This is a genomic window from Streptomyces sp. NPDC101191 (assembly GCF_044767915.1).
Classification (GTDB): Bacteria; Actinomycetota; Actinomycetes; order Streptomycetales; family Streptomycetaceae; genus Streptomyces.
This window is the reverse complement of sequence record NZ_JBIWOU010000001.1, coordinates 1,458,546-1,512,646: the sequence shown is the minus strand read 5'-3', so window position 1 is coordinate 1,512,646 and position 54,101 is coordinate 1,458,546. Positions and strand designations below refer to the sequence as shown.

The following is a 54,101-nucleotide window of genomic DNA, read 5'->3' as shown; positions in this document are numbered from 1 at the left end:
GTCCATGGACGACGTTCGGGTGGCGGCGATCGCCAGCCTCACCCCGCTCGAAGAGCTCGACGACGACCCGTTTCTGGTCGACACCCGCAGCCAGTACGCCATGTGCGTCCGATGGGCCCATGACAAGGGTTACGTGGTGACGAGGCAGTTGCTCTGCTACGGCATGCGGCCCGACCACCAGGCGCTGTGGGCGGACGTGGAGGAGGGCGCCGTGGACTTCTTCGTCGCCCCGAACGAGCGTGTCCTCGCCCGCGCGTTGACGGACGTGCCGGAGTTCCTCGCCGAGTGCGAGCGGCGCGGGGTGCGGCTCGAGACCACCGGGCTCGACGAACCGGCTTACGACGCGCCGATGAAGGCCGGGGTGCACCGCCGGCTCTCCATGCCCACCGCCGGGTACGACGGCTCCTGACGCCTCGCGGACTCGATACCCCGCGGAACCCGACGCCTCGCGTAACTCGATATCCCGCGGAACCCGGCGGCCCGCGGAATCCGATACCCCGCGGAACCTGACGCCGACGTCCTGCGGAGCCTGATGCCGAGGTCCCGACGTCCCGGCGAGCCCGCGCACACGGAGAGCAGCCCGGAGTGCCTTCCGCCCCCCCGCATCGCCCCCGCCCCCCCGCATCGCCCCCGCCTGACCGCTCGTACGCCGCCCCGCAGAAGCCCCGCACCCCGGAGCCCTTCGCACCTCCCCCTCACCCCTGACCCCTCACCCCTCCCGTCCCCTCCCGTCCCCTCCGGTCCCGCCCCACCCCGCCCCGCCCGCGTTGTGCCACGCTTGAGGCAGGAAACAGGTGAAAGGTGAACCAGGCGTGGGTGAACGGCGAGGGCGGACCCCCGGACGCTGGCGGAGCGCCGGACGGGCCCTGTTCCGGGTGATCACGGTCTGGGTGGTCTCCACGCTCACCCTGCTCGTCCTGGCCGCCCTCCTTCCCGACTTCCAGCTCCAGTCCGCCGACGGCGACAGCGTCACCAGGACCGCGCTCACCGCGGCCTGGTGCGCGGGCGCCTTCGGTCTGCTCGGGGCGCTGGTCTGGCCGCTGATCGTGCGGGCCCTGCTGCTCGTACCCGCCCTCGTGCTGGGCCTGTTGGTGTTCGTCCTCAACGGCTCGCTGCTGCTCGTCGCGCTCTGGCTGGTCCCCGACGGCAGGGGCGCCGCCGCGCCCGAGACCGCGGTCGTGGTCGCCGCCGTGATGTCCGCCGTCGCCTCGGCCACGGCCACCGCCCTCGCCGTCCGCGACGACGACGCCTACCGGCGCCGCCTCTACCGGCTCACCGACCGCAAGCGCCCCCGGATCGCGCGCGAGGGCGGCGCCGAACCCGTCCCCGGCACCGTCTTCCTCCAGCTCGACGGCGTCGGACATCACGTGCTGCGCGACGCCGTCGCCGACGGTCGGATGCCCACCGTGGCCGACTGGCTCGCGAGCACCCACACCCTCGTTCCCTGGCGCACCGACTGGTCCAGCCAGACCGGCGCCAGCCAGCTCGGCATCCTGCACGGTTCGAACGAGGACGTGCCCGCCTTCCGCTGGTACGAGAAGGACACCGGTCGGCTCATGGTGTCCAACCGGCCGGCGAGCGCCGTCGAACTCCAGCGCCGCGCCGTCGGGCGCACCGGCGACGGGGGGCTCCTCACCTTCGACGGGGCCTCACGGGGCAACCTGTTCAGCGGCGGCGCCGACCAGATCGCGCTCGTCCTGTCGATGGCCGCCCGCCGCGGCCGCCGCAACCGCTCGCGCGCCGGCTACTTCGCGTACTTCTCCGACCCCGCCAACGCCGTCCGTACGGCGGGCTCCTTCGTCGCCGAGGTCTTCCGCGAGCTCTTCCAGTCGACCCGGGCCCGGTTGCGCCGTGCCTCGCCGAGGGTCTCGCGCGGCGGTCTCTACCCCTTCGTGCGGGCCTTCGCCACCGTCGTCGAGCGGGACGTGGTGGTCGCGGCCGTGATGGGCGACATGCTGGCCGGCCGGACCGCCGTCTACGCCGACCTGGTCGCGTACGACGAGGTCGCCCACCACTCCGGGCCGCAGGGCCCCGACACGGACCAGGTCCTGGCGCGGCTCGACCGGGCGATCGCCCTGATCGCCGAGGTCGCCGAGCACGCGCCCCGCCCGTACCGGATCGTGCTCCTCTCCGACCACGGCCAGAGTCCGGGGGAGACCTTCGAGTCCGCCTACGGGCTGACGCTGCGCGACCTGGTGCGGGCCGGCTGCGGACTGCCGGTGCCGCGCCGGGTGCGCCGGACCCGCCGGGGGCGCCCCCGGACGGAGTCGGGGCAAGGCTCGGAGGCCAGGGACGCGGCACGCGACGCACTGCGCAGCGCGCTGCACCGACCCTTCGACACGGCGGCCGAGGAGGGGAAGGAGGGCGCGGAGGCCGCGGCCGTCGCGGCGGCCCGGGCGCCCGAGCCGGTGGTGCTCGCCTCCGGCAACCTCGGGCTCGTCTCCTTCCCCGGTGTGCCGCACCGGATGACGCGGGAGGAGATCGACCGGCTCCACCCGGCGCTCCTGCGCACCCTGGCGCACCATCCGGGCATCGGCTTCCTGCTCGTCGCGAGTGAGGAGCACGGCTCGGTCGTGCTCGCCCGCGACGGGGTCGAGGTGCCGGTCGCCGACCTCGCCGACGACGGGCCGCTCGCCGTCTTCGGCCCCGGCGCGGCCGCGTCCGTGCGGCGCACCGACGGCTTCCCGCACGTCGCCGACATCATGGTCAACTCGATGTACGACCCGGCGGCCGGCACCGTCCACGCCTTCGAGGAGCAGATCGGTTCGCACGGCGGACTGGGCGGCGAGCAGGGGCGCCCCTTCCTGCTCCGGCCCCGCGAGTTCGCCGCCCCGCCCGGGGACCTGGTGGGCGCCGAGCAGGTGCACCAGGTGCTGCGCGGCTGGCTCCGGGAGAGCGAGGGGCCGCAGGTGCCGCTGGAGATTTCTCCGCCGAAGAGTGATGCGGACGTGATTCTTCCGGTCGACGAGCCCGCCGTGCCGGACAAAAACGGGTGATTTGGAGCACCGTCTCAGCTTCTGGACCATGGGGGCGTTTGTTCGACGAGAGGCGCACCACCCCCCATGAGCACGGCCACCCCCGCACCCCGCACACCCGCACCCCGCACTCCCGCACCCCCCACACCTGCATCCCCCACCCCCGCGCCGAACGTCCCCGCGCCGAACGCCGCCGCGCCGAACGCCCCCGAACCGAAGGCTCCCGAACCGAAGGCTCCCGAACCCCACGCGGAGCCGGACCAGCAGCCCGGCAGGCACGCCAGGCGGTTCGGACTGCCGGTCGCGACCGCCCTCGTCATGGGCAACATCATCGGCGGCGGCATCTTCCTCCTCCCGGCCTCCGTCGCCCCCTTCGGCACCATCAGCCTCGTCGCCTTCGCCGTGCTCACCCTCGGCGCGATCGCCCTCGCCCTCGTCTTCGGCCGGCTCGCCCACCGCCTCCCGCAGACCGGCGGCCCCTACGTCTACGCCCGCGCCGCCTTCGGCGACTTCGCCGGCTTCCTGGCCGCCTGGTCGTACTGGATCACCGCCTGGGTCTCCAACGCGGCCCTCGCGGTCGCCGCCGTCGGCTATCTCGACGTCGTCGTCCCCGTCCACGAGTCCACGCCCCTCACCATCGCCGCCGCCCTCGCCTTCCAGTGGCTGCCCGGCCTCGCCAACCTGGCCGGCACCCGCTACGTCGGCGCGGTCCAGGTCGTCGCGACCGTACTCAAGTTCGTCCCGCTGCTCCTCGTCGCCGTCGGCGGGTTCTTCTTCTTCGACAGCGCCAACCTCGGGCCGTTCCAGGCGAGCGGCGGCAGCCCGCTCGGCGCGGTCTCGGCGTCCGCCGCGATCCTGCTCTTCAGCTATCTCGGCGTCGAGTCCGCCGCCGTCAGCGCCGGCGAGGTCCGCGACCCGCGCCGCAACGTCGGCCGCGCCACCGTCCTCGGCACCCTGGGCGCCGCCGCGCTCTACCTGCTCGGCACCCTGTCCGTCTTCGGCACCGTCGCCCACGACAAGCTGGTGACCTCCACGGCCCCGTTCTCCGACGCCACCGACATCATGTTCGGCGGCTCCTGGGGCGGCGTGGCCGTCGCCTGCATGGCCATGGTCAGCATCCTCGGCGCGCTCAACGGCTGGACCCTGCTCAGCGCCCAGGCCCCCTACGCCGCCGCCCGCGACGGCCTCTTCCCGAAGGTCTTCACCGTCAAGCGGCGCGGAGTCCCCACGGTCGGCGTCGTCGTCACCGTCGTACTCGCCTCGCTCCTGACGGTCTACAACTACACGGCCGGCACCCAGGGCGTCTTCGAGATGCTGGTCCTCGTCACCACCTTCACCGCCACCGTGCCGTACCTGCTCTCCACGGCCGCCCAGATCTACTTCCTGCTGTCCGGGCAGCGCGACAAGGTCTCCCGGGCCCGCCTCGTCCGCGACGGCGTGCTCGCCCTCGCCGCCTTCGGCTTCTCCCTCTGGCTGGTCGCCGGTTCCGGCTACGCCGCCGTCTACCAGGGCGTGCTGTTCCTCTTCGTCGGCGTCCTCGTCTACGCGGTGATGGCCGCCCGCAAGGGGCGCGCCGCCTGACACCGGGACGACCACCGACGCCGGGACACCCGGTGCGGTGAAAAGCGCTGCCGCGGCGTAGGCCGCCCGGGCGGATCTGCCGCCCCGGCGGCCTAGCGCGGTCCTCGCGGGGCAGTACGGATCTCCATGAGGCCCCTCGCCCGGTTCGCGCTCGCGGTGCTGCTCGTAGTCGCCGCGCTGCTCGGAGCGGGCGCCGGCGCGGGAACGCCGGGCGCCGAGGCCGAGCCGCGGCCCGTCTCCGCGGCCGCCGATCCGGGTGGGGAGACGCACGACGCCGCGGAGAGCGAGGCGACCGCGTCCGTCCGCGGGCTACGGCGTCCCGCGCCGCCGCGGGCCGCACACCGCGCCGCGCCCGCCGGCGACCCCGCCCCGGACTCCGTACCGTCCGCGCAGGGCGACGCTCCCCGGTCGGCGGTGATGCGGTGCTGAGAGGCCAGGCCCCTCCGCACCCTTCACCCCCCATCGCAAGGAGCTTCGCCATGCCCGTCGACCCCTACGCCGTCCTCCACGCCCTGCTGCGCGCCGAGGCCGCCCGCGAGCGCACCACCGAAGGACGCGCCGAGCGGGAACGTGCCACGGAACCGTCCGCCGGCCGCACCACGCCGGAGCGGTCCGCCGAACCGGAGCGACGGGCGGACTGACCGCCCGGATTCCAGCGCCTCCGGTACCGGGGGTCCCGGCCCGCGCCGGTTCCGCCGGTACCGGGGCTCCCGGCCCGCGAAGGGTTCCGCCGGTCGGCGGCTCCCCGGCCCGCCCGGGCCGGGACCCGGGCCGGGACCGGGGCCGAAGCCGGAGCCCCAGCCCGATCTCGGACCCCGGCCGAAGTCCGGGCCCAGGCCCAGGCCCAGGCCAGGCCCAGGCCCAGGCCCAGGCCCAGGCCCAGGCCCAGGTCCGGGTCCGGGCTCGGGTCCGGACCCGGACCTGGACGCGCTACCGAGCCCAGGCCGCGTCGCCCCCACCGGTCCCCGTCCCGACCCCGTCGCCCCACCGCTCCTCGCCCCGGCCTCGTAGCCGCACGGTCCCCGTCCCGGCCTCGTAGCCCCGCCGGCCCCCGTCCCGGCCTCATCGCTCCACCGCTCCCCGTCCCGGCCCCACCGCCAGGCACGACGACGTCATGCCGCGTGCGGAAGCTCCTCGGCGGGGGACGGTGCCACGGCGGCCCGGCGGCCGTGCGCCAGGACCAGGACGAGTACCCCGACCGCGAGCAGCGACAGCGCCAGCAGCGCCGGGAGGTGGGCGACCAGCGGGCCGGCGAAGAGGCAGCACACGCCGCCCACCAGGAGGGCGGCCGGGCGCGGCCCGCCGGCGCGCAGCACGATCGCCGCCGAGCCGAGCAGGAAGACGCCGACCCCGCCGGTCAGCGACCAGGCCACGGTGCCGTGCAGCGGCTCGGCCAGTCCGTAGTGACCGGTGTCCGCGACCTGAGTGAGCACCTTCTTCATGCCGAGCGCGCACAGCACCACGCCCGCCACCAGCGGCAGGTGCAGGAACGTGTACGCGTCCCGGGCGAACCGGGTCCGCTCGTCGCCCTCCAGCCCGGCGAGCCGGTGCTCGACGCCGGTACCGAAGCGGCGGAAGTACAGCGCCCACAGCGCGGCCGCCAGGAGCAGGCCCGCCCCGCAGGCCCCCATCACGGCGACGGTCAGCGGGAAGCCCTGCATGCCCACGCCCATGGCCACGATGGACTCGCCGAGCGCGATGATGACGATCAGTCCGTACCGCTCGGAGAAGTGCCCGGGCGCGTTGACCCGCCAGCCCGAGGAGCCGGTCACGAAGATCGCGCCGTAGTCCACGACCACCGCGCCCAGCCAGAACAGCAGCCGGGCCTTGCCGTCGTACGCGCAGCCCACCAGCAGCAGCACGAACGGCGGCAGCACGGACAGCAGCGCCGTTCGCAGCAGGACACGGTGGAGCACCGTGTCGCCGGGGCTGGCGAGGCGGTACGAGGTCAGGTGCAGCACCCGCACCACGCCGTAACTGAGCACGAACACCAGCGGCGCGGGCAGCCCGCCCGGCGCGTCGGCCAGGACCTCCGGCACCGCCAGCGACACCACGAACACCACGGCCATCACCGTGACGAGCACGCCGAACAGGGCGACCGAGTCGGCCCTCACGACATTGCCCAGCCACGAGAAGGCGCACCAGCACCACCACATCAGCGCGAGCACCGCCATCGCCCCGACCACCCGCACCGGCGACGGATCGGCCGCCATCAGCGCCGTCACCTGTGTGATCGCGTAGACGAAGACCAGGTCGAAGAACAGCTCAGCCGGTGTGACCTTGTGGTCGTCACCGGTCGCGACGAGATGCGACCGTCCCTTGCCCCCCACGGCAATTCCCCCTGAACGCACGGGCCGGCCTCATCCGGCCATCCAGGCGCGAACCCTACCCGGACGCGGCGCCCGGCCTGCCCCGATCGCCCTCACCCGGACGTACGCGCCTCCAGGGGCCCGGCCCCCGCCCTGGTCACAGCTGATGCGGAACCGCCCCGTCGCGATCAAACTGGGCAGGGTGACCAACCAACCGGCACCCGGTCCGGGGACCCGGGCCCAGGGGCAGGCGGCGCCACGGACGCCGAATCAGACGGTGGCCCTCGCGGCCATGATGTTCGCCGTGGCGATGACCTTCATCGACCAGACCATCGTGTCCATCGCCGCTCCGGACATCGTCCGCGAGCTGGGGCTCTCGAGCTCCGGCATGCAATGGGTCGTCAACGCCTATCTGCTGGCACTGGCGGCGTTCTTCGCGCTGGGCGGCCGGCTGGCGGACCTGTACGGCCCCCGGCGGATCGTCGTGATCGGCACCCTGGTGTTCGTCATCGCGTCGGTCCTGTGCGGCTGCGTTCCCGAGGGGGACTTCGCGCAGACCTGGCTCATCGTCTTCCGGGCCGTCCAGGGGCTCGGCGCGGCCCTGCTCTTCCCGGCCGCGCTGGCGGTGGTGGTGGCCGTGTTCCCCGTCGAACGGCGGGGCCGTGCCCTGGCCCTCTTCTTCGGGATCTCCGGCGCGCTGACCGCCGTCGGGCCGCTGCTCGGCGGCTGGCTCACCGCGTCGTGGACCTGGCGTGCCGTCTTCTGGATCAACGTGCCCGTGGCGGTCGTCGCCCTGATCCTGACGGCCATGGCGCACATCGCCGACCGGCCGCGCACGGGTTCGCTGGACGTGCCCGGAGCCGTCCTCATCGCCGTCGGCATGGGTCTGAGCGTCCTCGGGTTCCAGCAGGCGTGGTCCTGGGGCTGGGGCAGCTGGGCGACCTGGCTCTGCATCGTGGGCGGGCTGGTGGTGCTGGTCGTCTTCGTCCGCTACGAGCGCGGGGTCCGCCATCCACTCGTCGACCTGCGGGTGTTCAGGGACCGGGCGTTCACCGTGGACGTGGCGGTGCTGTTCTTCGCGATGCTCGCCTTCGTCCCGGTGTTCTTCTTCTCCTCCGTCTACGCCCAGGTGTCGCTGAGCGCCTCGCCCAACCAGGCGGCCCTGTTCCTCCTGTACTTCTTCGCGGGCTTCGCCCTCGCCTCCCAGTGGGGCGGCCGGATCCTCGACAAGCGGGGCGCCCGCCCGGCGTTGAAGCTCGGCACCATCCTCGGGGCCGTGGGCTTCGCCCTGTGGGCGAACGAGCTGACCAACCTGTCCATGCACGACCAGTGGCCGTACGCGGCCCTCGCCGGGGCGGGCATCGGCTTCATCCTCGCCCCGCCTCGACGGACGCCGTCAACCGTGCCATCGGCCCGTCGTACGGAGAGGTCACCGGCGTCACCCAGACGGTGCGCAACTACGCGGCGAGCGTGGGGATGGCCGTCTTCGGCACCCTCCTCACCCGGGCCATGACCGACAACGTGGTGAGCACCCTGGAGGCCCGCGGGGTCGCCCCCGGGGTGGCCCAGCAGGTCGCCCGGAGCATCACCGAGTCCGTGTCCGGGCACGGTGACTCCCGCCCGCCGACCGGGACGAGCCCGGCGGCGGAGGCGACGCGGGACGCCATGTCCTCCATCCAGATGGACTTCGCCCAGGCCAACCAGTGGGTGTTCTACGGCATGGCCGTAGCCCTGGGCCTCGGCTTCCTGTGCGCCGTGCGCCACCCGGGCGACCGGAGCGACGGCACCCGCGCGGAGCCCGCGACGGAGGACGGCACACCCCGCCCGACGACGAACCCGTAACCGGACGCCCGCCCCGCCCGCCTGAAGTCCTCCCCAGCGGGACCACTAGAGTCGCGGCATGGGGGCCATGGAGATCGAGGTCGATCCGCTGCCGTGCAGGTGGTGCAAGCGGTTGCTGGAACAACGCCGCTGGTGGGCACCGAAGCGGTTCTGCGGCCACTGGCACCGAGTGAAGTACCGGGTCATGCAGGTCCTGGGGCTCATCGCGGACATCCTGACCTAGGGCGGCGCACGAGCGGCCCGCGAGCGCCACCAGCCGCTTCGGCGGCCCCCGTGGACCTCACCTGCGGCCCGCCCCGATGGGCGATGACCCCGGGCCCGCCGGGCCCGGGGACCCCGCGCCCACTTTCGGTCGAGTCCGCCGGGCCCGCCTTCGGTCGAGTCCGCCGGCACCAGCCGGTCGAGGGCGGAGTCCTCGCCCAGCGGAGTCGGCGGCGAGTCCGAACCGCCCGCGCCCGCCTTCGGCCGAGTCCGCCGGGAGCCCCGCATTACCTCGCACGTAACTGGTCCGTGAATGCGTGACCCGCTTTGTGGCAGGTCACGCACGCTGTGCCAGGCGCGAGTCACTCACGGGGAGCCAAAGAGGGAGCCACCGCTAGTCTTTCCGCCCCTTGTCGGGCTTGAAGATCTCGTCCATGGCTTCCGCCCCCTCCGTGATCACGGGGCGAATCTGCTTCCGGTACACGGTCTCCGTGGTGGTCGTCCCGCTGTGGCCTACGAGTCTGGCGATGACCTCGATCGGCGTTCCGTGATCCGAGAGCAGGGACACGAAGCTGGTCCGGAGCTCCCGAGTGGTCCACCGGCTGGGTGCAGCGAAGCCGGCCTCCTTCAGGAGTGACCGAAGCTCTCGCAGTACGTTCGGCGAGTCCCGCTGCGATCCGTCGGAGTGAGGGAACACGAGCCGATCGTCTGACCACGGCTCTCCGCGGGCCGCGCACTCGTCCTGTTGGCGCTGTCGATGCTGGGCCAGGACGACGGCCGCGTGATGCGGCATGGTCAACGATCGCCTGCTCTTGCGCGTCTTTGTCTCGCCCCTCCTCCTGACGGAGCGCCACACGTCGATGTACGGCCGTTCATCGCCCTTGGTGTCGATGTGCACGTGAGCCCAGATGAGCGGTCGTTCCTCCTCGGTCCGAACCCCGACGAGCAAGGCGAGCACCACGTAGGCGTGAATCCACGTCCCTTGGCGGGTGTGGAGAAGAGCGTGGGCCTCCTCCAGCGTCAGTGACTTACTTGGACGCCCGTCTTTGCCCTGCGGCAGTTCGACGAACTCGGCTACGTTGCGGCCCACCTTTCCCTCGCGCTGGGCTTGTGCCAGAGATCGGCGCAGGATGGAACGGACTCGCTTCAGGCTCTCGTGAGCCAGCTCCGCGGACTTCGCCGTCAGCCACTCGTCGACTTCTTCGGGCGAGAGTTCATGTACCTTCGCCTTCCCCAAGTCGGGGATGACGTGATTGGACGCAAGGCTGCGATAGACCTTGACGCTGTTCTCGTCCCGGCCGCGCAGACCTCGTTCGAGCCAGCTGGTAACCGCGTCCTCGACGGTGTTCCGCGCGGACGTGCGAATGCCGCCTTCCAGCTCCCGCCTGAGCGTCCGCAGCTTGCTGCGTACCTCCGTCTTCGTCTTGCCTGAGACCTTCGGACGTCGCCGCGTTCCGTCCGGTCCGAAGCCCAGAGAGATGGCGCCGATGTACCGGTTCTTGGAGCTGTCCCAGTAAATCGAGTCCTCGCCGTTTCCTGCCTTCTTACGCGGCGCGGGTTCGTTGGTGGACATGGTCTACGTGGCCTTTCAATGCCAGGAGGCCGCACCGGAAGGGTGCGGCCTCGCTCTACGGGTCTCGTGCTCAGGCGGCGTCGGATTCGCGCTTCAGCATCTCGATGTACTCCTCGATGTACTCCGTCGGTACGAGGCGCCGGCGACCGACGCGTACGGTCCGGAGGCGTCCGAGGCGGATCTGCTCCCACACGGTGGTGCGCTCGAAGCCGAGGACATACGCGGCGTCGGAGACGGAGTGGAGGCGCCGCTGAAGCGGGACGACGACTGTAGGCGGAGGTGTGGTGGCGGTTGCCCTCGTGGAGTGGGTGATCTGGAGCTCCGCAGAGACATCGGTGAGCGGGCGCATCGCGTGGCCTTTCGGCGTCGGAGCCATGGGGACTGTCCCTTCGGCGCTTCTCGCGGGTCTTTGTGTGTCCGAGGTCGGGATTTCTGCGTCATCGCGTCATTGGCGTCACCCAGCCGTCTGACCTGCGGCTTTAGGTGACGTGAAGGTTCTGGGCCTGTGTCACCGGTGACACAGGCTGTTCGTCGCGGGTGACGCGGGTGACGCGGGTGACGCGGAATGACGCAGACTTTCGCGTCTGCGTCACCGCCATTGCGGCAGGTCAGATGCCGTTTCCGGCCGTCAATGACACAGGTGACGCAGCGTTTCTCTCTTAGGAAAAAGAGTGGGTGGTGTGTGTGGTTGTGCGTGCCTCAGGGCGTGAAGAGGGAGCCGCTGCGCGGCACGTTCTTTGCAGCGGCGGCAAGCCGCCGAAGAACAAGAGGAGCACCGCCTCCCGTGGGGGGCCGTGCTCCTTTTGCTTGTGCGGCGGCCCGTGCGGCGCGCGGTCTAGAACATCCCGCGCTGCTCGCTGGGCGAGGGCTGCGGGGGTCGGGTCATCTCGATGTAGCGGGCGGTCTTGGTGCGGCCCCAGTCGACGTTGACGCCGCGGGCGGCCAGGACGGGCTGGAGGCGCTTGAGACGGTCGGAGAGGACTTTGCCGGTGGTCGGCCATCCCTTGGGTGTGACGCGCAGGCCGTCGCCCGTGTGGAGCTGGGTGAGGCAGTGCAGCCACTCGGACGATGTCATCCGCACGTCGGCCCCGGGCTCGATGCCGGTGGCGTAGCCGAGGACGGTCTGTGCGAGCACGTCGCCCTCGATGACGTCGTCGTTGAGGTCGTCCAGGCTGGCCCGGTAGGCGTCCAGGGCGCCGAAGCCGGTGGCCGTGTCGAGTTGGGCGCACAGGTGGGCGAAGTCGGCCATGCGCAGGTCGGTGGGGATCTGGGCCTGGGCGGCGCGGACCTTAACGGTGAGGTCGAGCAGCGAGCCGAGGATGATCGGCAGGATCTCTTCGAACTCGGCCCACAGCTCCGCCTCGGTGCGCCGGATGAGGGGCCGTTCGAGGCGGAGGGGGAGGAGGCGTTCGGCGAGGTCGGGGCGGATGACGCCGACGTCGATGCCGGTCAGAAGCAGGGGCTTGCGGTAGCGGGAGCGGACGACGTCGCCGTCGGTGAACAGGGCGCGCTTGATGGTCTCGGCTCCGGTGACGATGCAGCACATGAGGTCGGAGAGGTCCGGGCCGAGGTGGGAGAGGTTGTCGAGTGCGGTGACCCATCCGGCGGCGACGGCCGCGATGAGGTTCTCTTCGTCCTTCGGGGCGCGTCGGAGGTCGCTGCTCATGCCCTCGATGATCCGCAGGAGCATCCGGGCGCCGGTGGACTTGCCGGCGCCCTGGGGGCCGGTGAGGAACGGGGCGGGGACGGGCACGGACGGGCCCAGGCAGCCGATGAGCCAGGCGATGGCGAGGCTTTCGGTCTGGGCGTTGGCGAAGTTGCACAGCCGCATCAGGAGGTCGATGCCCTTGCCGTCGGTGTCCTTGGCCGGGAGGGGGAGTTCGCCGGTGAGCTGGGTGCGGCGCCAGCACACCTCGGCGGGGTCGGGGGTGAGGATGTCCCAGCCGGTGGGGTGGATGCGGACGGACTTGCCGTCGTTGCGGCCGAGGTCGAGCCAGGTCGCGCCGTCGAATCCGGGGGCGATGCGGATGTGGACGGGCTGTACCTGCTCGGTGATGGCCAGTGCCTCGATCAAGTCGAGTGCCTCCTTGAGTGCGGTTCCGTTGAAGACGCCGTAGCCGTCCTTGAACAGGCCGACGATGAGTTCCTGGCGGTGGCTGCCGGTGGTTCCCTGGGAGCGGATGGGGCGGGCGACGGGGTGGCCGTTGCGCTGGGCGTAGACGGTGCCGTCGGCGGTGCGGAAGTACCGGAAGTGGGCCTGGGCGTAGTTGGAGATGACTTCGCGGGCGGGGTTCTTCTCGTCCTCGGACATGTCACATCCCCAGCGCGGTTTGGGCGTTGGTCCAGGCGTCGGTGCAGTGGCGGGGTGATTCCCCCTTCGTCTGCGCGGCGGTGAACAGTCGACCGATGTGGGCCTCGGTGAGGCAGCCGCACCGGCCGTGCGCGGACAGCACCGCCAGGAACGTCCGGTACACCGTGGTGTGGATGGCGGTGTCCGCGTCCGTGATGCGCTGCTCGGCCATGGCGATGCCGCGTTCCAGGTAGGCGGGCGAGCGGTGGGGGCAGTGCCCGCTTCCGGCCGGCGCGGGTACCGGGACGGTGAGCGGCTGGGGTCGCGCCGGCGTCTTGTCGAGCAGGGCCCGGACGGCCGGGGGCAGGGCCGCCATGGTGCCGGTGCCGGGGCCGAGCCATCGGGCGTAGGACATGGACGACTTGATGTCCACGCCCGCCCGCACCCCGTTGGCGGACCGCATCGCCCCCTGGTAGATCCAGTGCTCGCCCCGCGTCGTGGCGACGGTGCGAGTCGCGGGCAGCGTCGCGTGGGCCCACGCGATCGCGTCGGTGTCGTCCAGGTCGACGATGGTGACCCTGGCGGCGCCCGGGTGGTAGGCGACGGCTCCCGCGCGGGCCCAGGCGGCCGCCCAGGGGCGGGAGGACAGCACGTTGGGGTTGGTAGTGGCAGCGGCCCAGGCGTGGCAGGGGCGCGGGCACGTGCAGGGTCCGGGGGTCTTCATGTTTGGCCGGCCGCCGCAGCGGTTGTCCCGGCAGTCGGGGCAGTTGCTGAAGGGGCGCTTGTCGGCGCGGAGTGGCAGGACGGGCAGGCCGCCGGCGGCGAGGGTGAGTGCGGTGGCGAGGGTGCTGTGCTCTCGCCGGATTAGGGCGGGATGGGTCATGCTGGAGACCTCCACAGGTCTGTCGGGATCTGGGGATGAGGGCGGTCCCAGGCTTTGGCGAGACGGGGGCCGCCCTCGGCGTTTACAGGTTGGGGATGGCCTGGATGACGGCCTGGGCGAGGTTGTTGATGGGTTCGGCGGCGCCGGTGGAGGCGAGGAAGAAGCCGAATCCGGCGGCGGTGAAGGCGCCGCCGTAGCTGAGGCTGTTGGAGCGCAGGAGGAAGAACAGGACGAGTCCGAACAGGGCGACGAGCGAGACCGTGATGGCCATGCTGAAACTCCCTTGAACCGTGGGCGGGGTGGGTGGGTAGGGTGCGGGGGTCCCGGGTGCTGACAAGCTCGGGGCCTGGCCGACGGCGCGTCCGCCTAGCTCCTCCACTGGGGCGGGGCACGTCTCATGACGGGTGCCGTCGGCCGCTTCGTGTCTTCGTTCAGCGGGTGCCGGCGTGGTGGATGGCGCGGCTGTGGTTGTGGAGGCGGCGGCCGATGCGGAGGCGTTTGCCGTGGCCCTTGCAGCGGCGGCACGTCTTGGCCCGCTTGGGGCGGCCCTTGCGGTCGAGGATGAGCTTGGCGCCGACGCCGCGGCACTTGCGGCAGGTCCCGAACGGCGACGCCGCACACAACGCTGCGTAACCGGCGAGAGTGAGCAGGGCGAGAAGGCTAGCGATGGCCATGAGCGGGTCTCGTCCCTTCAAGGGGGCGGTTTCCAGGGGTTCTCGCAGGTGGGCCGCTAGACGCTAGTTCACTGGTCAGCGGCCCGATAGGGCGCTAGCGCGGGTGCTAGACCTAGCAGGCGCGGGTGCTAGGTCTAGCAGTGCTGCTGGGTCAGGCCGCAGCCCGTTCCGCCTTACGCTGCGTGATGGCGGCGGTGAGGGCGGTGCGGTCGACGCCGCGTCGGTTGGCGCCCTTGCCGTCGTCGGTGGTGCCCCAGACCTGGCCGGTCTTGATGCCGAACGGCTTGAGTGCGGCGGTGACGTTCTCGCCCTTCCACCCGGCGTAGGTGTCGGGCCGCAGCTCGGTCAGGCGGGCGGCGATCCGCTCGCACCACACGGCCTTCTCGTCCTCGGCGATGACGTCCAGGACGTCGGCGAGGACGTCGGTGCCTGCGGTCTTGTCGGGGCCCTTGCCGATGGCGTGGCCGGTGACGTTGCCGTACTCCTCGCGGGCCTGGCGGGCGCGGGCGACGACCTGCTCGGCGGCGACGGCGTCGACGAAGGCGGAGGCGACGATGCGGGGGTCGTCGCCCTCGCCGGCCATCCAGCAGATGCCGCGGTCGGAGCGGGAGAACATCGTGGCCCGGTATCCGGCCTTGTAGGCGCCGGTGCCGAGGACCATGTCGTTGGCGGTGTGGCCCATGACCTTGAGGCAGAACCGCAGGACGGCGTTGGCGGAGATGCCGGTCGGCAGAGACTTGGCGTCGGGACGCTGGGTGCCGAACATGCCGACGATGCCCAGCGCGGGGCCGCGCTTGGTGATGTCGACGCAGATCTCCTCGATCTCTGCCCCGTACTCGTCGTGCTCGAAGGGGACCTGGCACTCGTCGAACCCGACGACGATCGGGTGCAGCCCCAGCGACCGGTCTCCCGCGAGCGCGGGGGTGACCTTCGACTCCGGGCAGCGGGAGCGGGGCAGGGACTTGATGACCTTTGCCCTGCGGCGTAGTTCCTCGCGCAGCTCCCGCAGTGAGGCGACGACGTATTCGATGTCGTCGTCGTCTTCGCCTGCGCGGTAGCGGTGGCAGACCGGTTCCAGGGCGCCGAAGTCGCCGGTGCCCTTGAAGTCGTACGCGTGAATCTCCGCGCGCGGGTCCAGGGCGGCGATCAGCAGGAGCAGCCGCATGAGGAACGTCTTGCCCATGCGAGGGATGGAGCCGACGACGACCGAGGCGAACATCAGCGTCACCGCCACGTCGCGCATGCGCTGGTCGTTGCCGAACACGACCGGCTTGAACAGGTTGACCGTGCCCGACTTCAGCAACGGCCAGGCGGGCTTGGTCGTCTCGTTCATCGGCTTGTCCCCGACCCACAGGATCAGGCGGCCCTCATGCTCCGTCGGATCCGGCGACGGCCACACGCACCCGGTCTTGCGCCGCAGACCGGAGGCGAGGGGCTTGCGGGCGTCCATGATGTCCTCGGGCGTCACGCCGTAGGGCAGGTCCAGGTCGGCCCGGTATCCGGGCCCGTCCCGCACGATCTCGGAGACGAATCGCATCCCGTTCATGTCGCCGCCCTTCTTGATGGCGGCGGAGATCTTCGCGTTGCCGATCGAGTCCAGCCCGCGCAGCACGATCGAACCGGTGAGCTTCTGCACCTCCGTCTTCAGCACGGCCGGGCCGACGACGGGGGCGTCGGGCTGCTGGCCGGCGAGGCCGAGCAGCAGCACCCCGCCCGTGGCGAACACGTAGAGATAGGCGGGGGCGACGACGTACAGCCACAGGGCGAAGCCGACGCCGAAGACGGCCGCCACGAGGGTGACGAGACCGCGCAGCCGGATGCGGCCGGCCCGCAGCTTCGCCAGGCGCATGTATTCCTCGACGTCCTCGGTCCGCACCGCGTAGTCCCGCAGCGGGGCCGCCTCCCGGTCCCACACCCAGCGGTTGGTGGAGGTGACGAACCGGCAGGCACCCCGCGGCGACATCAGCGCCAGGCGCCCGGCGTACACCGGGACGCGGGCCCCGTGGTAGAGGGCGGCGTAGCCGATGTTGGCGCCGGTGTGGCGGGCGGTGGCGAGTAAGTCGCGCCGGTTGGTCAGCCAGGACGCGAGGATCGGCTTGCGCTTCTCGATCGTCACCTTCGGGTCGGGCAAGTTCGGGTTGTCCACCGGCATCGGGGCGGCGGGCGTCTCGTCGTCGTGCTCGATGTCGGGTACCGGCCGCAGGTGCGCGGCCGTGGGGGTCTCGGTCATGCTGGTCTCTCCTGCTGCTCGAAAGAGTGGGAAACAGGGCCCGGGGCGGTCGGATTGCTTGGCGGCTGTCGGCCGCCCCGGGGCACCGCTACTTGCGGCCGTTCCTGGCGTTCTTCTCGGCGCGCTTGCGGGCGCCGTCGATGATGCGGTCGATCCGGCGCTCCAGGTCGCCCTGATAGACCGTCTCGCTCGCGATCGACCGCTTCGCCATGCGAGCGACGGTCCACGCGACCCGGGCGTGCTCACCGGCGGTGAGACTGGGGTAGTTCGGGTCCTGCTGCTCGTTCTTCTTGCTGGCCACGACGGGTCCCTTCCGGGGCCGGACTGTCCGGCTCCCCTCACCGCCCGCAGGTCTCGGGCGGATCGGGCAGCCGTCAGCGACCGCGCTTACGCGTCCGGACGAGCGTCTTGGCCGTGGCCCGGCCGTCCGGGCCGCCGATGGACTTCACGACCGTGTGGACGCCCCAGGCCAGGATCAGGGCGAGGAACGCGAGCATGGCCAGGTTCGCGGCCATCGCGGTGAGCGCGCCGACGAGCAGGGGGCCGAAGTAGACCCCGGCCGCGACCGCACCGGCGCCCACCCCGGAACCGAGCGCGATGCGCTGCACCGTCCGGTCCGGCGGGGCCTGATGAATGTGCTGGTGGATGACCTGCGGCGCGCCCGCCTGGTGGAGCGCGGGCAGGTGGTCGGCGTAGGTGTAGGTACCGTCCGGGAGCTGAACGACCCGGACCGATTCGGGGGACTGGTTCACGGTTCGTGTCCTTTCTGGCTGGTCAGGCCGTAGCCCGCTCGGCCTTGAGGGTGTCGCGCAGCCACCGGCCGTTCACCGGGGACGTGTGCAGTTCCTTGCGGATCCGGTCAGCCGTCAGATGGTCGACCGGCCACGACTCGGTGAACTGCCGTGCCTCGGCTAACAGCTCATCCTTCGTGCGGCGGGGTTGGGTCGACCTCGCCGCATCCGGCACCCGGCGGGTGATCCGGGCCGGGGTCGACTTCGCGGCGGCGACCACACGCGCCACGGTGGGCGAGGTGGACTCGTCCTCGTCGAACAGGTCGTAGGAGTCGGGGGCCGCCGAAGCGGGCTCCAGGGCAGGTACGGCCTGGTCAGAGGTAGACCGTTCCACGCGGGTCTGGGTCGATTCCTCCATATTCGCTGGGTGGATCGGTCGGGTAGAGGGGTCGACCTCCAGCTCCACGGTCATCCCGCCGGTACGGGCGGGAAGCTCCGGATCGGTCGGGGTGGCGGTGGTCATGGCGTACATGGCGGCGAGGGCCGCTTCGGCGCCGTCGGTGAGCTGGGTCCGCTGGACATCGAGCAGCCGCTCGCCGAGGGCGAGGTCTCCGGAGCCGACCCGCTTGGCGAGCTTCCAGGATTCCAACTCAGCCTTCTTGCGAACCTTCTCCACGGGGTGGTTGGCGGCCATGGCCCGGTGATACGCGAGGGCCTGGACGACCTCGGCCGCGCGACGTTCAGCCTCAGCGTCGCGGCCGTCGCGGTAGACGACGATCCGGCGGGCCAGGAACGCGGCGCCCTCGGCCGATGCGGTCATGCCGAGCGGAGTCAGTGCGTAGATGACGACCTCGCCCGGGGTCTTGGCGGCCATGGCGGACATGGCGGCCGCGGCGGCGGGCAGGGCCCACAGCCCCGCCCGGATCACCCGCGGCGCGGACTGTCCCAGCAGGGTCAGGCCGAGCAGCACGACGGCGAGGACGGCGGTGGCGCCCTCGCCGGCCGCGACCGCGCCGACCGCCGTGCCGGCGCCGTAGGCGGCCTTGATGTTGGTGAAGGTGCCGGCCGCGCCTGCGCCGCCGGTGGCGAGCATCGGCACGAACGCGAGACCGAGGACGGTCTTCTGCACCCGGCTGAGCGGCTTACCGGTGGCGTTCACCGGAACCACCCCCGCTTCTTCGGCTCCTCGGTGAAGGTGGCGTAGTCGCCGGGCGGATAGACGTAGACGCTCAGCGCGCCCTCGGCCGCGACGGCCGCCGCGCCGAGGAGAGAGATGCCGGCAGCGGCGGCCGTGGAGTGGTCGGCGGCGATGTCGGCGAGGCCGGCCGAGGCCTGCGTGGCGCGGCGCGCCAGGTTCGGCGTGCCGTCCGGGTCGGTCATGTTGCGGATCGCGTAGTCGCGGACCTTGTCGCGCAGACCCATCAGGCCACCGCCCCAGTGCCGGTACGGTCCTGCTCGCTGGGCTCGAAGGGGGTGTAGGTGACGGGGTGGTCCGCGGTGTGGCGGCGGAGGTACGCGGTGGTGTGGTTCAGCGCCCCGGAGTCGGGGTGCTGGAGCAGGACCGAGACGGCCACCCACACGTTCGTCGCACGGTCAATGAGCAGCCGGTGGAACTTGTGGTCGTCGCCCTCGCGGATCGACGGGACCGGGAGGTCCAGGGCGTCCGCGATCGCGCCCAGCAGCTCCGTGACGTCGCCGCGCAGCTCGGTGTTCTCGCTCATGCGGCACCGCCCGCCTGCGCCAGGCCGGCGCGGTTGGTCAGGTCCCGGCGGGCCGCCATGACCCGGTTGCGGGCCCGGCGGATGCGCTGGTGGTCCAGTTCGTTGGCCGGACGGTCGATGGTCATGATCTGCGCGTCGAGCAGGTCGACCTCCGCCAGGATCAGCGGAAGCTCCTGCTCGATCGCGTCCAGCTCCGCGTCCGACGGCTCGCCGTCGAACGGGGTGGCCGTAACAACGGCCTGAAGTGCAGCGATGGACTTCATTGGGTGTGTTCCTCTCAGACAGGAACGGCCCGAACCGAACCCCCGGAGTTGGCGCTCCGGGGGTTCTCGCCGTTGGAACCATCCGGCTCCCCTCAGCCCCGCCCGTACGACACCCCGCGAAGGGCCCGGACGGGCGGAGGAGGCAACCGGCCGCAGCCGAACGGCTGCGGATGGGCTGAGCGCGCGGACCTGTGCCGCGCCGGCCGCCTTGTTGGTCCTAAGGACAGGCGGCAAACCCTCGTCACGCTGTTCAGTTCTCAAGGGGCAGGCGCTTCCTTCGAGCCGTTTCACCGGCCTCCGGGCGCTGTCGTGCAGCACTTCAATCGAGCCCAAGCTCGATTAGGTACATGTATTACCTGTTCCTCATCATGGGGCGACGGATTCGCATCGTCAAGTCCCTTGGTTCTTTGAGGCTCTGCGAGTCCGTCCCGCTCGATGTGTCTAGCTTGGCTTGATCAGCGCAGACGATGGACTCCGCGCATGTACGGCTCCCAGACGACTTCGCTACGTTGAAGTCGTCCCAAGTCGTCCCGGCCGGGGGAGAGTGCGACATGGCCAACGAGCGGCTGCGCGGCGCGATCGTCGAGAGCGGTTTGACGCTCGATCAGGTAGCCGAGCGGTTAGGGGTCTCTGCCAAGACGGTCGAGCGCTGGATCAACGAGCCCAAGCGCCAGCCCTACCGCCGTTTCAAGTACGCGACGGCCTCACTGCTCCAGCGTGAGGTGTCTTATCTCTGGCCGGAGGAGCGGACGGCATCTGAAGTCGCGGAGGCAGGCAACGCAGAGCTGGTGAAGCTGTACCCGCACCGCTCTGTCGTACCGAACAGGCTTTGGCCGCAGCTGTACGCCGGCGCCACGCGACAGTTCGACGTGCTGGTCTACTCCGGCTTCTGGCTCACGGAGGACGCGTCGTTCCACCAGGTGGTGAAGGAGAAGTCTGCTGCGGGCGTTGCGGTCCGATTCATGCTCGGAGACCCCGATTCCGCGGCTGTCGCCGTACGTGGGGCGGACGAAGGCATCGGCGGAGCGATGGCAAGCAAGATCCGCAACGCGCTGGTCAACTACGCGCCATTGTTCGGCCTGCCTGGCGTCGAGTTCCGGCTGCACTCCACCACGCTCTATAACTCGATCTATCGGGCAGACGACGAGATGCTGGCGAACGGCCACCTGTACGGCGTCGGCGCCTACCTGGCTCCCGTCCTGCACCTTCAGCGCGTGCCAGGTGGAGAACTCTTCGACGCCTACGCTGAGAGCGTCGAGCGGGTGTGGGAGAGTGCCCGCCCCATCTCGTCGCCCATCGACCTGGGAGGTTCAGGCGCATGAGCCGTATCGACTACTTCCGCGACCCGGAAGCCCCCGCCGCAAACTCGGTGGTGCCCTCGGTTACTGCCGTAGTGCGCAACGACGCAGGCAAGCTGTTGCTCATCCACAAGACTGACAACGACCTCTGGGCCCTTCCCGGTGGCGGTCATGACATCGGGGAGAAGATCGGCGACACGGTCGTACGCGAGGTCGAGGAAGAGACCGGCATCAGGGTCGTGGTGGACGGCATCGTCGGCCTCTACACGGACCCCGATCACGTGCTGGCGTACGACGATGGCGAGGTGCGCCAACAGTTCTCCATCTGCTTCCGAGCCCACCCCGTAGGGGGCACTCTCAGGAGGAGCAGCGAGTCGAAGGAGGTCCGCTGGGTGGACCCGGCGGACCTCTATGCCTTGGACATTCACCCGTCCATGCGGCTGCGCATCGAGCACGGCCTGGACGAGACACGCCCGGAGCCCTACATCGGTTGAACGTTGGCCGCGGCGGCCATGCGGCGCTCCACGCGCTCAGTGGCGGCGTAGATCTCCGGAGCCGCCCGCTGAATGAAACGGCCCACGATCGTGTCCGGGCCGTACCGCTGCACGATCTCGTCGAGCCGAGCCGCCGGCGTCGTGTGCTTGCCGTCCGGCGTCGTCGTCATGTCGGACACGATTAGTGCGTCCACCAGCTCGGGCCGCTCCAGCTCGAACTCCGTCTCCAGCTCCTCCCGGAGCCCCCGCTCCTCGGCCTCCAGCAGCGCGCAGGAGTGATGGGCAACGAGCCGAACGACCCGCTCGTCGGCACCCTCCTGATTGCGGAGGAACCGCGCGCCGTCGAGTGGGTGGAACTGGGTCGTGGCGACGGAGGGGGAGTATCCGACGTCGTGGAGGACGGCCGCGGCCTCCAGTAGCTCGGCGTCCTGACCGAGGATAGGGCTCAGGGAACGGGCACGCTTGGCGACGCCCAGGGAGTGTGCCCAGCGGCGGGGCAGCGGTTCGGCCAGCATCGATTCGGAGAGCGGGTACGCCCATTCAGTAAGCCCCATGACGGCAAGGCTATGCCTCCCCTTGGGTGGGCGGAAGGGCGCGCACCGTCCGCCCCTTGCCGTGCACGGCGGCGAGCAGGCCGGCGCCCTCCATCTGCGCCAGTGCATGGCGCACTGCGGTCCGGGACACCCCGAAGCGCTGGCAGAGTTCCGCCTCGGAGGGGAACCGGTCGCCGACGGCCATCAAGCCCTCCGCGATGATGGCGGTTAGGCGCTCCACAAGGGGCGGGATAGGTGCCCCGGACACACGCCAGCCGGCCCCTGGTACCGACGTGATCAGCTTCTCGGACTCGAGCGACTTGAGCGCACGACGGATGGTGTTGCGGGACACGTCATGGGCCTGCATGAGGGTGGCCTCTGACGGGAGGTCGCTGTCCTTGAACTGACCTCCCACGATCTCCTTCCGCAGCGCATCGGCAATGAGTAGATAGGTTCCGCGCGGGCTTGCCTCCGGCACGGCACCTCCTTCCAGGCAGCAGAGCAGAGGACCTCACGCCTCCACCATTGAACTGGCGGAGGTCCTGGGAGACGCGAGGGTTGGATCTAGGCTAGCGCTACCTTCTCAAGCGGCTGTCGCCTGCACCTGGCAGCTGGAACACTTCTCCCATCACTAGCACGTGGATGGAGGAGCCCGTGGGGGCGGTGGACCAGGAAGCCGGAGTGAGCAGAGAAGACCTCCTCAAGGGGGTTCAGGTGTTCTTTCCGCATGCCGTTGACTCACCTGAGGGAATCGTATCCCTTGAGTCATCTCGGCGGAAAAATGAGATCTTCGCGTATTTGATCAGCGATGGTGAGATTACGGAGGTGATGCAGGAACTGAACTCGGCTCGCAATGCTGATTTGAGTCGAGTGGAATGGGCTACGAGCGGGGAGTTCACGGTTATTCAAATCGGTAACGCCTATGGCCTTCTCGATAGGATTGGCGAGGATAACGCCTTCGTGTTGGAGGGGGAGGGGTCGCTTCGTTACGTTTTCGGTAAGCCTTCTCGCGCGTACGCAGCCCACCTCCTTTGTGAGATTGGTCGACGTGGAGGCATTCCGGGATCAGTGGCTCGCCGATCCATGGTCAGGCGTCGCATGGAAATGCGCGCATTTCCATCTGCAGGCACTGCGAAAGCTGTACATGAGGGCGGGAAAGGTGCATCCTTCTTGGATGCGTTTGCTGCGATCTTGTCGAATACATTGACGATCCAAGGGGTGCATTCCAAGGTTGATTTCGAAACGCTGGCCAACTCTTTCCTATTTCAACTCGCTTACAATTACGACGCGCCGTCCAGGCTGGGCGTCGATCCTGTGATCGAGCCCCCGCATATTCAGCGGATGCGCCATAGGGTGGGTGAGATGGATGCGCCCAGGCAGCTCTATGACACGGAACTAGTGCACCACTACTTGCTCGGTGTAGGCGCCGAAATCCCGCTACTCGAGTACCTCTCGTTCTATCATATTGTGGAACACTTCTTCGAGAAGGTCTTCAATGATGACCTTGTGGAGCAGGTCAGGAAGGTGATCGTTGATCCTTCCTTCTCGGTCCGGCGAAGTAAGGATATTCAGGGGGTTGTGAAGAAGGTAAATTCTCTTCAGCGCCAGGTTCGAGAAGACGGGGGGGTAAACGAGCAGCGAGCTCTGGAACTGGTACTTGAGAGGTTTGTTGACTTCGATAGGCTATTGGCTGACCTTGACTCCTATGCGTCCCCGCTCGTCGATTACTATCGGGAGTATGGTGTTCCTTTCGCTGGAGCGGATAAGGTAGATCTCAGGAGTGAAGATAAGAGGAAGCTGCGCCGTGATCTAGCCAAGAGGGTCTATAAGGTCAGAAATGCTCTCGTTCACGCGAAAGAGGGATCTCTCCCGAAGTATGCCCCATTCGCCCATGATGCCGAATTGCGTAAGGAGATTCCGCTTATGAGATTCGTTGCTGAGCAGGTTGTCATTGGCCATGGGTCGATCTGAAAAGGTTCCCGATTGGGTTGAAGGCAACCGCCCCTTTCATCGGGGGCATCGACGCTCATCAGCAGTCACGCAGTCACCAGTCCCTGGCTGCTATGACGCTGGACCGTCAGCGGGCACCTAGGGTCGGCGGGGGAGTTTGCCACTTCCTGCGCAACAAGAAGCGGTGCCTCGGGCGCTGAGCTCCTTGCGGAGCGCTGCTCCCTATAGGGCGGGGAGCCAAACGGGGAGCCACGCACCCCGACACCGAGCGAACCTAAGCGGACGCTGGCGTACTGAGAGGCTCCCCAGGCCCTGAGTTCGAGGCCCTTGAGCGAGGCCCGCGAGGCGCCCGCATTACCTCGCACGTAATCGACCCCCGCCCACCGCCCCGGCATGCTCGTGGTCACCGGGTCCCGGGCGGCGCACTCCGTCCGGGGGCCGGGCTCGAAGCTCCGTCAGACATGCCTTCCAGGAGGGTGATCCACCATGTCCCAGGCCCTGCTCGCCGGTCTCGCCCGTACCGCTCAGCCGCTGTCCATGGTGCGGCGGTTCCTCGCTCTCGACGCCGTCGTCACCGGCGCCAACGGACTCGCCTATGCCGCCGCCTCCGGGCCCCTCGGGGAGTTCCTCGGTGTCGACCGGGGGCTGCTGTTCGAGATCGGGCTCTTCCTCACCGCGTACGCCGCCGGGGTGGCCTGGCTCGCGAGCCGCCCGCGGCCGTCCGTCCTCGGCGTGAAGGCCGTCGTCGACGTCAACCTGCTGTGGACCGTGCTCAGTGTCGTCGCGCTCGTCGCCTGGCTGGAGCCCACCACCGCCGGCGCGGTGTGGACCCTGCTCCAGGCCGGTACCGTCGCCGGCTTCGCCGGGCTCCAGTGGTCGGCCCTGCGGGCCGCTACGCCTTGAGCGACCGCAGGTACGCGACCGTCGCCGGGTCGGCCGGGAGGAACGTCTCGATGGCCAGCTCGGCGACCGTCACGTCCAGCGGCGTGTTGAACGTCGAGATCGACGACACGAACGACAGCACGTGCCCGTCGTGCTCGATCCGCAGCGGCAGCGCGAAGTACGGATACGGCTCCGGGTCCTCCCGGTCCTCCGGGTCCCCGGCCCCCTCCGGCAGCGGATAGGCCGCCACCTCCTCGTACAGCGCGCGCAGCGACTCCGAGCGGGCCAGCCCGATCTGACGCTCCATCTGGGCCAGCAGGTGCCCACGCCACTCCCGCAGATTGCGGATGCGCGGCGCGAGTCCCTCCGGGTGCAGGGTGATCCGCATGGCGTTCAGCGGCGGGGTCAGCAGGTGCTCCGGCAGCCCCGTGAGGAGCATCCCGATCCCCTGATTGGCCGCCACGACCGTGTACGAGCCGTCCACGACGAGCGCCGGGAACGGCTCGTAGCCCTGGAGAAGCCGATCGATGCCCTCGCGGAGCGTCTCCAGCAGGGGCTCGTCGAGCGCGGACTCGGTGAACTGCGGGGCGTAACCCGCCGCCAGGAGCAGCGCGTTGCGCTCCCGTACCGGCACGTCCAGGTGCTCCGCCAGCTTGAGGATCATCTCCTCGCTGGGCCGCGAGCGACCGGTCTCGATGAACGAGATGTGCCGCGCGGACGAGTCCGCCCGCAGCGCCAGTTCCAGCTGGCTCAGCCGCCGCTGCTCGCGCCAGCCGCGCAGCAGCGGACCCACACCCGTGTCGGTCACGACAGTTGTCATGGCCAGACGGTATCTCAGAGGGGGACCCGGGTACGTTCTCCCGGGACCGCTCCGTCACCACGCAGCGCACCGACACCAGCAGCACGACCGGAGGGAGCACCACGTGCCCACACAGCCCTTGTCGCAGAAGGAGATCGAGGACCGCTTGCGGGAGCTTCCCGGCTGGGCCCTCGACGGCGACCGCATCACCCGGAAGTACGAGCTCGCCGACCACTTCGCCGCGACCGCGCTCGTCGTCCACGTGGCCCAGATCCAGCAGGAGCTCAACCACCACAGCGATCTGACGCTCGGGTACAACTCGGTCGCCCTGTCGGTGAACACCCACACCGCCGGCGGCGTCACCGACAAGGACTTCGGGCTCGCCGAGCGCGTGGAGGCGGTGGCGCCCGGCCACGGCGCGCGCTGACGCCCCCGCGTACGATCCCCGCATGGGGGAGCTGACGAGGACGACGATCCTCGACTACGAGGCCGAGGCCGCACGCTACGACGAGACCCGCGGCGGGGTGCCGCGGGCCCGGGCGGCGGCCGACGCCGTGCTGCGGCTCGTGCCGCCCGGCGCCCGTACCCTGCTCGACCTCGCCTGCGGCACCGGCCTCGTCACCGAGCGCCTCGCCCGGCCCGGCCTCGCCGTGTACGGCGCCGACGCCGCCCACGCGATGCTGCGCACCGCCGCGGGCCGGGTCCCGGACGGAGTCGTCCGCGCCGATGCCCGGCGGCTGCCGCTGCGGGACGGCGCGCTCGACGCCGTGAGCGCGGTCTGGCTGCTGCACCTGGTGCCGTTCGCCGAGGACGTCGTCGCCGAGGCGGCCCGGGTACTGAGGCCCGGCGGCGTGTTCGTCACCACCGTCGACAAGGACCTCGCCCACGACGTCGGCAGCGACATCGACACCGTCCTCCGCCCGCACCGCGCCGGCGACGCGGGCTCCGACCGGGCCGACCTGGTCACCGCGTACGCCGCCGCCCACGGCCTCGCCCCGGCGCCCGGCACCCGCTTCACCGGCCATGGACAGGGCGGCACCCCGCGCGGCACGGCCGAGAAGCTGCGCCGCGGCTACTTCGCGTCCTGGTTCCACGGCACCCCCGCGACCGTGGAGACCCTCGCCCGGTCCCTCGCCGCCCTCCCGGACCAGGACCGGCCGCGCGCCGATCCCGCGTACCGGCTGGCCTGCTACGTCAAGACCGCTCGCGGCTGAACTCCATCACCCAGTTCACCACCCACCGGTCGGTCCCGGCCGGCGCGAACGCCTGCTCCCAGCGGGCCGTCCCCGGGCCGATCCCGGACCAGCGGAACCGCACCCGCACCGGCCGGCCGGCGTAGTGGTCGTCGCCGAAGAACTCGCCAGTGCCGTCCGGACCGAACCGCCCGCGCACCGGCGGTTCCAGCCGGCCGGTCCGGCTGTTGGACCAGTTCAGCGTCCACTCGTCGGTCTCCGGCTCGTACAGGCGCAGGGTCAGTCCGCTGAAGCCCTTCGTCGGGAAGACGATCTCGTCGACGTGCGCCCGCCCGTCCCGGAAGAGGCGTCCGGTGGTGTGACCGTCGAACTCCTCCCAGCCGCTGTCCGGATCGAGGAAGTCGGCGAGCCGCCGGTTGCGCACGGCCCACGCGCCGTCCAGGAAGTCGAAGCCCCGCGGCGCCGTGTGCGTCATGCCGCCGGTCCCGTCGTGCCCGAGCGGAGCGCGTCGGCGAGGTAGCCGGGCAGGTCCGGCACGTCCGGGGCGAGCATGTGCCGTACCCAGGCGTCCCGTTCGTGGGTGAGGGGCGCCAACTCCCAGACGCAACCGATCCAGTTGCGGGCGCCGGGGAAGATGCGGACGAAGTGCGCGGGGTCGGTGTCGGGACAGTCGAGCGCCGGCTGGCCCGCCGCCGCGCCGCTGAAGTGGAGCACGTTGTCCCACTGCCAGCTGTAGACGTTGAGGTAGGCGCCGGTGTCGCCGCCCCGGTGCAGCACGACGAAGCTCGCCGGCGGGGTGCCGTCCGGCGCCGGCAGGAGCTCCGGGAGCAGGGCGTACGCCGCCTTCTCGATCTGCGGCTCGATGCCCGCGGGGTCGTCGGTGACGTGGTAGCGCTTGACGTGCCGGCCGGCGATCTCCACCGGCTCCGGCACGAAGAGGTTCTTCTCCGTGAAAGCCATGGCTGGACTGTAGGAGCACTTCACTGACACCTTGTGTCAGTGAAGTCCAGCCGTCTTCTCACGATCCTGCTGCTCCTGCAGAACCGCGGCCGCATGACGGCCCACGAGCTCGCCGAAGAGCTGGAGGTCTCCGTCCGCACCGTCTACCGGGACGTCGAGTCCCTGCACGCCGCCGGGGTGCCGCTGTACGGCGACGCCGGGCACCGCGGCGGCTACCGGCTGCTCGCCGGCCACCGCAACCGCCTCACCGACCTCTACGCGCGCGAGGCCGAGGCCCTGGTGCTCGCCGGGCTGCCCGTCGCCGCCGACGAACTCGGACTCGGCGGGCACTTCAGCGACGCCCAGCTGAAACTGCGGGCCGCCCTGCCGGCGCCGCTGCGCGAGCACGTCGACCGGCTGCGCACCCGCTTCCACATCGACGCCCCCGGCTGGTACGCCGAGGACACCGAGGCCCCCTTCCTGCCCCAGGTCGCGGACGCCGTCCGCACGGGGCGCGTCCTCGCCGTCCGCTACCGGCGCTGGAAGGAGCCCACCGACGTCGACCGGCGCCTGGAGCCGTACGGCCTCGTGCTCAAGGCGGGACGCTGGTACCTGGTGGCCGGTCCCGGACCGCGCACCTACCGGGTCGACCAGATCCTCGACCTCACCGTCACGGGCGAAGAGGCCGTCGTCCCCGAGGGATTCGACCTGGCCACCCACTGGCGGGCCGCCCAGGACGACTTCCACGCCCGGCTGCACAGGGGCGAGGCCCTCGTACGGATCTCCCCGCGCGGCGCGGCCCGGCTCGGCGGCGCCGCGGCCCGCGCCGTCACCGAGTACGGCACCGAGGAGCCCGACGGCTGGATCCGGGTCGCCCTGCCCGTCGAGGGACCCGAGCACGCCCACGACACCCTGCTCGGCCTCGGCACGGAGGTGGAGGTCCTCGCACCCGAGGACCTCCGTGAGCGGATCGCCGCCACCGTCCGGACCCTCGCCGCCCGTTACGCCTGAGCCGTGGCCGTGGCCGTGGCCGTGCCCGTGCCCGTGGCCGTGGCCGGGTCCGCCGCCGGGCCCGTTCCCGTGCCCAACCCCGGCTCCGCACCCGTCCCCGGCTCCGCGCCCGACCCCGGCTCCGCACCCGCAGCCGACCCCGCGCCCCACCCCGGCTCCGCATCCCACCCCGGCTACGTGGCCGGTCCGAACGCCCGGTCCGCGTAGGCCGCGAAGTCGCGCGGCTCGCGGCCCAGGACCTGCTTCACCCCGTCCGTCACCGGGGTGTTGTGCCCGTCGAGCAGCATCGTGAACAGGGCAGCCAGCCACGCCGCTTCGGGCTCCGGCAGGCCGAACCCGGCGAGCATCCCGGCGAATTCGCCCTCACTCGTCGGCACGTACGCGACCTGCCGGCCCGAGGCCCGTGACAGCTCCGCCGCCACCTCGGCGAAGGTCAGCGCACGCGGCCCGGTCACCTCGTGCACCAGGCCCGCGTGCCCGTCCCGCACCAGCGTCTCCACGATCACCTCGGCGAGGTCCTCCAGGTCGACGAACGGCTCCGCCGTGTCACCGGCCGGGAAGGCGATCACCCCGGCCGCGACACCTTCCGCGAGCAGCCCCTCGTCGAAGTTCTGCGCGAAGAACGCGGCCCGCACGACGCTGAGTTCGACGCCGGAGGCGCGCAGCGCCTCCTCCGCCCGCACCGCCTCCGGCTCGCCCCGGCCGGAGAGCAGCGTCAGCCGCCGCACCCCGTGCGCCGCCGCGAGCCCGCCGAAGGTCCGCATCGCCTCCACCGCGCCCGGCGCGGCCAGGTCGGGGTAGTAGTTGACGTAGGCGGCGTCCGCGCCGGCCAGGGCCGGACCCCAGGTGGCCGGGTCCTCCCAGTCGAAGCGGGTCGAGCCGCCCCGGGAGCCGGCGAGGACCCGTGCCCCGCGCTCCGCCAGGAGGCCGGCCACCCGGCGTCCCGTCTTGCCGGTCGCACCGGTCACCAGGACCGTCCGCGCGTCGCCCGGCTGCGTGTTGTCCGTCCGCGTGTTCTTCGTGTTCGTCGTCATGTCCCCAGACTCGTCGTCGCGGACCGGCTTTCCCATGCTCCACCGGCTCACCCGCATACGCCTCCGTCTACGCTGGCCGCCATGGACGCACTCGCCGGTCTCCTCGACGGACCCCGCGCCAAGGGCGCCTTCATCCTGCGCATGGTCATGGCCCCGCCCTGGTCCGTACGGATCGCGGACGAGGCCCCGCTCTGCCTGATGTGCGTCACCGACGGCGAGGCCTGGATCGTGCCCGACGGCCCGGGAGCGCCGGTCCTGCTGCGGCCCGGCGACATCGCGATCGCCCGCGGCCCCGAGCCGTACACCGTCGCCCACACCTCCGACGCGCCGCCCACCGCCGTCATCGGTCCCGGCGGCCACTGCTCGACCCTGAGCGGCGAGCCGCTGGAGGAGTCGATGAGCCTCGGCGTACGGACCTGGGGCAACGCCCCCGACGGCGGCACCACCGTCCTCGTCGGCACCTACCTGCTGGCCGGCGAGGTCAGCCGGCGGCTGCTCGACGCCCTGCCGGACCTGCTCCATCTGCCCGCCGAGATGTGGAACTGCCCGCTGATGCCGTTCCTGGAGGAGGAGATCTCCCGCGACGAGCCCGGCCAGAGCGTGGTCCTCGACCGGGTGCTCGACCTGCTCCTGATCGCCGCCGTCCGCGCCTGGTTCTCCCGGCCGGGGGCCGCCGCCCCCGCCTGGTACCGGGCGATGGGCGACCCCGTCGTCGGGCGGGCGCTGCGGCTCATGGAGAACGACCCGGCCCACCCCTGGACGGTCGCCACCCTCGCCGACAAGGCCGGTGTCTCGCGGGCCGCGCTGGCCCGGCGCTTCACCGACCTGGTGGGGGAGCCCCCGATGGCGTACCTCACCGGCTGGCGCCTCGCGCGCGCCGCCGACCTGCTGCGGCAGACCGACGCCACCGTCGAGTCCGTCGCCCGTCAGGTCGGCTACAGCAGCGCCTTCGCGCTGAGCGCGGCCTTCAAACGGGTGCGCGGGCTCAGCCCGCAGCAGCACCGGGGGACCTGACATTCTCCGCACGCGTGCGCGAGACCGGTCGGGCAGGCGTGCGACACTTGCCGGTTCGGCAAGTTCATTCGCCCTTCCGGCAGGGAGGGGCGCACGCTGTCCCCATGAGCACAATCGAGCACCAGGGCCGTGAGCACAGCCACGGCCACCGGCATGGTCACCACGCCCACCACGACCGGGCCCACCTCGACTGGGTCGAGCTGGCCCCCCTGCTCACGCGGCAGGCGGAGACCCAGAGCCCCCTCTACGCCGAGGCCGCCGCCTGGCTCGCCGCCCTCACCCCCGCCCCCGCCGTGCGCCGGGTCCTGGACATCGGCAGCGGCCCCGGCGTCGTCACCGCCCTGCTCGCCGAGGCCTTCCCCGGGGCCGAGGTCGTCGCCGTCGACGCGAGCCCCGAACTCCTCGCCCTCGCCCAGGAGCGGGCCGACGCCCGCGGGCTCGGCGGCCGGGTCACCACCCTCCGGGCCGAACTCCCCGCCGCGTTCGCCGAGCTGGGCACCGCCGACCTGATCTGGGCCAGCCACTCCCTGCACCACATCGGCGACCAGCGCGCCGCCCTCGCGTCCTTCGCCGAGGTGCTGAACCCCGGCGGCGTCATCGCCCTCGCCGAGGGCGGCCTGCCCGCCCGCCACCTGCCGTGGAACGCGGGCGTCGGCCGCCCGGGCCTGGAGGCGCGGATCGACGCGGCGAGCGCCGACTGGTTCGGCGAGATGCGGGCCGCACTGCCCGACAGCAAGGAGGAGATCGACGACTGGGCCGGTCTCCTCGCCGACGCCGGGCTCACCCCCAGCGGCACCCGCAGCTTCCTCTCCGACCTTCCCGCGCCGCTGCCGGACGTCGTGCGCGAGCAGATCGTCGCCCACTACGAGCGCCAGCGGAGCGGCCTGGCCGAGTGCCTCGCGGACGACGACCGCGCCGCTCTCGACCGGCTGCTCGACCCGGCCGACCCGCTGTCCCTGCACCGCCGCCCGGACCTGTTCCTGCTGGCCGCCCGCACCGTGCACACGGCACGCAGGCCCGCCTGAGACTCGGGGGCCGGCCGCGGTCCGGGCGACCGCGGCCTCAGGACACCGGCTCCAACCGCCACCACTGCGACGGGGAGTCGGTGTCCTCCCATTGGCGGACGTCCGCACCGTCCTCGCGCGAGCCGTCCGCCACCTCCATGAGCAGGCCGCTGACGAAGCTCACCAGCGCCACCGTGCCCGGCGACTGGAGGTCCTGCTCGATGATCCATTCCTGGGCACCGAAGTTGTTGGCCTTCCACTGCTGGATCCGGGCGCCGTTGTCCGTCGAGGCGTTCGCCACGTCGAGCCGCTTCCCGCCGGCCACGTTCACCAGGTGGTACAGGCCGCTGCCGTTCGGGACCGGGGCGATGTGCCAGTGCTGCCCGGCGGTGCCCCGGTCGGCCGCCTGCTGCACCCGGGCACCGCTCCGCGTCGACCCCTCGTACACCTCGAGGAGCAGGCCGCTGGCGACGTTCCGTACCCGGTAGACCCCCTCCGCGACCTGCACGGGTCAGGCGCCGACGTTGAACTCGCCCGGGTTCGGACCGAGGCGGCGGCCCTCGTCGAGCGCGGCGACGGCCGCGAGGTCCTCGGCGTCCAGCTCGAAGTCGAAGACGTCGATGTTCTCCCGGATGCGGGAGGGCGTCACCGACTTCGGGATGACCACGTTGCCGACCTGGAGGTGCCAGCGCAGCACCACCTGGGCCGGGGTGCGGCCGTGCTTCTGCGCGATCGCCACGAGCGCGGGGACCTCCAGGAGGCCGCGGCCCTGGCCGAGCGGCGACCAGGCCTCGGTGGCGATGCCGTGCTTCGCGTGCGCCGCACGGGCCTCCGACTGCTGGAGCTGCGGGTGCAGCTCGATCTGGTTGACCGCGGGGACGACCGAGGTCTCGCCGAGCAGCCGCTCCAGGTGCTCGGGCAGGAAGTTGGACACGCCGATCGCCCGGGCCCGGCCCTCGGACAGGATCTTCTCGAAGGCCCGGTAGGTGTCGACGTACGCGTCCTTCGCCGGGACCGGCCAGTGGATCAGGTACAGGTCGACGTGGTCCAGGCCGAGCTTCGCCAGCGAGGCGTCGAAGGCCCGCAGGGTGGAGTCGTAGCCCTGCTCGCTGTTCCACAGCTTCGTCGTGACGAAGAGCTCCTCGCGCGGGATCCCCGAGCCGGCGAGCGCCTTGCCGGTGCCGGTCTCGTTCGCGTAGATCGCGGCGGTGTCGATGGAGCGGTAACCCGCCTCCAGGGCCGTGGCGACGGCGCTCTCGGCCTCGTCGTCCGGGACCTGCCAGACGCCGAAGCCGAGCTGCGGCATGCGCACGCCGTTGTTGAGGGTGAGGAAGGGGACCTTGCTGTCCGTGCTCACGAGGGGTCTTTCCTTTACGTCGTCGGTTCTCTCCGTCCAGCCTCAACGATCACCGGCCGGATCGCATTCCTTCGAGCCGGAAGAAGTCCCCGCCGTCCCCAGATAGGCGGCGCGCACCCGCGGATCCGCCCGTACGGCCTCCGCCGGGCCCTCGGCGAGCACCCGCCCCAGGTCGAGGACGACCACGCGGGCGCACAGCTCCATCACGAAGGAGACATGGTGCTCGACGAGGAGCACCGCGCACCCCTCCTCGGCCAGGAGCCGCACCACCGCCGCCAGCCGGCCGCGCTCCTCGGCCGACATCCCGGACGCCGGCTCGTCGAGCAACAGCAGTCGCGGCGGATCTGCGAGCGCCCGCGCCAGCTCCGCCATCCGGGCCTGCCCGACCGGCAGCACCCCCGCGTACGTCCCCGCGAGCGCGTCGAGCCCGCACACGCGCAGCACCTCGGCGGCCCGCGCGCGGCGGGCGGCGACGGGGCCGCGGCGCCACTCCTGGGCGACGACGAGATTGTCCTCGACGGTCAACTGGCCGAAGAGCTGCTGCCGTTGGAAGGTCCGCCGCACCCCGTGCCGGGCCCGCCAGACGGGCGAGCGGCGCGTGATGTCGACCCCGTCCAGGAGCACCTGCCCGCGCTCCGGCCGCCGGATCCCGGACAGCACGTCGAACAGCGTCGTCTTCCCCGCCCCGTTGGGCCCGATGAGCCCGCACACCTCCCCGCTCCACACCCGGACCGCCACGTCCTCCAGCGCACGGACCCCGCCGAAGCGCACCCCGACCCCCGTCGCCTCCAGCAGCGCCGTCATGAACGCACCCCCGTCCCGAGATAGGCGTCGGCGAGCCGCTCCGCGTCGGCCTCCGCCCGCGGCCCGCACCACACGACGCGACCCTCGGCCAGATACGCCACGGTGTCCGCGATCCCCAGCGCCTCGGCCGCCTTCTCCTCGACCAGCAGCAGCGCCGTGCCCCGGGCCCTGAGCTCGCTCAGCACCGCGAACACCTCGTCGACCACCCGGGGCGCGAGCCCGAGCGACGGTTCGTCGGCGATGAGCACGTCGGGTGGCCGCTGCAGCAGCGGTGCGAGCGCGAGCAGTTGCTGCTCGCCCCCGGACAGCGACCCGGCGGCGACTCCGCGCCGAGCGGCGAGCCCGGGGAAGCGGGCGTACACCGCTTCCCGGTCCGCCGCGTCGGCCAGCTGAAGCGCCAGATTCTCCTCGATCGACAGTCCGGCGAAGATCCCCCGCCCCTCGGGCGCCAGGCGCACCCCCCGCCGGGCCCGCCCGACGGCGGAGTCCCCCCGGGCCCCCACCCCGCCGACCCGGACGTCCCCGCCGCGGGCCCGCAGGAGCCCCCCGGCGACCCGGCACAGGGTCGACTTCCCGGCTCCGTTGGCCCCGAGGACGGCGACGATCTCCCCGGCCCGCACGGCGAGCTCCACACCGTGGAGCACATCCGCCCCTGCCCCGTACCCGGTCCGCACCCCGTCCAGTTCCAGGGCGGCGGGACCCACGGGGGACGCCGACGCCGCTTCCGTACGGCCAGGGCCAGGGCCAGGGCCGGGGCCGGGGCCGGGGCCGGGGCCGGGGCCAGGGGCAGGGGCAGTGTCAGCGTCGGGGCCAGGTCGTGCGCTCGGGCCGGGGCGGCTCGTGGCGCGGGCGGGCTCCGCACGGGAGGCGGGGACGCGTGTGACGTCCCCGCCCGCACCGCCCCCGCCCGCACCGGGCCCTCCCGCACCGGCCCCGCCCGCACCGGTCCCTCCAGCCCCGGCCCCGGCCCCGGCCCCGCCGTCCCCTCCCGCGCGCCTGCCCCGGCGGGCGGCCCAGCGGGCCGGGGCCGCGGCCGCGTAGCCGTCCGGGTCGTTGGCCAGGGCCAGGCCCGCGAGGCCGAAGAGCACGACCGGGAGGTGCGCGGAGTCGGTGACGTACATGGCGAGGAGGTGGGGCGCGACCGCGAAGACGAGCCCCGCGACGACCGCGTACTGCGGGCGGCGTACGCCCGCCGCGACCACGACCGCCAGCCACACCAGGCCCGCCATCGCCGGGAAGTCCGTCGCCGTCACGCGCGTGTTGTAGGAGGCGTACAGGACGCCGCCGAAGCCCGCGACGCCCGCCGAGACCGTGAAGATCAGGAGCTTCGTGCGCACCACCGAGACGCCCGAGGCCGCCGCCGCGGCCGGCGCCGAGCGGACCGCCAGCATCGCGCGTCCGTGGCGCGAGCCCCGCAGCCGGCTCAGCGCCGCCACGCCCGCCGCGCACAGCACCACGAGGGCGACGCCCATCGCCCGGTCGTCGGAGAGGTCGAGCGGCCCGAGGACGGGGCGGGGGATCTCCCAGCCGGTGTCCCCGTTGCGCAGCCACCCGAACTGGAAGAGGACCTGGTCGGCGAGGAAGGCGAGCGCGAGGGTCGCCAGAGCGAGCGAACGGCCGCCGAGCCGCAACGCGGGCAGCGCCACCACCGCGCCGAGCAGTGCCGCCACGGCCGTGCCGGCGAGCGCCGCCGCGAGGAAGGGCCAGCCGTGGCTCATCAGGAGCCCGGCGACGAGCGCCGCACCCGTCACGAAGGTGGCCTGGGCGAGGGAGACCATCGCGCCGAGGCCGGTGACCACCGAGAAGGAGAGGAAGACCAGGCCGATCGCCAGCCCCTGCGCGAGGATGCCGCTCCAGAACGGTGTCGTCACCGTGTAGAAGGCGCCGGCGAGCAGCACCGCCGCCACCGCCCACGGGCCCCAGCGGCGCGCCGGGCCCAGCCCGGCGGACCGGTCGTCCGGCGGGGGATCCACGGCCGCGGTGCCCGCGACCCGCTCCCGCCGGGCCAGCATCACGAGCCCGGCGAAGAGGATGAGGAAGGGCACGGCCGTGCGGAAGCCGGTGACGCCCTCCGCGAAGCTCGCGTAGCCGGCGACGAGGTTCTGGACGACCCCCAGCCCGAGTCCGCCCGCGAACGCCAGCGGCACGGAGGTGAAGCGGCCGAGGACCGCGGCCGTCGCCGAGACGAAGAGGAACAGCGTGTAGTCGTGGGCCGAGAGGCCGAGAAGCGGGGTGGCGAGGACGCCGGCGAGTCCGGCGAGTGCCGAGGACAGCATCCACGCGACGGAGGAGAGCCGGTCGGCGTCCACGCCGCGCAGTTCGGCGAGCGAGCGGTTGTCGACGGCGGCACGCAGCCGCAGTCCGAGCCGGGTGTGGCGGAGCAGCACCCACAGCCCGGCCGCGACCGCCGCCGTCACCAGCCAGGTGATCAGCTGGTCGGAGTCGACGCCGACGCCGTCGATGCCGAACGCCTCGAACGGCTGCCAGGAGACGGCCGGGCTCGGGCCGACCCCCGGCAGGCCGAACTGGTTCTCGGCGGGCACGACCGGCGCCCCGGCCCGCTCCAGGAGTTCCACCGCCCACAGGCCGGCGGCGGGCAGCGCCACCAGCAGGCCGATGGTCGCCGTGATCTGTGCCGTCTCGCCGACCGTGGCCAGTTTGCGGAACATCAGCCGGTCGAGCCCCCAGCCGAGCCCCGGCGCGACGACCAGGACGAGCAGCAGGGCGGTGGGGACGGCGGGCCAGCGGAAGCCGGAGTGGAGCTCGTGGAAGGCGAGCGCGCACAGGTAGGCGGTCGCGCCGTGCGCGAAGTTGAACAGTCCGGAGGCGGCGGAGGACAGTACGAGTCCGGTGGCGAGCAGCGCGTACAGCGCGCCCGAGACCAGACCGCTCAGCACGAAGGCCAGCAGGTCGCCCACGGGTCCGCGCCCCCTACCGGAAGGGGATCGGCGGGTAGCAGCGGAACGGCACGGCGACCTCGTAGCGCCCTCCGGTGAGCCGGACGAGGGCGCCACAGCCGAAGCTCTCCTTCTGTCCCTTGGGCTCGGACCGGTCGCCGACGAGGGTGCCGGTGTCGGAGAAGCCGTTCGCCGCCTTCTGGAAGGAGTCGACGGTGAGGTCCTTGCCGGCCTTGGCGGCGAGGGAGAGGAAGAGATCGGCGCTCATGTAGCCGGTCAGCATGTGCATGCTCAGCGGGACCTCCTTGCCCGCCGTCTTCCTGATGTCCGCCTTGAACTGCCGCATCGCCGGGCTGTCGGCCTCGAAGGGCTGGAACTGGAGCAGCACGACCACCCCGTCGAGGGCCTGCCGGGTGGCGTCCTTGGCGAGCAGCCCGGGGTCGTAGTCGGTGGGGTCGGAGAGCACGCCGGTGTAGCCGGCCCGCTTGAGGGCCGTGAACAGCCCGATGTTGTACGGGGTCTGCATGACGGACACGACGGCGTCGGGGGCCTTGCCGCCGGGGCCGGAGCGCAGGATCTCCTTGGTGTAGGCGGACCAGTCGTTCGGCAGCGAGCCGGCGGGTACGGCGGCCTTGGCGTAGGCGAGTTCGAAGCCGGCGGCCTTGAACCCCTGGGTGAAGGTGCGGATGCCGAACTTGCCGGCGTCGTTGTCGCCCGCGATCAGCGCCACCGAGCGGCCCTCGGCGCCGCCGAGGATCGTGGCGAGGCCCTCGGGCCAGGTCTGGTTGAGCGTGCCGCCGGGGGTGGGGACGAGGCAGCCGTTGAAGCCGTAGAGGTGCTTCGGCCCGCAGAAGGAGGGGAGCGTGCCCCAGCCGACCGTGGGTACCGCCTGCGAGTCGAGGAAGTCGGCGCCCGCGAAGGTCACCGAGCTCATGGGCGCGACGGCGAACACCTGGTCCTGCTGGACGAGCTTGCGGGCCGCGGCGAGATTGCGCGCCGGGTCCTGACCGTCGTCCTCGGCGCCGAGGTACTCGATGCGGCGCCCGTTGACTCCGCCTTCGGCGTTGGCGCGGTCGTAGCGTGCCTTGGCGCCGAGGTCGGTGTCCTTCTTCGAGTAGCCGCTGGCGCTCGTCATGGAGACGATGCCGCCGACCTTGAGGGAGTCGGCGGTCACTCCGCGTACGGTGCCGTCGGCGGCGCCCGGCTTGGCCGAAGTGCCACCTGTGGAGGCGGAGTTGCAGGCGGTGGCGAGGAACAGGGCCGCCGCCGCGGCGGCGAGGGTGCGGAGCGTTCTGGACACGGTCGGTCATCCCTCCGTCGGGTGACCGCATTCTGTGAGCGGGCTGATGAACCGTCAATAACTGATACAGCGTCAATTGATGATGCGTCAGATAGCTGGCTGAGGTGATGGATCAGCGGTACAGCGCGTCGACCTCGGACGCGTACGCCTGCTCGATCGCCTTCCGCTTCAGCTTCAGCGACGGGGTCAGCAGCCCGTGCTCCTCGCTGAACGGATGCGCCAGGATCCGGAAGGTGCGGATCGACTCCGCCTGCGAGACCCGTACGTTGGCCGCCACGACGGCCCGCCGGATCTCGGTCTCCAGGACCGGGTCGTGCACCAGCTCGGACGCGGGCAGCGGCGGCCGGTTCTGCATCGACAGCCAGTGGTCCACGGCCTCCTGGTCGAGCGTCACCAGCGCCGCCACGTAAGGGCGGTCGTTGCCGACCACGATGCACTGGGCCACCAGCGGGTGGGCCCGGACCTGCTCCTCCAGACCCGCCGGCGACACGCTCTTGCCGCCGGACGTCACGAGGATCTCCTTCTTGCGCCCGGTGATCGTCAGATAGCCCTCCTCGTCGAGCGCACCCAGGTCCCCGGTCGCCAGCCACCCGTCGTTCAGGACGGCGCCCGTCGCCTGGGGGTTGTTGAGGTAGCCGGAGAAGATGTGGCCGCCGTGCAGCCACACCTCCCCGTCCTCCGCGATGTGTACCGTGGTCCCCGGCACCGGCTGGCCCACCGTGCCGTACTTGGTGCGCTCCGGCGGGTTCGCCGTCGCCGCCGCGGAGGACTCCGTCAGGCCGTACCCCTCGAAGATCGTCACGCCCGCGCCCTCGAAGAAGAGCCCGAGCCGCCGGTCCATGCCCGAACCGCCCGACATCGCGTGCCGCACCCGGCCGCCGAGCGCCTCGCGGACCTTCCCGTACACCGTCTTCTCGAAGAACTGGTGCTGCATCCGAAGCCCCGCCGACGGCCCCGGCCCGATGCCGAAGGCCTTGTGCTCCAGCGCCTCCGCGTACCGGACCGCCACGTCCACGGCCTTGTCGAACGGCCCCCGCTTCCCTTCCGACTCGGCCCGCCGCCGGGCGGCGCTGAAGACCTTCTCGAAGATGTACGGCACCGCCAGCACGAAGCTCGGCCGGAAGGCCTGCAGATCCGGCAGCAGCTCGGACGCGGCGAGCACGGGCTGGTGGCCCAGCTTCACCGCGCCCCGGATCGCCGCCACCTCCACCATCCGCCCGAAGACGTGCGCGAGCGGCAGGAACAGCAGCGTCGAGGCCTCGTCGCCCGGCCGGGAGTGGAAGACCGGCTCCCAGCGCCCGACCATCATGTCCGCCTCGAACATGAAGTTCGCGTGGGTGATCACGCAGCCCTTGGGGCGGCCCGTGGTGCCCGAGGTGTAGATCACCGTCGCCACCGACTCGGGCGTCACGGCCTTGCGGTGCCGCTGCACGACCTCCTCGTCGATGTCCGCGCCCGCCGCGGTCAGCTCGCCGACCGCGTCCGCGTCGAGCTGCCACAGGCGCTGCAGCCGCGGCAGCCGGTCGATCACCGAGCCGATCGTCATCGCATGGTCCTCGTGTTCCACCACGCAGGCGGTCACCTCGGCGTCGTGCAGCATCCACAGGACCTGCTCGGCGGAGGACGTCGGGTAGATCGGCACGGGCTGCGCGCCCAGCGCCCACAGCGCGAAGTCGAAGAGCGTCCACTCGTAACGGGTTCGCGCCATGATCGCGACCCGGTCGCCGAACCGCACGCCCTCCGAGATCAGACCCTTCGCGAGCGCCAGGACCTCGTCCCGGAACTGTGCGGCGGTCACTTCCCGCCACTGCCCGTCGGCGTCCTTGCGGCCCAGCGCGACCCGGTCCGGATCCCGCTCGGCGTGGTCGAACACGGCGTCCGCCAGACCGCCGACCTGAGGCGCCGCCTCGACGGGCGGCACGGTGAACTCGCGCACTGACCTGCTCCCTCGCCCGCTCGATGTCGCAATCCGTACGGCGCGGTGAACCTACCCCACGCCGGGATGCGGGGGGAGGGCCTTCACCAAGCTGCGACCTTGCACGTATCCACAGGTCAGGGGAGGGAAACCGGACAAGTGAGCGCTTCGTGGGTGCCGTTGCCTAACCGCCGGTAATCCCTGGTGGCCGGAATCTCCACGGAATCTGTACGGAGCGATCACCGCGGCCCCCCGTAGGGAGCCCCGATCGAGGGCTCACGAGGATGTGGGCGAGCGGTCCGAGGCGGTTGCCGGTGGGTGGGGAGGGGGCCCGGTGGCCGGATCTCGGGGGTTTCCGGTGGGTGGGCGCCGGTCGGTTCGTGGGTGGGCGCCGGTCGGTTTGTGGAGGTTCGCCGGTCGGTGGGCGGCGGGGCGCGGGGACGGGTTCGCGGAGGTCCGCCGCCCTTCGCTCAGCGTGGACGGTGGAGGCGGTCGCCGCCTGCCAGGATCGCCGCCGCCAGAGCGTCCGCCGCGTCCTGGGTCGACCCGCGCCGGCGCCCCTTGCGCAGGACGAAGTCGACCGCGCCCAGCTCCGGGAGCCCCGCCCTGGCCGACAGCTCGACGAGGCCGGGCGGCAGCAGGCCGCGCGTGTGCGCCATGACGCCGAGACCGGCCCGGGCCGCCGCCACGTTCGCGCTCAGGCTCGAACTCGTACACGCGATCCGCCACGGGCGTCCCTGCGCCTGCAGTGCCTCCAGCGCGCGGGCCCGCGTGATGCCCGGCGGCGGGAAGACGATCAGCGGCACCGGACGGTCCGGATCCAGCCGCAGCCGCGGCGAACCGATCCACACCAGCACGTCCTGCCACACCAGCTCGCCGCCGGCGTCCCCGTCCTCGCCGCCGCGCCGCTTGGCGAGGATCAGATCGAGCCTGCCTGCCTCCAGCCGGGCCTGGAGCGTGCCGGACAGCTCGACCGTGAGCTCCAGGTCGACCTCCGGGTGCTCGCGCCGGAAGGCCTCCAGGATCTCGGGCAGCCGGGTCGTCACGAAGTCCTCCGACGCGCCGAAGCGCAGCCGGCCGCGCAGGCGGGTCCCGGTGAAGAAGGCCGCCGCCCGCTCGTGCGCCTCCAGGATCGTCCGGGCGAAACCGAGCATCGCCTCGCCGTCCTCGGTCAGCTCCACGCCGTGCGTGTCGCGGACGAAGAGCGGCCTGCCGATGGCCTCCTCCAGCCGCCGCACGTGCTGGCTGACCGTCGACTGGCGCAGACCGAGCCGCCGGGCGGCCTGCGTGAAGCTCAGGGTCTGCGCGACCGCGAGGAAGGTCCGCAACTGCGTCGGCTCGTACACGCTGGCGCTCACAGGCGCGACGCTATCGCGATTCGTGATGACAGTCAGTGCGCTGTGCGGGATTCCCGATCGCGGTGCCGTCGACCAGGATGGACGCATGAGTTCCCGTACGCCCCGTGGGGCCCGCAGGCCCTTCCTGCCGTCCTGGCTGCCGATCGACCCGTACATCCTGGCGCTGCTCGGCACGGTCGGCCTCGCCGCGCTGCTGCCCGCGTCCGGGGCGGCGGCGACGGTCGCGAGCGGTGCCTCGACCGGGGCCGTGGCGCTGCTGTTCTTCCTCTACGGGGCCCGGCTCTCCACCCGCGAGGCGGTGGACGGCCTGAAGCACTGGCGGCTCCACGGCACCGTGCTCGCCTGCACGTTCCTGGTCTTCCCGCTGCTGGGCCTCACCGCGAGGGGACTCGTACCGACGGTCCTCACCCCCGACCTCTACGGGGGCCTCCTCTTCCTCTGCCTCGTGCCGTCCACGATCCAGTCCTCGATCGCCTTCACGTCGATCGCCCGCGGCAACGTGCCCGCCGCGATCTGCGCCGGCTCCTTCTCCTCGCTCGCCGGCATCGTGATCACCCCGCTGCTCGCCGCCCTCCTGCTCGGGAGCGGTGCGGGCGGCTTCTCCGCGGACTCGGTGGTCAAGATCGTGCTCCAGCTGCTGGTGCCGTTCCTGGCGGGGCAGCTGCTGCGCCCGTGGGTCGGCGGCTTCCTCGTCCGGCACAAGAAGGTGCTGGGGTACGTCGACCGGGGCTCGATCCTGCTCGTCGTCTACACGGCCTTCAGCGAGGGCGTGAACCGGGGCGTCTGGCACCTGGTCACCCCGGGCCGGCTCGGACTGCTGCTCGCCGTGGAGGCGGTGCTGCTCGCGGCGATGCTGGCGCTTACCTGGTACGGGGCGAAGCGGCTCGGATTCGGCCGGGGGGACCGGATCGCGATCCAGTTCGCCGGCTCGAAGAAGAGCCTGGCGGCAGGCCTGCCGATGGCGACCGTCCTCTTCGGCGCGCACGCCTCGCTGGCCGTGCTGCCCCTGATGCTCTTCCACCAGATGCAGCTCATGGTCTGCGCGGTCATCGCCCGCCGCCGGGCCGGCGACCCGGAGGCGGCCGACCCCGAGGGCGAGGCGGCCGACCCCGGGGGCGAGGCGGCCGGGCAACCGTCCGGCCCGGGGTCCGTCCGCGGGGGAGTCTCCGGGGACGACCCGCGCCCCGGCCGGGGATCCGACCAAGGATCCGACCAAGCATCCGACGCCGAGCCCGTTGGCGGGATCACATCCCCGGTCGCACCGCGGTGATCATCGGGGCCGATACGGTGCTCCCATGCCCGCACTCGATCCCGGCCGCACCGCACTCGTCCTCGTCGACCTGATGGAGCGCATCGTCGCGCTGCCCCTCGCCCCCCGCCCCGGCACCGAAGCCCTCGCCGCGGCCGGCCGCCTGGCCGCCGCCTTCCGGGCCGCCGGCGCGCCCGTCGTCCACATCCGGGTGGAACGCCCGGGCATCGACACCCAGCCGCCCGGCAGCGAGCTCGTCGCCGCGCTCGTCCACGACGGCGACGACGTCGTCGTCAAGCGCACCATCGGCGGATTCCAGGGCACCGGCCTCCACGAACTCCTGCAGAAGCACGGCGTCACCACCCTCGTCCTCGGCGGCATCGCCACCAACCTCGGCGTCGAGTCCACCGCCCGTGCCGCCGGCGACCTCGGCTACGACCTCGTCTTCGCCGAGGACGCCATGACCGCCCTCACCGCCGACGAGCACCGCGCCTCCGTCCAGCTGGACTTCCCGCGCCTCGGCACGGTCGCCGCCGTCGACGCGATCACCCTGGACGGCGCCGCGTGACACGGGTGCCGATACGGTACGGGGCCCGCCCCTGTTCCCTCGTCGTCTGTCGCGGCTGCTGCTGCGGCGACGCCCGCAAGAACCCCGGCATGGACCACGACGGGCAGCTGGCCCGGCTCCGGGCGGCCGCAGCGGCCTCCGGGGGCCGGCTGGTCGTCCGTACCAGCGACTGTCTCGGCCCCTGCGCCCAGGCCAACGTGCTCGTGGTCCAGCCGTCTACCGAAGGACGGCGCCGGGGCGGTCGGGCCGCCTGGATCGGCTGGAGCGCCGACGAGGACTGCCTCGACGAGGTCCTCGCCTGGACCGAGGCCGGCGGCCCCGGCATCACCGCGCCCCCGGCGACGCTCGAACTCCAGATGATCGACCCGCCCAAGAACTGACCCGGAGGCCGATCGGAGCCCCGGCCCTCGGGCCGATCCGTGCTCCGGGCCGGACTCGGGCCCGAGCACGGCCCGGGTCCGGCCCGTCGGCTAGGACGCCCCCGTCGACTCCAGGGCTATCCGGTGCTCGCCGGCGTACACGTTCATGTCGCGTCCGCGCAGGAAGCCGACGAGGGTCAGCCCCGACTCCGCCGCCAGGTCCACCGCCAGCGACGACGGGGCAGACACCGCTGCGAGCACCGGAAGGCCCGCCATCACCGCCTTCTGCGCCAGCTCGAACGAGGCCCGCCCCGACACGAGCAGTACCGCCCGCTGCAGCGGCAGCAGCCCCTCGCGCAGCGCCCGGCCCACCAGCTTGTCCACGGCGTTGTGCCGGCCCACGTCCTCGCGTACGTCCAGCAGCTCGCCGTCCTCCGAGAACAGGGCGGCCGCGTGCAGTCCGCCGGTGCGGTCGAAGACCCGCTGCGCCGCCCGCAACCGGTCGGGCAGCATCGCGAGCAGCGCCGGCGTCAGCCGGACCGGGGGAGTGTCGGCGATCGGGAAGCGCGCCGTGGTGCGCACCGCGTCCAGGCTCGCCTTGCCGCACAGACCGCACGACGAGGTCGTGTAGACGTTGCGCTCCAGGGAGATGTCGGGGACGACGACGCCGGGAGCCAGCTGGACGTCCACCACGTTGTACGTGTTGGAGCCGTCGTCCTTGGCGCCTGCGCAGTACACGATGTTCCGCACGTCCGACGCGTCGGCGAGCACCCCCTCGCTGACCAGGAACCCGGCCGCGAGCGCGAAGTCGTCGCCCGGGGTGCGCATGGTGATCGCGATCGGCCGTCCGTTAAGCCGGATCTCCAGCGGCTCCTCCGCCACGAGGGTGTCCGGCCGCTCGTTCACCGCACCGCCCCGGATGCGCAGCACGCGCCGTCGCTCGGTGACCCGTCCCATGAGGCTGTACTCGTTTCTGTCCATGCGGGAAGCCGTGTAGGGCCTGACCGGGCCATTCTCCCCTTGTCATGGTCGGACAGGCACTTCGGGTGAATCTTGGTGGTTTACGTCACCTGTTACCCATCAGTCGCTGGCAAGACTGGGTGGTCCTGCCGCAGGAACGCACCACATGCACCAACCGCACCACCACCGCACGACCGAACTGCCGATCCACAGACCTAGGGGGTCCCGGGCATGACGGGCACTCGAATCGCCGCGCTCGGGCACTACCAGCCCGCCAAGGTGCTCACCAACGACGACCTGGCCGCGCTCGTCGAGACCAGCGACGAGTGGATCACGAGCCGGGTCGGCATCCGCACCCGGCACGTCGCCGGCCCCGAGGAGCCGGTCGACGAGCTCGCCGCGCACGCCGCCGGCAAGGCCCTCGCCGCGGCCGGCCTCGGCCCGGGCGACATCGACCTGGTGCTCGTCGCCACCTCCACGGCGATCGACCGCTCGCCCAACACGGCGGCGCGCGTCGCCGCCCGCCTCGGCATGGGTTCGCCCGCCACCATGGACCTCAACGTGGTGTGCGCCGGCTTCACCCACGCGCTCGCCACCGCCGACCACGCCGTACGGGCCGGGGCCGCCCGCCGCGCCCTGGTCATCGGCGCCGACAAGATGACCGAGGTCACGGACTGGACCGACCGCACCACCTGCGTGCTCGTCGGTGACGGCGCCGGCGCGGCCGTCGTCGAGGCGACCGACACCGACACCGGTGCGATCGGTCCCGTGCTGTGGGGCTCCGTTCCCGAGATGGGCCACGCCGTCCGCATCGAGGGCACCCCGCCGCGCTTCGCCCAGGAGGGGCAGACCGTCTACCGCTGGGCCACCCAGCAGCTGCCGTCGCTGGCCCGCCAGGTGTGCGAGCGCTCCGGGGTCACTCCCGAGGAGCTGGCCGGCGTCGTCCTCCATCAGGCCAACCTGCGGATCGTCGAGCCGCTCGCCGCGAAGATCGGTGCGGTCAACGCGGTCGTCGCCCGCGACGTCGTCGACTCGGGCAACACGTCCGCCGCGTCCGTCCCGCTCGCCCTGGCCAAGCTCGTCGAACGCGGTGAACTCCCCTCCGGCGCACCGGTCCTGCTCTTCGGCTTCGGCGGCAACCTCTCCTACGCGGGCCAGGTCGTCCGCGTGCCCTGACCCACTGCCCCGCCCGCCCGAGGAGGGCGAGCGGCGTACCTCCTCCGCCCGTGACGGCCGACGACACCGGGCAAGGGCCCCGGAGCGGGACGGCCGACGACGGCGGGAAGGGGCCCGGAGCAGCACGGCCGCCGACGGCGCGGAAGGTCCCGGAGCAGGGCGGCCAACGATGACGGGAAGGAGTCCGGGGCCGGACGGCCGAAGATGGCGGGAAGGGCCCGAGGCCGGACGGCCGACGACGGCGGGAAGGGGTCCGGTGCCGGAGCGGGGGTGGGGGTGTCCGGACGTGGCGGCGACCTTCCCGAGCGAAGCGAAGGGAAGCTCGCAGTCCGGACACCCCCACCCCCGCGGAGGCACCGGACCCCGCAGGCCCACGGGTCTCGGGCAACGCCCCTAGGGTGGACGCGCGGGCTCCCGCCGGGTGGGCGAGTCCGGGCGCGAGCGCCCCTAGGGCCGGCGTACGTGCGGGGCCCCGGGCGGGCAAGGCCTGACGTCCCGTGTGCCTGCCCTCCCGGGACCTCGACCCGGGAACCCCCAGCCCAGCGGGACGAGCACCCACCCGAAGTGGAGGCGGAGGCGGGCGGCCACCCCCTTCCCGCCGTACCCCGAGTGCCCCGAGTGCCCCGTTCGGCGGAGCCCGGTGGCGGGGCACCCCCCGCGCGCCTAGCTTCGATCGCGGCGAGGGTCTTCTTCCGGCCCCTCTGCGGAACCCTTCCGCAATCCGCCCTCGCGTCATCGGGAGGACCACCATGCGCGCGATACGTGCCGCCGCCGCAGCCCTGCTCGCCGTCGCCCCGCTCGTGATCGTGGCGCCTCCGGCCTCCGCGGAGGACGACGGATTCCCGAAGGAGGGCACGGGGCACGACATCACGTCGTTCGGCTTCTCGGTCACGCCGGAGACCGTCGCCCCCGGCGGCACCGTCACGCTCACGTCCGACGGATGCGAGGTCCCCACGGTCACCGTCACGTCGGGGATCTTCGAGACCGTCACCCTGAACGAGGGCCACCAGGGCACCGCCACCGTCGACTTCGAGGCCAAGGTCGGTACCCAGTACGAGATCACCTTCGACTGCAAGGGCGAGCGGGGCACCGCCAAGGTCACCATCGCCGGCGGCGCGCAGCACGACACCGCCTCGACCGGAGCCCGCAAGGGCGTGAAGGCCGGCTTCGGCAGTGGCGGGGCCGACGGGGTCGGCACGACCGAGATGGTCACCGGTGGTGTGCTGATCGTCGGCGCGCTCGGCGCCGCCGTGGTCCTCATGCGCCGCCGCCAGAGCACCGGTTCCTGAAACGGCCCCTTCGTCCCGGTGTGACGAGGACCGGGGCGAAGGGGCGCCACACCGAGGAGAGGGCGGGACGGACGTGCAGGGGTCGAACGGGCCGAACCGGCGCGGCGCCTGGGGCATCGTCGCCGTCGTCCTGCTGGTGGGCGTCCACCTCGTGCGCGGCGGTGCGGGGGAGTGGCCGGTCGGCGGCCCCCCGCAACCCCTGGCCGCCGCGGCGTCGGGCGGCCGGCCCCCTGCCGCGGTCGTCGCGCCGCTGCCCGCCTCGCCCCCGGTCCGGGTACGCGTGCCGGGCCTCCGGATCGACGCGCCGGTGGTCCGCGTGGGTCTGGACGCGGAGGGCTGGATCGAGGCCCCGCCACCGGACGACCGCAATCTCGCCGGCTGGTTCGGCGGCGCCGTCAGTCCGGGGGAGCGGGGAACGGCCGTCGTCGTCGGCCATGTCGACACTCCCGAGGGCCGCGCCGTCTTCTACGACCTCGGTGCGCTCGCCCCGGGCGGCCGGGTCGAGATCCGGCGGACCGACGGGCGCACGGCGGTGTTCACCGTGTACGGCGTCGAGGTCGTCCCGAAGGAGGGGTTTCCCGCCGAGCGGGTCTACGGCTCCACCGGCGGCGCGGAGCTCCGGCTCATCACCTGTGGCGGCCCGTACGCCCAGGACGGCGGCTACGCGGGCAACGTGGTCGTCTCGGCCCGCCTGACCCAGGTGCGCTGAGAGGCCTTTCCCGTACCCCGCCCCTGCTTTGTCCTGACCCGGGAAGAAGTCGGGGTCGATTCCTGCGCAACTTCTTCCCAGGACACCGCTGCTATGTTCCCTCGAAAGCCCCCCCGGGGAGCATCCGCGAAGACCATCAGGGGAGGGGCGACGACGTGAACCTCATGGCCATGGGCGAGCAGCACGCGGGCGTCGCCCGCTCCGTGGGTGACTTCCTCTGCGTCAAGATCGGTACCGGCATCGGCTGTGGCATCGTCGTCGGCGCGAACATCTGCCGCGGTACGACGGGCAGCGCCGGCGACATCGGCCCCATCCAGGTCGACCCCGGCGGACGACATCGGCCCCATCCAGGTCGACCCCGGCGGACGCCCCTGCGCGTGCGGCACACGGGTTGTCTGGAAGCCCACTTCAGCGGTGCCGCCCTGGCTCGCGATGCCGAGGAGGCCGTCCGCCGCGGCCGCTCGGACGAGCTCGCCGCCCGCCTCGCCGCGGCCGCCCCCCCGCCGACCCCCGCGCCCAGGGGCCACGGCCGCCCCAACACCCGCCCCCACCTCCACTCTCGCCCGAGAAGCGCCGAGCCCGGACGGCGGCCGTCAGCCGATCCCCTGACGGTCCGCCTCAAGCGCGAAGTCCCGGTCCGCCGCCGACGGCACCGCGCGCTCCACGAGCTCGACCAGGAGCGCGCGGTGTCGCAGCAGCGGTGCCCTGCGCTCCTCCGGCACCAGCGACAGCAGGTCGTCGAACCCGGCCAGCATCCGCCGTGACACCTGCGGGCTGGCCGTCGCGCATGCCCGGAGCTCGGCGAAACCCAGGTCCACGAGGTCCGTCCACCCCGGTACGTCCTGCACGAGCCGCACCGCACCGGCACCGCCGCGCCCGTCCCGGTAGGCGACCGCGCCCAGCGGCCGCCGGGCCAGCGCCGCCAGGAACTGGGTGATCCGGTCCAGGCACTGCACGGCCGTCGTCGGATCGTTCACGGCAGGGGACAAGGCCCGCAGCCCGATGTCCGCGAGCTGCCGCAGCCCGAAGCCCAGGTCCTGGTGGAAGGTCCGCTCGATCCCCACCGACACCGAGGACGCGAGCCCCCTCGGCGCCTCCCCGCCGTGCACCGCCAGGATCGGCGTCCCCGGCACGACGAAGTCCCCGATCCGCGGCAGCAGCCGCAGCACGAGCCCGTGCCGCCGGGCGGCCCGCACCAGACGCGCGACGTTCACGTCCCGCAGCACCCCGGCGCGCCCCCGGTGCACCACGTGCCCGGTCACCGGACCGAGGTCGCCGCCCTCGCCCTCGTACCAGGGCGTCTTCATGAGCACCCGGAAGGACTCCTGCGTGATCCGGTCCACCACATGACTCACGCGCATCAGCCGCAGCATCGCGTTCACGTAGGCGACGAACAGGAGCAGGCTGAGGCCGACCATCAGCAGCGTCAGGATCGACTGCAGCAGCGGCACGCTGGTGACGAGCCGCGGGTCGGTGTCGCTCTCGTACGAGGTGAGGACGAGCAGCGACAGCAGGAAGGTGGAGAGGAAGACCGCCAAGGTCGCCTTGGTGATCCGGCTGCGGACGAAGATCCGCACCACGCGCGGGCTGAACTGCCCGCTCGCCATCTGCACCGCGACCAGCGAGATGGAGAAGACGACACCGATGAAGGTCATCATCGCCGAGCTGACGGTGGTCACGACGGTCTGCGCGTCCCGGGCGATCGCGACGAGGTCGGCGACGGCCTCGTACTCTCCGTCCTCCTGCAGGGACTCGACGATCTCCTGGTCGAGCCCGGCGCAGGCCCACCACACCCCGAAGACCACGACCATGGCCGCGACCGGGGCGAACCAGAAGGTGTCCCGCAGATGCTCCCGCAGCGGCGACAGCATCCGCGGCCTGCGGTACGAGGGTGCCGGCTGCGGGGGAGAAAGATGGCTCACCCGGCGCAGGCTAGGCGCAGCCGCGCCCTGGGGTGCGACGACGCCCCGCGCGCACCGGATCGTAGGCGGTACGGTCCTCCGGACGTACGCGGTCTCCACTGCGCGTACCCGGGCGGGCACACCCCGTACGCCCGTCGGCGCCACCTGGAGTGGATCAAGGACGGCAGGGCGGGCGCCCCCACTGACCACGGAAAACGCTGGTGAAAGCCACCTCGAACCCCTGGTAGAGTTATCCATGTCGCCGCGGGGAAACACTGCGGTCGGCAGACACCTTGTCCGGGTGGCGGAATGGCAGACGCGCTAGCTTGAGGTGCTAGTGCCCTTTATCGGGCGTGGGGGTTCAAGTCCCCCCTCGGACACCAGAGAGAAGGACCCTGACGGATGTCAGGGTCCTTTTTCGTGTGTGCGGGGCGCCGCCCGGGGGCACGTGGCGGGTCCTACCCGAACGTGGCGAAGAGGTCGGCGATCCCGATGACCCACAGGCCGATCGTGCCGACCAGTAGTCCGGTGGCCGTGGGCACCCCGGCGTCGCGTCCGCGCAGCGAGGCCGTGATCCATCCGCACGCCGCTCCGGCCGACGGCAGGCCCACGAGCAGCAGGGCCGCCCGCTGCAGCGCGAGCTTGGTGGCATGGTTGCCCTGCCAGTCGCTCCCGCTCAGGGTGCGGACCGCGCTCTCCGCCGCGAACCACAGGCCCGCGGCCAGGGGCAGCAGGAGGGCGGCCGTCATCGCGAGGAACACCACGAGCCTGCGCCGTGTGCGGCGCCGTTCGGCCGTCGTCGGGTTCTGCGTCATGCACGCATCATGATCGATGCGCGTCCTCCCGCTCCAGACCCTTGCGTGCCACCACCAGCCGGCACCGCGGGCTGCCGTCCTCGCGCGCTCCCAGGGACGGCAGCGGCCGCAGCTCCGTACGGAAGCCTGCCGCTTCGAGGCGCGCGTGGACGTCCGCGAGACGGAAGGTCCGGTAGTACATGACGAACGGCGGACGCCACAGCGCGTTGCGCAGCCGCATCACCGCGTCGAATCCCCACAGGGTCCAGTACGGGGCGGAGCCCACGCGGGGTGGGGCCGGCAACGGGAAGGCGAACACCCCGCCGGGGCGCAGGGAGGCGTGGACCTGGGTGAAGAGGGTGCGCTGCTCGGCGGGGAGGAAGTGCCCGAAGGCCCCGAAGCTGACGGCCAGGTCGAAGACCGGCGCGAAGGGCAGGGCCAGGGCGTCGGCCCGGACCAGCGTGGCCGCGGGATTGGCGGCGCGGGCCTCGGCCAGCATCCCGCCGCTGAAGTCGACCCCGGCGACCCGCCCCGCGCACACCGAACGCAGCACCGGGAGCCCGGCGCCGGTGCCGCAGCAGACGTCGAGGCCCGAGTCGAAGGGGCCGAGGGGTTCCAGGGCGTCGGCGACGGCCGCGAGCAGCCGGTCAGGCGTGCGGAAGGGCGTGGCGTCGAACTTGGTCGCGAGCAGGTCGTAACCCCGCTCGACCGACGACAGTGCCTGACGGGTCAGCTCGCGGAGCGTGGGGCCCTCGGGGGAGAACATGCTCCGACCCTACGGTCTCCCGCCCCGTGTCACAGGGCGCTGCGCACCTGTGGCGGGACGCCCCACTCCGGCGCGATGCCGGTCAGCTGGCAGATCAGCAGGTAGAGGGGAATGGGCGGGGTGTAAGGGGAGTCGCCGTCGGGGTGGTGGATCAGTCGCGGTCCGCGGTCGGGGATCACCGCGCCGGGGGCGTAGCAGCCCGGGAGGGGCCAGGTCAGGTCGTCGTCGGAGGCGGCCGGGACCAGCCACCACCACCAGTCGGTGTCGGCGTAGACGCAGCCCTTGGCGGGCAGCCGGGACAGGATGCGGAAGCCGTAGCGGGCGGGCACACCGACCGCGTCGCAGCCCAGGGTGGCCGGGAGGTCGACGGGCACGGACAGCCGGGTCACGCCGACGGGCGCGGGGGAGGGGGACTTTCCGGGGGAGTTCTCGGGGTTCTTGCGGACGCGCGGGACGAGCAGCGTCGCCATGGACCTCAGCACGGCTCTCCCGTGCCGTGCGCCAGTTCCGCCCAGACGATCTGCGCCGTGCCGTGCCCGGTGCGGTCCGCGCCCCAGGCGCTGCACAGCGCGTCGACCAGGATGAGTCCGCGGCCGCGCTCCTCCTCGCCGCAGTCGCGGATGCGCGGGCCGGCGGGGCCGCCCTCGTCGCGCACGGATATCCGCAGCCGCTCCTCGCCCTCGCGCAGCTCGCACACGAAGCGGGTGCTCGCGGTGTGCACGACGGCGTTGGTGACGAGCTCGGAGACGACGAGCACGACGGTGTCGCGTATCTCGGCGTCGCAGCCCCAGAGGATGAGCCGTTCCTCGGCGAGCAGCCGGGCGCGGGCCACCGTGTCGGTGCGCGCGGGCAGCTCGAAGGCGAAGCGGCGGACCTCGGTGTGCGGTCGTGTGCGCTGGGTCATGACGCGGGGACTCATGAGACCTGAGGGCTGCGCGTTACCAGAAGCCACGACCGATCCTCACAACTGTGGGCAGGAGGGAGTTCCGTACGCATTCCGCGCAAAGGAGCGCACGGCATGCGTACTGGTTCACCGGAACACTCTGCTCCCGAGTCGGACACTTGGCAAGTGGCACTCTGAAAAATGCAGAGTGCTGTGTTCTCTCTGGCGGTGTTCGTGGCACACTCTCATCGAAATCAGCGCGTGGGGGAGGACTTCAGAGTGAGCGAGCCGCGGTCCGCCCCGACAGTGGGACAGGTCGTCCTCGGCAGGCGTCTGCAGGATCTGCGGGAGCGGGCCGGCCTCAAGAGGGAAGAGGCCGCCAAGATCCTTCGGGTGGCCCCGGCCACGATCCGGCGCATGGAGACGGCCGAGGTCGCGCTCAAGATCCCGTACGTCCAGCTCCTGCTGCAGGCGTACGGCATCACGGACTCCGAGGCCGAGGGCTTCGTCGCCCTCGCGGAGGAGGCCAACCTCCCCGGCTGGTGGCAGCGCTTCCACGACGTGCTGCCCGGCTGGTTCTCCATGTACGTCAGCCTGGAAGGGGCGGCGAGCCTCATCCGGGCCTACGAGCCCCAGTTCGTTCCCGGTCTGCTGCAGACCGAGGAGTACGCCCGTGCCATTCTGCGCAGCGGGGCCGTCGGCGGCAGCGATGCCGAGGAGATCGAGCGCCATGTAGCCCTCCGCATGGAGCGCCAGTCCCTGCTGACCAGGGAGGACGCGCCCAAGTTCTGGGTGATCATGGACGAGACGGTCCTCCGCCGACCGGTCGGTGACGGGCCCGAGGTGATGCGCGCCCAGCTCGACCGGCTGCTCGAGGCGTCGGAGCTGCCGAACGTCACCCTGCAGATCGCGGAGTTCCGGTCCGGCCACCACCCCGGCACCTACGGACCGTTCGTCCTCTTCCGCTTCGCCATGCCCGAACTTCCGGACATGGTCTACAGCGAGTACCTGACCGGCGCCGTCTATCTCGACGCGCGCCCCGAGGTGGCCTCCCACCTCGAGGTCATGGACCGCATGGCGGCCCAGGCCGCGACTGCACAACGCACGAAGGAGATCTTCCGGGATCTCCGCAAGGAGCTGTGAATGGATCGCATATACAACGGCATGCCCGCCGCTGAGCTCGGTGCCGAGGGATGGCACAAGCCGTGGAGCGGCGGGAACGGGGGCAACTGCGTGGAGGCCATGAAGCTGGCCGACGGCAGGGTCGCCGTGCGACAGTCCGCAGACCCTGAAGGACCCGCGCTCATCTACACCCACGGCGAGATCGCCGCGTTCATCCAGGGAGCGAAATCAGGTCAGGCTGATTTCCTGCTCACCTGAACCCTTCCGTCCCACCCCTGTGATCGCGTAACTCTTGCTGTAGGCAACACCGTTCGTCCCGTCGAGGAGAGCCGATGACCCAGGACCCCGCTTCCCCGCAGAGCGGCATACGTATCGACACCAGCAAGCCGCATCCCGCGCGCATGTACGACTGGTTCCTGGGCGGCAAGGACAACTACCCCGTGGACGAGGAGATGGCCCGCCAGCTCCTCACCGTCGACGCCCGCGGCCGGGACATGGCCCGCGTCAACCGGGCCTTCATGCACCGCGCCATCCGCTGGCTGAGCGCCAACGGCGTACGCCAGTACCTGGACGTCGGCACCGGGATCCCGACCGAGCCCAACCTGCACCAGATCGCGCAGGAGGCCGCGCCGGAGTCCCGGATCGTCTACTGCGACAACGACCCGATCGTGCTCGCGCACGCCGCCGCGCTGCTGCGCTCGACCCCGGAGGGGGCCACCGAGTACATCCAGGCGGACGCCCGCGACCCCGAGCTGATCCTGGAAAGGGCCGGAAAGGTCCTTGATTTCGACCGGCCCATCGCCCTGTCGATGCTCGCGCTGCTGCACTTCGTCGGCGACGAGGACGGGGCCTACGACCTGGTCGGCAAGATCGTCGACAAGCTCGCCCCCGGCAGCTACCTCGTCCTCTCGCACGTCACCGGGGACTTCGACCCCGAGGGCGCCGCGAAGGCGGCCGCCATGTACCGGGCGCGCGGCCTGACCCTGCGGCCCCGCTCGCGCGACGAGCTGGCCGCGTTCTTCGACGGCCTCGACCTGGTCGAGCCGGGTGTCTCCCTCACCGCGGAGTGGCACCCGGAGCTCGGCGAGCCCGTCGAGGTCCAGGGCGACGACCCGATCCCGGGCTGGGCCGCGGTCGGCCGCAAGCGCTGACCGCCCCTGTACGTGAGAGGGGCCCCCCCCCGCCCACACCCCCGCGGGCGCCGCCACCGGACGGGGGGCCCCACCACCAGACGAGGGCCCCACCACCACACGTGGAGGGGGCCACCCAC

General features: G+C 71.9%; 57 protein-coding genes, 1 tRNA gene and 2 pseudogenes. 27 read left to right on the top strand and 33 right to left on the bottom strand.

Features of this window, described 5'->3' with window-relative positions:
• The first annotated feature begins 4 nt into the window (after positions 1-4).
• The 5 genes from ACIRQF_RS06645 to ACIRQF_RS06625 all read left to right on the top strand — a co-directional run bounded on the left by ACIRQF_RS06645 (position 5) and on the right by ACIRQF_RS06625 (position 5,197).
• Positions 5-409 carry a recombinase family protein gene (locus tag ACIRQF_RS06645; RefSeq protein ID WP_376633316.1) on the top strand — a complete coding sequence of 135 codons (405 nt, stop codon included), beginning with the start codon at positions 5-7 and terminating at the stop codon, positions 407-409.
• Positions 410-812: 403 nt separating this feature from the next.
• Positions 813-2,996 carry a phage holin family protein gene (locus ACIRQF_RS06640; protein WP_404089374.1) on the top strand — a complete coding sequence of 728 codons (2,184 nt, stop codon included), beginning with the start codon at positions 813-815 and terminating at the stop codon, positions 2,994-2,996.
• 66 nt (positions 2,997-3,062) lie between these two features.
• The gene (locus ACIRQF_RS06635; RefSeq protein WP_404089372.1) at positions 3,063-4,556 is read left to right on the top strand and encodes an amino acid permease; all 1,494 of its coding nucleotides are present in this window, start codon (positions 3,063-3,065) and stop codon (positions 4,554-4,556) included.
• 126 nt (positions 4,557-4,682) lie between these two features.
• On the top strand, positions 4,683-4,985 hold the full coding sequence (locus ACIRQF_RS06630) for a hypothetical protein (RefSeq protein WP_376633311.1): 303 nt from the start codon (positions 4,683-4,685) through the stop codon (positions 4,983-4,985).
• Between the two features lie 50 nt (positions 4,986-5,035).
• On the top strand, positions 5,036-5,197 hold the full coding sequence (locus ACIRQF_RS06625) for a hypothetical protein (RefSeq protein WP_382483273.1): 162 nt from the start codon (positions 5,036-5,038) through the stop codon (positions 5,195-5,197).
• Positions 5,198-5,668: 471 nt separating this feature from the next.
• Here the strand turns inward: ACIRQF_RS06625 and ACIRQF_RS06620 are convergent, their stop codons facing one another.
• Positions 5,669-6,886: a low temperature requirement protein A gene (locus ACIRQF_RS06620; RefSeq protein WP_404089369.1), complete on the bottom strand. Its 1,218-nt coding sequence runs from the start codon at positions 6,884-6,886 to the stop codon at positions 5,669-5,671.
• A gap of 271 nt (positions 6,887-7,157) precedes the next feature.
• Here ACIRQF_RS06620 and ACIRQF_RS06615 point away from each other — a divergent pair.
• Together ACIRQF_RS06615 and ACIRQF_RS06610 are read left to right on the top strand one after the other, a co-directional pair.
• A pseudogene (locus tag ACIRQF_RS06615) lies at positions 7,158-8,707 on the top strand (MFS transporter).
• A gap of 58 nt (positions 8,708-8,765) precedes the next feature.
• Positions 8,766-8,930: a hypothetical protein gene (locus ACIRQF_RS06610; RefSeq protein WP_404089367.1), complete on the top strand. Its 165-nt coding sequence runs from the start codon at positions 8,766-8,768 to the stop codon at positions 8,928-8,930.
• Between the two features lie 372 nt (positions 8,931-9,302).
• Here ACIRQF_RS06610 and ACIRQF_RS06605 read toward each other — a convergent pair whose 3' ends face one another.
• From ACIRQF_RS06605 to ACIRQF_RS06545, 13 genes are all read right to left on the bottom strand, one after another.
• The gene (locus ACIRQF_RS06605; RefSeq protein ID WP_404089365.1) at positions 9,303-10,481 is read right to left on the bottom strand and encodes a tyrosine-type recombinase/integrase; all 1,179 of its coding nucleotides are present in this window, start codon (positions 10,479-10,481) and stop codon (positions 9,303-9,305) included.
• A 70-nt stretch (positions 10,482-10,551) separates the two neighbouring features.
• Positions 10,552-10,857, bottom strand: coding sequence for a helix-turn-helix domain-containing protein (locus ACIRQF_RS06600; protein ID WP_404089363.1), 306 nt, complete (start codon positions 10,855-10,857; stop codon positions 10,552-10,554).
• A 459-nt stretch (positions 10,858-11,316) separates the two neighbouring features.
• A complete protein-coding gene (locus ACIRQF_RS06595) occupies positions 11,317-12,792 on the bottom strand; it encodes an ATP-binding protein (protein WP_404089361.1) in 1,476 nt (491 codons plus the stop codon).
• 1 nt (position 12,793) lies between these two features.
• Complete coding sequence (locus ACIRQF_RS06590) at positions 12,794-13,654, bottom strand: DNA primase (protein ID WP_404089359.1); 861 nt, start codon at positions 13,652-13,654, stop codon at positions 12,794-12,796.
• Between the two features lie 82 nt (positions 13,655-13,736).
• Positions 13,737-13,925: a hypothetical protein gene (locus ACIRQF_RS06585; protein WP_404089357.1), complete on the bottom strand. Its 189-nt coding sequence runs from the start codon at positions 13,923-13,925 to the stop codon at positions 13,737-13,739.
• A gap of 160 nt (positions 13,926-14,085) precedes the next feature.
• Positions 14,086-14,328 (bottom strand): hypothetical protein, encoded by a 243-nt coding sequence (locus ACIRQF_RS06580; protein ID WP_404089355.1) that lies wholly within the window; start codon positions 14,326-14,328, stop codon positions 14,086-14,088.
• A 151-nt stretch (positions 14,329-14,479) separates the two neighbouring features.
• Positions 14,480-16,558 (bottom strand): cell division protein FtsK, encoded by a 2,079-nt coding sequence (locus tag ACIRQF_RS06575; RefSeq protein WP_404089353.1) that lies wholly within the window; start codon positions 16,556-16,558, stop codon positions 14,480-14,482.
• 88 nt (positions 16,559-16,646) lie between these two features.
• Positions 16,647-16,859, bottom strand: coding sequence for a DUF6257 family protein (locus tag ACIRQF_RS06570; protein ID WP_404089351.1), 213 nt, complete (start codon positions 16,857-16,859; stop codon positions 16,647-16,649).
• A gap of 73 nt (positions 16,860-16,932) precedes the next feature.
• Positions 16,933-17,310 (bottom strand): DUF6251 family protein, encoded by a 378-nt coding sequence (locus ACIRQF_RS06565; protein WP_404089349.1) that lies wholly within the window; start codon positions 17,308-17,310, stop codon positions 16,933-16,935.
• Positions 17,311-17,332: 22 nt separating this feature from the next.
• Complete coding sequence (locus ACIRQF_RS06560; protein WP_404089347.1) at positions 17,333-18,448, bottom strand: conjugal transfer protein; 1,116 nt, start codon at positions 18,446-18,448, stop codon at positions 17,333-17,335.
• Entirely contained in the window at positions 18,445-18,711 is a 267-nt protein-coding gene (locus ACIRQF_RS06555; protein ID WP_404089345.1) for a hypothetical protein, read from the bottom strand. Before ACIRQF_RS06555 ends, ACIRQF_RS06560 begins: the two co-directional genes overlap by 4 nt.
• Complete coding sequence (locus ACIRQF_RS06550) at positions 18,711-19,010, bottom strand: hypothetical protein (RefSeq protein WP_404089343.1); 300 nt, start codon at positions 19,008-19,010, stop codon at positions 18,711-18,713. Before ACIRQF_RS06550 ends, ACIRQF_RS06555 begins: the two co-directional genes overlap by 1 nt.
• Positions 19,007-19,273 carry a DUF6284 family protein gene (locus ACIRQF_RS06545; RefSeq protein ID WP_404089341.1) on the bottom strand — a complete coding sequence of 89 codons (267 nt, stop codon included), beginning with the start codon at positions 19,271-19,273 and terminating at the stop codon, positions 19,007-19,009. The genes ACIRQF_RS06550 and ACIRQF_RS06545 overlap by 4 nt, the downstream gene beginning before the upstream one ends.
• 551 nt (positions 19,274-19,824) lie before the next feature.
• Between ACIRQF_RS06545 and ACIRQF_RS06540 the strand changes: the two genes are divergently transcribed.
• Together ACIRQF_RS06540 and ACIRQF_RS06535 are read left to right on the top strand one after the other, a co-directional pair.
• Positions 19,825-20,595 carry a helix-turn-helix domain-containing protein gene (locus ACIRQF_RS06540; protein WP_404089339.1) on the top strand — a complete coding sequence of 257 codons (771 nt, stop codon included), beginning with the start codon at positions 19,825-19,827 and terminating at the stop codon, positions 20,593-20,595.
• Entirely contained in the window at positions 20,592-21,065 is a 474-nt protein-coding gene (locus ACIRQF_RS06535) for an NUDIX domain-containing protein (RefSeq protein WP_404089337.1), read from the top strand. The genes ACIRQF_RS06540 and ACIRQF_RS06535 overlap by 4 nt, the downstream gene beginning before the upstream one ends.
• Here the strand turns inward: ACIRQF_RS06535 and ACIRQF_RS06530 are convergent.
• Together ACIRQF_RS06530 and ACIRQF_RS06525 are read right to left on the bottom strand one after the other, a co-directional pair.
• Entirely contained in the window at positions 21,053-21,619 is a 567-nt protein-coding gene (locus ACIRQF_RS06530; protein WP_404089335.1) for an HD domain-containing protein, read from the bottom strand. The genes ACIRQF_RS06535 and ACIRQF_RS06530 overlap by 13 nt on opposite strands.
• A 10-nt stretch (positions 21,620-21,629) precedes the next feature.
• Complete coding sequence (locus tag ACIRQF_RS06525; protein WP_404089333.1) at positions 21,630-22,076, bottom strand: GntR family transcriptional regulator; 447 nt, start codon at positions 22,074-22,076, stop codon at positions 21,630-21,632.
• Between the two features lie 185 nt (positions 22,077-22,261).
• On the opposite strand from ACIRQF_RS06525, the gene ACIRQF_RS06520 reads away from it, so the two are divergent.
• The gene (locus ACIRQF_RS06520) at positions 22,262-23,569 is read left to right on the top strand and encodes a hypothetical protein (protein ID WP_404089330.1); all 1,308 of its coding nucleotides are present in this window, start codon (positions 22,262-22,264) and stop codon (positions 23,567-23,569) included.
• A 465-nt stretch (positions 23,570-24,034) separates the two neighbouring features.
• On the top strand, positions 24,035-24,451 hold the full coding sequence (locus ACIRQF_RS06515; protein WP_404089328.1) for a hypothetical protein: 417 nt from the start codon (positions 24,035-24,037) through the stop codon (positions 24,449-24,451).
• Here the strand turns inward: ACIRQF_RS06515 and ACIRQF_RS06510 are convergent.
• Entirely contained in the window at positions 24,441-25,250 is an 810-nt protein-coding gene (locus tag ACIRQF_RS06510; RefSeq protein ID WP_404089326.1) for a helix-turn-helix domain-containing protein, read from the bottom strand. The two genes, ACIRQF_RS06515 and ACIRQF_RS06510, sit on opposite strands and share 11 nt — an antisense overlap.
• 103 nt (positions 25,251-25,353) lie before the next feature.
• Between ACIRQF_RS06510 and ACIRQF_RS06505 the strand changes: the two genes are divergently transcribed.
• Positions 25,354-25,656 (top strand): 4a-hydroxytetrahydrobiopterin dehydratase, encoded by a 303-nt coding sequence (locus ACIRQF_RS06505; RefSeq protein WP_376633300.1) that lies wholly within the window; start codon positions 25,354-25,356, stop codon positions 25,654-25,656.
• A gap of 46 nt (positions 25,657-25,702) precedes the next feature.
• Positions 25,703-26,443, top strand: coding sequence for a class I SAM-dependent methyltransferase (locus tag ACIRQF_RS06500; RefSeq protein ID WP_404089558.1), 741 nt, complete (start codon positions 25,703-25,705; stop codon positions 26,441-26,443).
• Here the strand turns inward: ACIRQF_RS06500 and ACIRQF_RS06495 are convergent.
• Positions 26,424-26,897 carry a hypothetical protein gene (locus ACIRQF_RS06495; protein ID WP_404089323.1) on the bottom strand — a complete coding sequence of 158 codons (474 nt, stop codon included), beginning with the start codon at positions 26,895-26,897 and terminating at the stop codon, positions 26,424-26,426. The genes ACIRQF_RS06500 and ACIRQF_RS06495 overlap by 20 nt on opposite strands.
• Positions 26,894-27,382, bottom strand: a complete 489-nt coding sequence (locus ACIRQF_RS06490) for a hypothetical protein (protein ID WP_404089321.1) — start codon at positions 27,380-27,382, stop codon at positions 26,894-26,896. Before ACIRQF_RS06490 ends, ACIRQF_RS06495 begins: the two co-directional genes overlap by 4 nt.
• A gap of 39 nt (positions 27,383-27,421) precedes the next feature.
• On the opposite strand from ACIRQF_RS06490, the gene ACIRQF_RS06485 reads away from it, so the two are divergent.
• Positions 27,422-28,372 carry a helix-turn-helix transcriptional regulator gene (locus ACIRQF_RS06485; protein ID WP_376633294.1) on the top strand — a complete coding sequence of 317 codons (951 nt, stop codon included), beginning with the start codon at positions 27,422-27,424 and terminating at the stop codon, positions 28,370-28,372.
• 173 nt (positions 28,373-28,545) lie between these two features.
• Here ACIRQF_RS06485 and ACIRQF_RS06480 read toward each other — a convergent pair whose 3' ends face one another.
• Positions 28,546-29,406: an NmrA family NAD(P)-binding protein gene (locus ACIRQF_RS06480; RefSeq protein ID WP_382483285.1), complete on the bottom strand. Its 861-nt coding sequence runs from the start codon at positions 29,404-29,406 to the stop codon at positions 28,546-28,548.
• An 81-nt stretch (positions 29,407-29,487) separates the two neighbouring features.
• Here ACIRQF_RS06480 and ACIRQF_RS06475 point away from each other — a divergent pair, with 81 nt between their 5' ends.
• Together ACIRQF_RS06475 and ACIRQF_RS06470 are read left to right on the top strand one after the other, a co-directional pair.
• On the top strand, positions 29,488-30,420 hold the full coding sequence (locus ACIRQF_RS06475) for a cupin domain-containing protein (protein ID WP_404089318.1): 933 nt from the start codon (positions 29,488-29,490) through the stop codon (positions 30,418-30,420).
• 104 nt (positions 30,421-30,524) lie between these two features.
• On the top strand, positions 30,525-31,445 hold the full coding sequence (locus ACIRQF_RS06470; RefSeq protein ID WP_404089316.1) for a class I SAM-dependent methyltransferase: 921 nt from the start codon (positions 30,525-30,527) through the stop codon (positions 31,443-31,445).
• A 37-nt stretch (positions 31,446-31,482) separates the two neighbouring features.
• Here the strand turns inward: ACIRQF_RS06470 and ACIRQF_RS06465 are convergent, their stop codons facing one another.
• The 7 genes from ACIRQF_RS06465 to ACIRQF_RS06435 form a co-directional block, all read right to left on the bottom strand.
• Complete coding sequence (locus ACIRQF_RS06465; RefSeq protein ID WP_376633284.1) at positions 31,483-31,932, bottom strand: RICIN domain-containing protein; 450 nt, start codon at positions 31,930-31,932, stop codon at positions 31,483-31,485.
• Between the two features lie 3 nt (positions 31,933-31,935).
• Positions 31,936-32,730, bottom strand: coding sequence for an aldo/keto reductase (locus ACIRQF_RS06460; RefSeq protein WP_382483299.1), 795 nt, complete (start codon positions 32,728-32,730; stop codon positions 31,936-31,938).
• A gap of 93 nt (positions 32,731-32,823) precedes the next feature.
• Positions 32,824-33,585, bottom strand: coding sequence for an ABC transporter ATP-binding protein (locus tag ACIRQF_RS06455; RefSeq protein ID WP_404089314.1), 762 nt, complete (start codon positions 33,583-33,585; stop codon positions 32,824-32,826).
• Complete coding sequence (locus ACIRQF_RS06450; protein WP_404089312.1) at positions 33,582-36,503, bottom strand: ATP-binding cassette domain-containing protein; 2,922 nt, start codon at positions 36,501-36,503, stop codon at positions 33,582-33,584. The genes ACIRQF_RS06455 and ACIRQF_RS06450 overlap by 4 nt, the downstream gene beginning before the upstream one ends.
• 13 nt (positions 36,504-36,516) lie before the next feature.
• Positions 36,517-37,782 (bottom strand): ABC transporter substrate-binding protein, encoded by a 1,266-nt coding sequence (locus tag ACIRQF_RS06445; protein ID WP_404089310.1) that lies wholly within the window; start codon positions 37,780-37,782, stop codon positions 36,517-36,519.
• A 112-nt stretch (positions 37,783-37,894) separates the two neighbouring features.
• Positions 37,895-39,718 carry an AMP-dependent synthetase/ligase gene (locus tag ACIRQF_RS06440; RefSeq protein ID WP_404089308.1) on the bottom strand — a complete coding sequence of 608 codons (1,824 nt, stop codon included), beginning with the start codon at positions 39,716-39,718 and terminating at the stop codon, positions 37,895-37,897.
• Between the two features lie 449 nt (positions 39,719-40,167).
• Entirely contained in the window at positions 40,168-41,043 is an 876-nt protein-coding gene (locus ACIRQF_RS06435) for a LysR substrate-binding domain-containing protein (protein ID WP_382487889.1), read from the bottom strand.
• Between the two features lie 97 nt (positions 41,044-41,140).
• Here ACIRQF_RS06435 and ACIRQF_RS06430 point away from each other — a divergent pair, with 97 nt between their 5' ends.
• Genes ACIRQF_RS06430 through ACIRQF_RS06420 form a run of 3 tightly spaced genes read left to right on the top strand, consistent with a single transcriptional unit; the run spans position 41,141 to position 43,252 of the window.
• The gene (locus ACIRQF_RS06430) at positions 41,141-42,325 is read left to right on the top strand and encodes a bile acid:sodium symporter family protein (protein WP_404089306.1); all 1,185 of its coding nucleotides are present in this window, start codon (positions 41,141-41,143) and stop codon (positions 42,323-42,325) included.
• Positions 42,326-42,350: 25 nt separating this feature from the next.
• Positions 42,351-42,872: an isochorismatase family protein gene (locus tag ACIRQF_RS06425; RefSeq protein WP_389756851.1), complete on the top strand. Its 522-nt coding sequence runs from the start codon at positions 42,351-42,353 to the stop codon at positions 42,870-42,872.
• Entirely contained in the window at positions 42,869-43,252 is a 384-nt protein-coding gene (locus ACIRQF_RS06420) for a (2Fe-2S) ferredoxin domain-containing protein (protein WP_376633270.1), read from the top strand. Before ACIRQF_RS06425 ends, ACIRQF_RS06420 begins: the two co-directional genes overlap by 4 nt.
• Positions 43,253-43,342: 90 nt before the next feature.
• Here the strand turns inward: ACIRQF_RS06420 and fdhD are convergent, their stop codons facing one another.
• Positions 43,343-44,188 (bottom strand): formate dehydrogenase accessory sulfurtransferase FdhD, encoded by an 846-nt coding sequence (gene fdhD, locus ACIRQF_RS06415; RefSeq protein ID WP_404089556.1) that lies wholly within the window; start codon positions 44,186-44,188, stop codon positions 43,343-43,345.
• 234 nt (positions 44,189-44,422) lie between these two features.
• On the opposite strand from fdhD, the gene ACIRQF_RS06410 reads away from it, so the two are divergent.
• The 4 genes and pseudogenes from ACIRQF_RS06410 to ACIRQF_RS06395 all read left to right on the top strand — a co-directional run.
• Positions 44,423-45,367, top strand: coding sequence for a beta-ketoacyl-ACP synthase III (locus ACIRQF_RS06410; RefSeq protein WP_376633267.1), 945 nt, complete (start codon positions 44,423-44,425; stop codon positions 45,365-45,367).
• 749 nt (positions 45,368-46,116) lie between these two features.
• Entirely contained in the window at positions 46,117-46,656 is a 540-nt protein-coding gene (locus ACIRQF_RS06405) for a hypothetical protein (protein WP_382485807.1), read from the top strand.
• A gap of 73 nt (positions 46,657-46,729) precedes the next feature.
• Positions 46,730-47,365 carry a class F sortase gene (locus ACIRQF_RS06400; RefSeq protein ID WP_404089302.1) on the top strand — a complete coding sequence of 212 codons (636 nt, stop codon included), beginning with the start codon at positions 46,730-46,732 and terminating at the stop codon, positions 47,363-47,365.
• Positions 47,366-47,514: 149 nt separating this feature from the next.
• A pseudogene (locus ACIRQF_RS06395) lies at positions 47,515-47,859 on the top strand (ROK family protein); the annotation flags it as partial.
• A 99-nt stretch (positions 47,860-47,958) separates the two neighbouring features.
• On the opposite strand, the gene ACIRQF_RS06390 reads toward ACIRQF_RS06395, so the two are convergent.
• The gene (locus ACIRQF_RS06390; RefSeq protein WP_382485809.1) at positions 47,959-49,236 is read right to left on the bottom strand and encodes a DUF2254 domain-containing protein; all 1,278 of its coding nucleotides are present in this window, start codon (positions 49,234-49,236) and stop codon (positions 47,959-47,961) included.
• Between the two features lie 325 nt (positions 49,237-49,561).
• Here ACIRQF_RS06390 and ACIRQF_RS06385 point away from each other — a divergent pair.
• A tRNA-Leu gene (locus ACIRQF_RS06385) sits at positions 49,562-49,649 on the top strand.
• 75 nt (positions 49,650-49,724) lie between these two features.
• Here ACIRQF_RS06385 and ACIRQF_RS06380 read toward each other — a convergent pair.
• From ACIRQF_RS06380 to ACIRQF_RS06365, 4 genes are read right to left on the bottom strand one after another with little or no spacing between them, the layout of a single operon-like run.
• Positions 49,725-50,081: a hypothetical protein gene (locus ACIRQF_RS06380; protein ID WP_404089300.1), complete on the bottom strand. Its 357-nt coding sequence runs from the start codon at positions 50,079-50,081 to the stop codon at positions 49,725-49,727.
• A 7-nt stretch (positions 50,082-50,088) separates the two neighbouring features.
• A complete protein-coding gene (locus ACIRQF_RS06375; protein ID WP_404089298.1) occupies positions 50,089-50,826 on the bottom strand; it encodes a class I SAM-dependent DNA methyltransferase in 738 nt (245 codons plus the stop codon).
• Between the two features lie 29 nt (positions 50,827-50,855).
• Positions 50,856-51,296 (bottom strand): hypothetical protein, encoded by a 441-nt coding sequence (locus ACIRQF_RS06370; RefSeq protein ID WP_404089296.1) that lies wholly within the window; start codon positions 51,294-51,296, stop codon positions 50,856-50,858.
• 5 nt (positions 51,297-51,301) lie between these two features.
• Complete coding sequence (locus ACIRQF_RS06365; RefSeq protein ID WP_382485797.1) at positions 51,302-51,730, bottom strand: ATP-binding protein; 429 nt, start codon at positions 51,728-51,730, stop codon at positions 51,302-51,304.
• Between the two features lie 258 nt (positions 51,731-51,988).
• Here ACIRQF_RS06365 and ACIRQF_RS06360 point away from each other — a divergent pair, with 258 nt between their 5' ends.
• The 3 genes from ACIRQF_RS06360 to ACIRQF_RS06350 all read left to right on the top strand — a co-directional run bounded on the left by ACIRQF_RS06360 (position 51,989) and on the right by ACIRQF_RS06350 (position 53,982).
• Complete coding sequence (locus tag ACIRQF_RS06360) at positions 51,989-52,852, top strand: helix-turn-helix domain-containing protein (protein ID WP_376631323.1); 864 nt, start codon at positions 51,989-51,991, stop codon at positions 52,850-52,852.
• Complete coding sequence (locus ACIRQF_RS06355; protein WP_015037566.1) at positions 52,853-53,089, top strand: DUF397 domain-containing protein; 237 nt, start codon at positions 52,853-52,855, stop codon at positions 53,087-53,089. It abuts the gene before it with no gap.
• Between the two features lie 74 nt (positions 53,090-53,163).
• Entirely contained in the window at positions 53,164-53,982 is an 819-nt protein-coding gene (locus ACIRQF_RS06350; protein WP_376631322.1) for an SAM-dependent methyltransferase, read from the top strand.
• The last annotated feature ends 119 nt before the right edge of the window (positions 53,983-54,101 follow it).

Excerpts from the sequence above, each read along its gene's own strand:
- ACIRQF_RS06645 (WP_376633316.1), top strand. The coding sequence starts at position 5 with ATGGACGACGTTCGGGTGGCGGCGATCGCCAGCCTCACCCCGCTCGAA.
- ACIRQF_RS06635 (WP_404089372.1), top strand. The coding sequence starts at position 3,063 with ATGAGCACGGCCACCCCCGCACCCCGCACACCCGCACCCCGCACTCCC.
- ACIRQF_RS06630 (WP_376633311.1), top strand. The coding sequence starts at position 4,683 with ATGAGGCCCCTCGCCCGGTTCGCGCTCGCGGTGCTGCTCGTAGTCGCC.
- ACIRQF_RS06625 (WP_382483273.1), top strand. The coding sequence starts at position 5,036 with ATGCCCGTCGACCCCTACGCCGTCCTCCACGCCCTGCTGCGCGCCGAG.
- ACIRQF_RS06610 (WP_404089367.1), top strand. The coding sequence starts at position 8,766 with ATGGGGGCCATGGAGATCGAGGTCGATCCGCTGCCGTGCAGGTGGTGC.
- ACIRQF_RS06605 (WP_404089365.1), bottom strand. The coding sequence starts at position 10,481 with ATGTCCACCAACGAACCCGCGCCGCGTAAGAAGGCAGGAAACGGCGAG.
- ACIRQF_RS06600 (WP_404089363.1), bottom strand. The coding sequence starts at position 10,857 with ATGGCTCCGACGCCGAAAGGCCACGCGATGCGCCCGCTCACCGATGTC.
- ACIRQF_RS06595 (WP_404089361.1), bottom strand. The coding sequence starts at position 12,792 with ATGTCCGAGGACGAGAAGAACCCCGCCCGCGAAGTCATCTCCAACTAC.
- ACIRQF_RS06590 (WP_404089359.1), bottom strand. The coding sequence starts at position 13,654 with ATGACCCATCCCGCCCTAATCCGGCGAGAGCACAGCACCCTCGCCACC.
- ACIRQF_RS06585 (WP_404089357.1), bottom strand. The coding sequence starts at position 13,925 with ATGGCCATCACGGTCTCGCTCGTCGCCCTGTTCGGACTCGTCCTGTTC.
- ACIRQF_RS06580 (WP_404089355.1), bottom strand. The coding sequence starts at position 14,328 with ATGGCCATCGCTAGCCTTCTCGCCCTGCTCACTCTCGCCGGTTACGCA.
- ACIRQF_RS06575 (WP_404089353.1), bottom strand. The coding sequence starts at position 16,558 with ATGACCGAGACCCCCACGGCCGCGCACCTGCGGCCGGTACCCGACATC.
- ACIRQF_RS06555 (WP_404089345.1), bottom strand. The coding sequence starts at position 18,711 with ATGGGTCTGCGCGACAAGGTCCGCGACTACGCGATCCGCAACATGACC.
- ACIRQF_RS06550 (WP_404089343.1), bottom strand. The coding sequence starts at position 19,010 with ATGAGCGAGAACACCGAGCTGCGCGGCGACGTCACGGAGCTGCTGGGC.
- ACIRQF_RS06545 (WP_404089341.1), bottom strand. The coding sequence starts at position 19,273 with ATGAAGTCCATCGCTGCACTTCAGGCCGTTGTTACGGCCACCCCGTTC.
- ACIRQF_RS06540 (WP_404089339.1), top strand. The coding sequence starts at position 19,825 with ATGGCCAACGAGCGGCTGCGCGGCGCGATCGTCGAGAGCGGTTTGACG.
- ACIRQF_RS06535 (WP_404089337.1), top strand. The coding sequence starts at position 20,592 with ATGAGCCGTATCGACTACTTCCGCGACCCGGAAGCCCCCGCCGCAAAC.
- ACIRQF_RS06530 (WP_404089335.1), bottom strand. The coding sequence starts at position 21,619 with ATGGGGCTTACTGAATGGGCGTACCCGCTCTCCGAATCGATGCTGGCC.
- ACIRQF_RS06515 (WP_404089328.1), top strand. The coding sequence starts at position 24,035 with ATGTCCCAGGCCCTGCTCGCCGGTCTCGCCCGTACCGCTCAGCCGCTG.
- ACIRQF_RS06510 (WP_404089326.1), bottom strand. The coding sequence starts at position 25,250 with ATGACAACTGTCGTGACCGACACGGGTGTGGGTCCGCTGCTGCGCGGC.
- ACIRQF_RS06495 (WP_404089323.1), bottom strand. The coding sequence starts at position 26,897 with ATGACGCACACGGCGCCGCGGGGCTTCGACTTCCTGGACGGCGCGTGG.
- ACIRQF_RS06490 (WP_404089321.1), bottom strand. The coding sequence starts at position 27,382 with ATGGCTTTCACGGAGAAGAACCTCTTCGTGCCGGAGCCGGTGGAGATC.
- ACIRQF_RS06480 (WP_382483285.1), bottom strand. The coding sequence starts at position 29,406 with ATGACGACGAACACGAAGAACACGCGGACGGACAACACGCAGCCGGGC.
- ACIRQF_RS06475 (WP_404089318.1), top strand. The coding sequence starts at position 29,488 with ATGGACGCACTCGCCGGTCTCCTCGACGGACCCCGCGCCAAGGGCGCC.
- ACIRQF_RS06470 (WP_404089316.1), top strand. The coding sequence starts at position 30,525 with ATGAGCACAATCGAGCACCAGGGCCGTGAGCACAGCCACGGCCACCGG.
- ACIRQF_RS06460 (WP_382483299.1), bottom strand. The coding sequence starts at position 32,730 with ATGCCGCAGCTCGGCTTCGGCGTCTGGCAGGTCCCGGACGACGAGGCC.
- ACIRQF_RS06455 (WP_404089314.1), bottom strand. The coding sequence starts at position 33,585 with ATGACGGCGCTGCTGGAGGCGACGGGGGTCGGGGTGCGCTTCGGCGGG.
- ACIRQF_RS06430 (WP_404089306.1), top strand. The coding sequence starts at position 41,141 with ATGAGTTCCCGTACGCCCCGTGGGGCCCGCAGGCCCTTCCTGCCGTCC.
- ACIRQF_RS06425 (WP_389756851.1), top strand. The coding sequence starts at position 42,351 with ATGCCCGCACTCGATCCCGGCCGCACCGCACTCGTCCTCGTCGACCTG.
- fdhD (WP_404089556.1), bottom strand. The coding sequence starts at position 44,188 with ATGGGACGGGTCACCGAGCGACGGCGCGTGCTGCGCATCCGGGGCGGT.
- ACIRQF_RS06410 (WP_376633267.1), top strand. The coding sequence starts at position 44,423 with ATGACGGGCACTCGAATCGCCGCGCTCGGGCACTACCAGCCCGCCAAG.
- ACIRQF_RS06405 (WP_382485807.1), top strand. The coding sequence starts at position 46,117 with ATGCGCGCGATACGTGCCGCCGCCGCAGCCCTGCTCGCCGTCGCCCCG.
- ACIRQF_RS06390 (WP_382485809.1), bottom strand. The coding sequence starts at position 49,236 with ATGCTGTCGCCGCTGCGGGAGCATCTGCGGGACACCTTCTGGTTCGCC.
- ACIRQF_RS06380 (WP_404089300.1), bottom strand. The coding sequence starts at position 50,081 with ATGACGCAGAACCCGACGACGGCCGAACGGCGCCGCACACGGCGCAGG.
- ACIRQF_RS06375 (WP_404089298.1), bottom strand. The coding sequence starts at position 50,826 with ATGTTCTCCCCCGAGGGCCCCACGCTCCGCGAGCTGACCCGTCAGGCA.
- ACIRQF_RS06370 (WP_404089296.1), bottom strand. The coding sequence starts at position 51,296 with ATGGCGACGCTGCTCGTCCCGCGCGTCCGCAAGAACCCCGAGAACTCC.
- ACIRQF_RS06365 (WP_382485797.1), bottom strand. The coding sequence starts at position 51,730 with ATGACCCAGCGCACACGACCGCACACCGAGGTCCGCCGCTTCGCCTTC.
- ACIRQF_RS06355 (WP_015037566.1), top strand. The coding sequence starts at position 52,853 with ATGGATCGCATATACAACGGCATGCCCGCCGCTGAGCTCGGTGCCGAG.
- ACIRQF_RS06350 (WP_376631322.1), top strand. The coding sequence starts at position 53,164 with ATGACCCAGGACCCCGCTTCCCCGCAGAGCGGCATACGTATCGACACC.